52 protein-coding genes, 1 tRNA gene, 1 rRNA gene and 3 riboswitches (1 of these 57 running past the window's edge) are annotated in these 57047 nt (G+C 64.8%); of the genes, 33 read left to right on the forward strand and 21 right to left on the reverse strand.

Annotated elements, in window-relative coordinates; genetic code table 11:
• From rrf to AC5RVN_RS16415, 3 genes are all read left to right on the forward strand, one after another.
• Positions 1–96 (forward strand): 5S ribosomal RNA (rrf, locus tag AC5RVN_RS16405); the annotation flags it as partial.
• 156 nt (positions 97–252) lie between these two features.
• On the forward strand, positions 253–762 hold the full coding sequence (locus AC5RVN_RS16410; RefSeq protein ID WP_494042568.1) for an SRPBCC family protein: 510 nt from the start codon (positions 253–255) through the stop codon (positions 760–762).
• A 102-nt stretch (positions 763–864) separates the two neighbouring features.
• The gene (locus tag AC5RVN_RS16415; RefSeq protein ID WP_494042567.1) at positions 865–2235 is read left to right on the forward strand and encodes an FAD-binding oxidoreductase; all 1371 of its coding nucleotides are present in this window, start codon (positions 865–867) and stop codon (positions 2233–2235) included.
• Positions 2236–2237: 2 nt separating this feature from the next.
• Here the strand turns inward: AC5RVN_RS16415 and AC5RVN_RS16420 are convergent, their stop codons facing one another.
• From AC5RVN_RS16420 to otsA, 4 genes are all read right to left on the reverse strand, one after another.
• A complete protein-coding gene (locus tag AC5RVN_RS16420) occupies positions 2238–3653 on the reverse strand; it encodes a DUF4032 domain-containing protein (protein ID WP_494042566.1) in 1416 nt (471 codons plus the stop codon).
• 244 nt (positions 3654–3897) lie between these two features.
• Positions 3898–4980: an ABC transporter ATP-binding protein gene (locus tag AC5RVN_RS16425; RefSeq protein ID WP_142043703.1), complete on the reverse strand. Its 1083-nt coding sequence runs from the start codon at positions 4978–4980 to the stop codon at positions 3898–3900.
• 211 nt (positions 4981–5191) lie between these two features.
• Complete coding sequence (otsB, locus tag AC5RVN_RS16430; protein WP_494138645.1) at positions 5192–6034, reverse strand: trehalose-phosphatase; 843 nt, start codon at positions 6032–6034, stop codon at positions 5192–5194.
• Positions 6024–7526 carry an alpha,alpha-trehalose-phosphate synthase (UDP-forming) gene (gene otsA / locus AC5RVN_RS16435; protein ID WP_494138646.1) on the reverse strand — a complete coding sequence of 501 codons (1503 nt, stop codon included), beginning with the start codon at positions 7524–7526 and terminating at the stop codon, positions 6024–6026. Before otsA ends, otsB begins: the two co-directional genes overlap by 11 nt.
• Before the next feature lie 178 nt (positions 7527–7704).
• Here otsA and AC5RVN_RS16440 point away from each other — a divergent pair, with 178 nt between their 5' ends.
• Positions 7705–8580, forward strand: a complete 876-nt coding sequence (locus tag AC5RVN_RS16440; protein WP_494106203.1) for a DsbA family protein — start codon at positions 7705–7707, stop codon at positions 8578–8580.
• A 164-nt stretch (positions 8581–8744) separates the two neighbouring features.
• Positions 8745–8818 (forward strand) — tRNA-Thr (locus tag AC5RVN_RS16445).
• A gap of 57 nt (positions 8819–8875) precedes the next feature.
• On the opposite strand, the gene AC5RVN_RS16450 is transcribed toward AC5RVN_RS16445, so the two are convergent.
• Complete coding sequence (locus AC5RVN_RS16450; RefSeq protein ID WP_494138647.1) at positions 8876–10297, reverse strand: FAD-binding oxidoreductase; 1422 nt, start codon at positions 10295–10297, stop codon at positions 8876–8878.
• A gap of 186 nt (positions 10298–10483) precedes the next feature.
• Here AC5RVN_RS16450 and AC5RVN_RS16455 point away from each other — a divergent pair, with 186 nt between their 5' ends.
• From AC5RVN_RS16455 to AC5RVN_RS16465, 3 genes are all read left to right on the forward strand, one after another.
• On the forward strand, positions 10484–10708 hold the full coding sequence (locus AC5RVN_RS16455) for a hypothetical protein (RefSeq protein WP_494138648.1): 225 nt from the start codon (positions 10484–10486) through the stop codon (positions 10706–10708).
• Between the two features lie 58 nt (positions 10709–10766).
• On the forward strand, positions 10767–11069 hold the full coding sequence (locus AC5RVN_RS16460) for a DUF4193 domain-containing protein (protein WP_494042560.1): 303 nt from the start codon (positions 10767–10769) through the stop codon (positions 11067–11069).
• Between the two features lie 273 nt (positions 11070–11342).
• On the forward strand, positions 11343–11891 hold the full coding sequence (locus AC5RVN_RS16465) for an AMIN-like domain-containing (lipo)protein (RefSeq protein WP_494042559.1): 549 nt from the start codon (positions 11343–11345) through the stop codon (positions 11889–11891).
• Positions 11892–11962: 71 nt separating this feature from the next.
• Here AC5RVN_RS16465 and AC5RVN_RS16470 read toward each other — a convergent pair whose 3' ends face one another.
• The 3 genes from AC5RVN_RS16470 to AC5RVN_RS16480 form a co-directional block, all read right to left on the reverse strand.
• On the reverse strand, positions 11963–13513 hold the full coding sequence (locus AC5RVN_RS16470) for an APC family permease (protein WP_494138649.1): 1551 nt from the start codon (positions 13511–13513) through the stop codon (positions 11963–11965).
• On the reverse strand, positions 13510–14535 hold the full coding sequence (locus AC5RVN_RS16475) for an agmatine deiminase family protein (RefSeq protein ID WP_494138694.1): 1026 nt from the start codon (positions 14533–14535) through the stop codon (positions 13510–13512). Before AC5RVN_RS16475 ends, AC5RVN_RS16470 begins: the two co-directional genes overlap by 4 nt.
• A 65-nt stretch (positions 14536–14600) precedes the next feature.
• A complete protein-coding gene (locus AC5RVN_RS16480) occupies positions 14601–15629 on the reverse strand; it encodes a nitrilase-related carbon-nitrogen hydrolase (RefSeq protein ID WP_494138650.1) in 1029 nt (342 codons plus the stop codon).
• Between the two features lie 217 nt (positions 15630–15846).
• On the opposite strand from AC5RVN_RS16480, the gene AC5RVN_RS16485 reads away from it, so the two are divergent.
• A complete protein-coding gene (locus AC5RVN_RS16485) occupies positions 15847–16326 on the forward strand; it encodes a Dps family protein (RefSeq protein ID WP_494042556.1) in 480 nt (159 codons plus the stop codon).
• Between the two features lie 92 nt (positions 16327–16418).
• On the opposite strand, the gene AC5RVN_RS16490 is transcribed toward AC5RVN_RS16485, so the two are convergent.
• Complete coding sequence (locus AC5RVN_RS16490; protein ID WP_494138651.1) at positions 16419–17990, reverse strand: MFS transporter; 1572 nt, start codon at positions 17988–17990, stop codon at positions 16419–16421.
• Between the two features lie 65 nt (positions 17991–18055).
• On the opposite strand from AC5RVN_RS16490, the gene AC5RVN_RS16495 reads away from it, so the two are divergent.
• The 4 genes from AC5RVN_RS16495 to AC5RVN_RS16510 all read left to right on the forward strand — a co-directional run bounded on the left by AC5RVN_RS16495 (position 18056) and on the right by AC5RVN_RS16510 (position 24560).
• The gene (locus AC5RVN_RS16495) at positions 18056–18595 is read left to right on the forward strand and encodes a TetR/AcrR family transcriptional regulator (protein WP_494138652.1); all 540 of its coding nucleotides are present in this window, start codon (positions 18056–18058) and stop codon (positions 18593–18595) included.
• An 89-nt stretch (positions 18596–18684) separates the two neighbouring features.
• Positions 18685–18783: riboswitch (glycine riboswitch) on the forward strand.
• Positions 18784–18962: 179 nt separating this feature from the next.
• Positions 18963–21863, forward strand: a complete 2901-nt coding sequence (gcvP, locus tag AC5RVN_RS16500) for an aminomethyl-transferring glycine dehydrogenase (protein WP_494106213.1) — start codon at positions 18963–18965, stop codon at positions 21861–21863.
• An 11-nt stretch (positions 21864–21874) separates the two neighbouring features.
• A complete protein-coding gene (gene gcvT / locus AC5RVN_RS16505; RefSeq protein ID WP_494138653.1) occupies positions 21875–23029 on the forward strand; it encodes a glycine cleavage system aminomethyltransferase GcvT in 1155 nt (384 codons plus the stop codon).
• A gap of 88 nt (positions 23030–23117) precedes the next feature.
• Positions 23118–24560 carry an L-serine ammonia-lyase gene (locus AC5RVN_RS16510; protein ID WP_494138654.1) on the forward strand — a complete coding sequence of 481 codons (1443 nt, stop codon included), beginning with the start codon at positions 23118–23120 and terminating at the stop codon, positions 24558–24560.
• 46 nt (positions 24561–24606) lie between these two features.
• Here AC5RVN_RS16510 and AC5RVN_RS16515 read toward each other — a convergent pair whose 3' ends face one another.
• The gene (locus AC5RVN_RS16515; protein WP_494106195.1) at positions 24607–25152 is read right to left on the reverse strand and encodes a TspO/MBR family protein; all 546 of its coding nucleotides are present in this window, start codon (positions 25150–25152) and stop codon (positions 24607–24609) included.
• Between the two features lie 194 nt (positions 25153–25346).
• On the opposite strand from AC5RVN_RS16515, the gene AC5RVN_RS16520 reads away from it, so the two are divergent.
• The 3 genes from AC5RVN_RS16520 (at position 25347) to AC5RVN_RS16530 (ending at position 29361) form a co-directional block, all read left to right on the forward strand.
• Positions 25347–26420: a lipid II:glycine glycyltransferase FemX gene (locus tag AC5RVN_RS16520; RefSeq protein ID WP_494138655.1), complete on the forward strand. Its 1074-nt coding sequence runs from the start codon at positions 25347–25349 to the stop codon at positions 26418–26420.
• Between the two features lie 96 nt (positions 26421–26516).
• Positions 26517–27836 (forward strand): peptidoglycan bridge formation glycyltransferase FemA/FemB family protein, encoded by a 1320-nt coding sequence (locus AC5RVN_RS16525; protein ID WP_494138656.1) that lies wholly within the window; start codon positions 26517–26519, stop codon positions 27834–27836.
• A 37-nt stretch (positions 27837–27873) separates the two neighbouring features.
• A complete protein-coding gene (locus tag AC5RVN_RS16530) occupies positions 27874–29361 on the forward strand; it encodes a threonine/serine exporter family protein (RefSeq protein WP_494041321.1) in 1488 nt (495 codons plus the stop codon).
• Between the two features lie 19 nt (positions 29362–29380).
• On the opposite strand, the gene AC5RVN_RS16535 is transcribed toward AC5RVN_RS16530, so the two are convergent.
• Together AC5RVN_RS16535 and AC5RVN_RS16540 are read right to left on the reverse strand one after the other, a co-directional pair.
• Complete coding sequence (locus AC5RVN_RS16535; protein ID WP_494041320.1) at positions 29381–30220, reverse strand: siderophore-interacting protein; 840 nt, start codon at positions 30218–30220, stop codon at positions 29381–29383.
• 14 nt (positions 30221–30234) lie between these two features.
• The gene (locus AC5RVN_RS16540; RefSeq protein ID WP_494138657.1) at positions 30235–31005 is read right to left on the reverse strand and encodes a uracil-DNA glycosylase; all 771 of its coding nucleotides are present in this window, start codon (positions 31003–31005) and stop codon (positions 30235–30237) included.
• Between the two features lie 125 nt (positions 31006–31130).
• On the opposite strand from AC5RVN_RS16540, the gene AC5RVN_RS16545 reads away from it, so the two are divergent.
• From AC5RVN_RS16545 to groL, 5 genes are all read left to right on the forward strand, one after another.
• Positions 31131–31460 carry a DUF3263 domain-containing protein gene (locus tag AC5RVN_RS16545; protein WP_494041318.1) on the forward strand — a complete coding sequence of 110 codons (330 nt, stop codon included), beginning with the start codon at positions 31131–31133 and terminating at the stop codon, positions 31458–31460.
• Positions 31461–31505: 45 nt separating this feature from the next.
• Complete coding sequence (locus AC5RVN_RS16550) at positions 31506–32150, forward strand: LytR C-terminal domain-containing protein (protein ID WP_494138658.1); 645 nt, start codon at positions 31506–31508, stop codon at positions 32148–32150.
• 175 nt (positions 32151–32325) lie between these two features.
• Positions 32326–32532, forward strand: a complete 207-nt coding sequence (locus AC5RVN_RS16555; protein WP_494041316.1) for a cold-shock protein — start codon at positions 32326–32328, stop codon at positions 32530–32532.
• Positions 32529–33809 carry an ABC transporter substrate-binding protein gene (locus AC5RVN_RS16560; RefSeq protein WP_494138659.1) on the forward strand — a complete coding sequence of 427 codons (1281 nt, stop codon included), beginning with the start codon at positions 32529–32531 and terminating at the stop codon, positions 33807–33809. Before AC5RVN_RS16555 ends, AC5RVN_RS16560 begins: the two co-directional genes overlap by 4 nt.
• A 280-nt stretch (positions 33810–34089) precedes the next feature.
• A complete protein-coding gene (gene groL, locus AC5RVN_RS16565) occupies positions 34090–35718 on the forward strand; it encodes a chaperonin GroEL (protein ID WP_494041314.1) in 1629 nt (542 codons plus the stop codon).
• Positions 35719–35800: 82 nt separating this feature from the next.
• Here groL and AC5RVN_RS16570 read toward each other — a convergent pair whose 3' ends face one another.
• Positions 35801–37111, reverse strand: coding sequence for an ABC transporter substrate-binding protein (locus tag AC5RVN_RS16570; protein ID WP_494106191.1), 1311 nt, complete (start codon positions 37109–37111; stop codon positions 35801–35803).
• Positions 37112–37371: 260 nt separating this feature from the next.
• On the opposite strand from AC5RVN_RS16570, the gene AC5RVN_RS16575 reads away from it, so the two are divergent.
• On the forward strand, positions 37372–38502 hold the full coding sequence (locus AC5RVN_RS16575; protein WP_494138660.1) for an RNase H family protein: 1131 nt from the start codon (positions 37372–37374) through the stop codon (positions 38500–38502).
• 12 nt (positions 38503–38514) lie between these two features.
• Here AC5RVN_RS16575 and AC5RVN_RS16580 read toward each other — a convergent pair whose 3' ends face one another.
• The 7 genes from AC5RVN_RS16580 to AC5RVN_RS16610 form a co-directional block, all read right to left on the reverse strand.
• Positions 38515–38802: a WXG100 family type VII secretion target gene (locus AC5RVN_RS16580; protein WP_494041355.1), complete on the reverse strand. Its 288-nt coding sequence runs from the start codon at positions 38800–38802 to the stop codon at positions 38515–38517.
• Positions 38803–38909: 107 nt separating this feature from the next.
• Positions 38910–40400, reverse strand: a complete 1491-nt coding sequence (locus AC5RVN_RS16585) for a sensor histidine kinase (RefSeq protein WP_494041354.1) — start codon at positions 40398–40400, stop codon at positions 38910–38912.
• Positions 40401–40450: 50 nt separating this feature from the next.
• On the reverse strand, positions 40451–41161 hold the full coding sequence (locus AC5RVN_RS16590; RefSeq protein WP_494041311.1) for a response regulator transcription factor: 711 nt from the start codon (positions 41159–41161) through the stop codon (positions 40451–40453).
• A 77-nt stretch (positions 41162–41238) separates the two neighbouring features.
• The gene (locus tag AC5RVN_RS16595; protein WP_494041310.1) at positions 41239–41739 is read right to left on the reverse strand and encodes a DUF427 domain-containing protein; all 501 of its coding nucleotides are present in this window, start codon (positions 41737–41739) and stop codon (positions 41239–41241) included.
• Between the two features lie 61 nt (positions 41740–41800).
• Positions 41801–43447, reverse strand: a complete 1647-nt coding sequence (locus AC5RVN_RS16600) for a DNA repair helicase XPB (RefSeq protein ID WP_494041309.1) — start codon at positions 43445–43447, stop codon at positions 41801–41803.
• A 13-nt stretch (positions 43448–43460) separates the two neighbouring features.
• A complete protein-coding gene (locus AC5RVN_RS16605; RefSeq protein WP_494138661.1) occupies positions 43461–45941 on the reverse strand; it encodes a helicase-associated domain-containing protein in 2481 nt (826 codons plus the stop codon).
• Positions 45942–45951: 10 nt separating this feature from the next.
• Positions 45952–46185: a hypothetical protein gene (locus AC5RVN_RS16610; protein WP_494138662.1), complete on the reverse strand. Its 234-nt coding sequence runs from the start codon at positions 46183–46185 to the stop codon at positions 45952–45954.
• Positions 46186–46402: 217 nt separating this feature from the next.
• On the opposite strand from AC5RVN_RS16610, the gene AC5RVN_RS16615 reads away from it, so the two are divergent.
• Both AC5RVN_RS16615 and AC5RVN_RS16620 read left to right on the forward strand, forming a co-directional pair.
• Entirely contained in the window at positions 46403–46786 is a 384-nt protein-coding gene (locus AC5RVN_RS16615) for a cold-shock protein (protein ID WP_104044654.1), read from the forward strand.
• 5 nt (positions 46787–46791) lie between these two features.
• Positions 46792–47685: a DUF3027 domain-containing protein gene (locus AC5RVN_RS16620; RefSeq protein ID WP_494138663.1), complete on the forward strand. Its 894-nt coding sequence runs from the start codon at positions 46792–46794 to the stop codon at positions 47683–47685.
• A gap of 151 nt (positions 47686–47836) precedes the next feature.
• Here the strand turns inward: AC5RVN_RS16620 and serC are convergent, their stop codons facing one another.
• Positions 47837–48967: a phosphoserine transaminase gene (serC, locus tag AC5RVN_RS16625; protein ID WP_494138664.1), complete on the reverse strand. Its 1131-nt coding sequence runs from the start codon at positions 48965–48967 to the stop codon at positions 47837–47839.
• 278 nt (positions 48968–49245) lie between these two features.
• On the opposite strand from serC, the gene AC5RVN_RS16630 reads away from it, so the two are divergent.
• The 9 genes from AC5RVN_RS16630 to fdhD all read left to right on the forward strand — a co-directional run.
• Positions 49246–49941: an iron-dependent transcriptional repressor DtxR gene (locus tag AC5RVN_RS16630; protein WP_494041304.1), complete on the forward strand. Its 696-nt coding sequence runs from the start codon at positions 49246–49248 to the stop codon at positions 49939–49941.
• Between the two features lie 144 nt (positions 49942–50085).
• Positions 50086–50297: riboswitch (cyclic di-AMP (ydaO/yuaA leader) on the forward strand.
• 9 nt (positions 50298–50306) lie between these two features.
• Positions 50307–51128 (forward strand): M23 family metallopeptidase, encoded by an 822-nt coding sequence (locus AC5RVN_RS16635; RefSeq protein ID WP_494106210.1) that lies wholly within the window; start codon positions 50307–50309, stop codon positions 51126–51128.
• Between the two features lie 128 nt (positions 51129–51256).
• Positions 51257–51437: riboswitch (cyclic di-AMP (ydaO/yuaA leader) on the forward strand.
• Positions 51438–51507: 70 nt separating this feature from the next.
• A complete protein-coding gene (locus tag AC5RVN_RS16640) occupies positions 51508–52218 on the forward strand; it encodes a C40 family peptidase (RefSeq protein WP_494041303.1) in 711 nt (236 codons plus the stop codon).
• Positions 52219–52382: 164 nt separating this feature from the next.
• On the forward strand, positions 52383–53183 hold the full coding sequence (locus AC5RVN_RS16645) for an NlpC/P60 family protein (RefSeq protein WP_494041302.1): 801 nt from the start codon (positions 52383–52385) through the stop codon (positions 53181–53183).
• A gap of 257 nt (positions 53184–53440) precedes the next feature.
• Positions 53441–53941 carry an HNH endonuclease gene (locus AC5RVN_RS16650; RefSeq protein WP_494041301.1) on the forward strand — a complete coding sequence of 167 codons (501 nt, stop codon included), beginning with the start codon at positions 53441–53443 and terminating at the stop codon, positions 53939–53941.
• A 45-nt stretch (positions 53942–53986) separates the two neighbouring features.
• Positions 53987–54652 carry a molybdenum cofactor guanylyltransferase gene (mobA, locus tag AC5RVN_RS16655; protein ID WP_494138665.1) on the forward strand — a complete coding sequence of 222 codons (666 nt, stop codon included), beginning with the start codon at positions 53987–53989 and terminating at the stop codon, positions 54650–54652.
• On the forward strand, positions 54649–54942 hold the full coding sequence (locus AC5RVN_RS16660) for a DUF6457 domain-containing protein (protein ID WP_494138666.1): 294 nt from the start codon (positions 54649–54651) through the stop codon (positions 54940–54942). The genes mobA and AC5RVN_RS16660 overlap by 4 nt, the downstream gene beginning before the upstream one ends.
• Complete coding sequence (locus tag AC5RVN_RS16665) at positions 54939–56318, forward strand: molybdopterin molybdotransferase MoeA (RefSeq protein ID WP_494138667.1); 1380 nt, start codon at positions 54939–54941, stop codon at positions 56316–56318. Before AC5RVN_RS16660 ends, AC5RVN_RS16665 begins: the two co-directional genes overlap by 4 nt.
• A gap of 78 nt (positions 56319–56396) precedes the next feature.
• Positions 56397–57047 carry the 5' portion of a formate dehydrogenase accessory sulfurtransferase FdhD gene (gene fdhD, locus AC5RVN_RS16670; protein WP_494138668.1) on the forward strand. It continues 237 nt past the right edge of the window, so 651 of the gene's 888 nt are visible here — the first part of the coding sequence; it begins with the start codon at positions 56397–56399; its stop codon lies beyond the right edge, outside the window.

Genomic DNA, 57047 nt, shown 5'->3' on the forward strand with positions numbered 1-57047 from the left:
GAAACGCCCGGTCCCATTCCGAACCCGGAAGCTAAGACCCACAGCGCCGATGGTACTGCACCCGGGAGGGTGTGGGAGAGTAGGTCACCGCCGGACAACCATTACCAGTAGGGCCCTGACAAACGACGTCAGGGCCCCACTGCTTTAACCACCACACCCCGGCGAGCATGGCCGGGCCCTGACCAACCGTCAGGGCCCCACCGCTTTAACCACCACACCCCCGGCGAGCAGGGCCGGGTAGAGTGGAGCACCATGAACAGCCTCTTCAGCCACGGCAACGACCCTTTTGGAAGCGATGAGAAGAGTCCCTTGGATCTCCTCGAACCGGTGGTCAACACGGTGGTAGTGCCAGGAAGCGTGGCCCATGCCTTCGCCGGATTCACGGACCACACGCATCTCTGGTGGCCCCTGGAAACGTTCGGCGTGTACGGCGCGGGATCGTACGTCGAGTTTGAGGAGAACCTCATCCTGGAAACAGCCGATGACGGCCGGACCAGCATTTGGGGCACCCTTGATGACTGGCAGCCGCCCCTTTCCTTTCACGCAACCTGGCATCCCGGCTCCAGTGCGCTGTGGTCCACGGAATTGCTGGTGGTATTCCGGGCAGTGGAGGACGGCACGGAAGTACGCGTCTTCCATGACGGCTGGGAAGGGGCTGAGAACCCGGCCGCAGCCCGCGCCCAGTACCTCGCCGCGTGGCCGCTGATTCTTGCCAGGTATTGCCGTTTCATGGGCGCCCCTGAAGCCGGGGCGGAGGCCTGACTCGGCGGAATGAAGACGCGGGTCAGGACAGCCGGCGCAACCGTAACTGAAGGCCCCGGGTCCTAGACTTGTGGGACATGTGCGGCGAGGGATGGAGGCTTTGTGGGAAGCGTGGTTGAGGAGCTGGAGTCCGTGTTGGCGGCCGGCCAGGTGGACCGGACGGAAGCAACGCTCAGCCGGTACGCCGTGGACCAGGCGCCCATCCTCGACTACCAGCTGCCACTGGCAGTGGTCTTCCCGGAGTCCGTGCCGGAGGTGCAGGCCGTGGTACGGATCTGTGCTGACGGTGCTGTTCCCATCGTGCCGCGGGGGGCGGGAACCGGAGTTTCAGGCGGCGCCCACGCCACCAGGGACTGCATCATCCTGTCCCTCGAACGCATGGACCGCATTCTGGAACTGAACCCGGACGACGAAACAGCAGTAGTGGAACCGGGAGTCATCAACGCCGTGCTCAACGAGGCCGCTGCGGTGCATGGACTCATGTACGCCCCGGACCCGGCAAGCTTCCGCAGCTCCACCATCGGCGGCAATGTTGCCACCAACGCGGGCGGTTTGCGCTGTGCCAAGTACGGGGTTACCCGGGACTCGGTCCTCGCGCTGGACGTGGTCCTGGCGGACGGCTCGCTCATCCACACCGGCCACCAGACCTTCAAGGGCGTGGCCGGCTACGACCTGACCGGGCTGTTCGTCGGCTCTGAGGGAACGCTTGGCATTGTTGTGGGGGTGACGGTGCGCCTGAAGTACCTGCCCCGGGAGGTGCACACTGTCGCAGCTTTCTACCCGGACTTCCGTCTCGCTGCTGCCGGCGTCCTGGCAGTGGGAAGGGCCCGGGTGCAACCGGCCATCATGGAACTGCTCGACGGCGGTACACTCACCCAGCTGGATGAGATCCACGGATCGGACCTCACCGGGCGCGGCCGGTCTCTCCTTTTGATCCAGACGGACGGCTTCGGTGCTGCGGCAGAAGCCGAGGTAGTCCGGGAGGTTTTGAGCGCAGGCGGGGCGACCGTTACCACGGAAGCAAGTACAGAGGCAGAACGGCTGGTGGAGCTTCGCCGGCACAGCAGGGGTGTGGAGGTCGACGACGAGTATCGGGTGGGAGAGGACGTAGCCGTTCCCCGGTCGCGCCTCGTTGACTACGTCGCGGCCCTGGAAGCCATGGCCGCCGGTTACGGGGTGCACCTCAAGGTAGTAGCCCACGCCGGCGACGGCAACCTGCACCCCACCTTCTGGATAGACCGGAAGGACAACACGGTGGACACCGGGGCCATGGCCAGGCTCCAGCAGGTCCTGGACGAGTCCATTACTGCAGCCCTGCAGATGGGCGGGACAATCACCGGGGAGCACGGCGTAGGGCAGTACAAACTGCGGTGGCTTGGCCAGGAACAGGCGGAACCCGTCCGGGAGTTCCAGCGCAGGATCAAGGGCCTGTTCGATCCCGCCGGCATCTTCAATCCCGGTAAGGCGATCTGAACCTAGTCGTCCGAGTCCGGGTACTCGTCTATTGACTCGTCTTCGCCGTAGCGGGACTCTTCGGTCTCCACCTCAAGGATCTTGAGCAGTTCCGTGTCCGGGTTCAGCATAATGGCGGCTTCGTCGCGGCGGTGCCGCAGGATGGAGTCGATGTAGGACTGTACAGCTTCCGCCAACGGGATGTGCCGCTCCTGCTTTTCAGACATGTACCAGCGGTGCTCCAGGACCTCGTGCACCACTTCGGCCGGTTCGAGCTTGCCGGACAGGTCCCGCGGGATGGACCTGACGATCGGCTCGAAGATCTGGCTCACCCAAAGATGGGCGCTGTATTCCTCGTCCATGTCCGGGTTGTTGTCTGCCCGGAAGGAGTCCATGTCGTTCAGGAGCCGGCGTGCCTGGTTCTCCTGGGCGTCGATACCGGTGAGCCGCAACAGGCGGCGCATGTGGTGCCCGGCGTCCACCACCTTCGGCTGCAGCTGGATGGTGGCGCCGTTCTGGGTGGTCTTAATTGCATACTCCTCGACGTCGAAGCCGAGTTCGTTGAGCCGCCGGATGCGGGCGCCCACACGCCAACGTTCGCCCAGTTCGAAGGATTCCTTCTCCGTGAGCTCGGTCCAAAGGCGGCGGTAACTGTCCATGATCAGTTCGCTGGTGGCCACGGGGTCCACCTTTTCCTCGATCAGGCCGCCGTCCAGCAAGTCCATGAGCTCGCCCGCGATGTTAACCCGTGCAATTTCCAGGTCATACTCGCGTTGACCGGTAGAGAGGTCCGGATAGAGCTCACCGGTCTCGGCGTCCACCAGGTAAGCGGCAAAGGCGCCGGCGTCGCGGCGGAAAAGGGTGTTGGAAAGCGAAACGTCGCCCCAGTAAAAGCCGATCAGGTGCAGCCGCACCAACAGCAGCGCCTGTGCGTCGATAAGGCGAGTGAGCGTGTCCTTGCGCAGCATCTGCGAGAAAAGGGCTCGGTAAGGCATGGAGAACTTCAGGTGCCGGGTCACCAGCACGGGGTTCAGCGGCCGTCCGTCCAGGGTGGTACGGCCGGTGATGACGGCGACGGGCTCCACGCAGGGAACGTCCAGCCGGGCCAGCTTGCGGAGCATGTGGTATTCGTGCCGGGCAATGTGTTCCGAGGTTTCCTTGATGGCGATCACCGAGCCCCCGAGGTGGGCGAACCGGACGATGTGCCGGGAGATACCGCGGGGGAGTGCGGCCAGGTTCTCTGCAGGCCAGTCCTCCAGCGCGATGTGCCAGGGCAGGTCGAGCAGTTCGGGATCAGCCGCTGCCGCAGTGATGTTCAGGGAACTGTAGACCGAAGCTTTGCCGTCGTCCGCGCTGGCCGCCACGAACCGGGGGAGTTTCCCCACCTGCGCATAGTCGGTGGGTTCATCGTGCCACTGGGCGCTGTATTCCTCGGTCATGGGTCAATTCTTCCGTACAAGGGCGTGGCCAGCTAATCCTTCTGCCCGCGCAGTTAAAGGCCGACGGCGGCCCGTCCAGTAAGGAGGGGCCGCCGTCGGTTCATACGGAGGTTAGGGTGCTGGTTGGGCCCACGCCGGCAGGGTTCCCTGACCGAAGCGGAGCGAGGTTAGGGTGCTGGTTGGGCCCACGCCGGCAGGGTTCCCTGACCGAAGCGGAGCGAGGTTAGGGTGCCGGTGGGGAGGACTAGTCGCCCAGGCGCAGGCCGGTCTTGGTGTCGAACAGGTGCACGTGGCCCGACTGCGGGCGGACGTAGATGGACTCGCCCTTCATCGGGGGGCGGCGGCCGTCGACGCGTGCCACGATGTCGTGGTCCTTGCCGTCAAGGGTGGTGTGGCCGTAGACGTAGGCGTCGGCACCGAGCTCTTCGACGACGTCGACCTCTACCTTCAGGCCTTCGCCGTGCGGTGCGGTCTCGAGGTCCTCAGGGCGGGAACCGAGCGTCACGGTGGAGCCGTGGGCCTCTTCGAGGACGGAACGGGGTACCGGGTAAACCGTGCCGCCGAACTGCACACCGCCGTCGACCACCGGCAGTTCGAGCAGGTTCATGGCGGGGGAGCCGATGAAGCCGGCCACGAAGACGTTCTTGGGCTTGTCGTACAGGTTGCGCGGGGTGTCCACCTGCATCAGCAGGCCGTCCTTCAGCACGGCCACGCGGTCGCCCATGGTCATAGCCTCAACCTGGTCGTGCGTCACGTAAACGGTGGTGACGCCCAGGCGCCTGGTGAGGGATGCGATCTGGGTGCGGGTCTGCACACGGAGCTTAGCGTCCAGGTTGGACAGCGGCTCGTCCATGAGGAAGACCTGCGGGTTGCGGACGATGGCGCGGCCCATGGCCACACGCTGGCGCTGACCGCCGGAGAGTGCCTTCGGCTTGCGGTCCAGGTAGGGCTCGAGGTCAAGGAGCTTGGCGGCTTCACGGACGCGCTCGGCGCGCTCTTCCTTGGAGACGCCGGCGATCTTCAGTGCGAAGCCCATGTTGTCGGCCACAGTCATGTGCGGGTACAGCGCGTAGTTCTGGAAAACCATCGCGATGTCGCGGTCCTTCGGGGGAACGTCGGTGACGTCGCGGTCGCCGATCAGGATGCGGCCTGCGTTGACGTCCTCGAGGCCTGCTAGCATGCGCAGGGAGGTGGACTTACCGCAACCGGAGGGTCCCACGAGGACCAGGAATTCGCCATCGGCGATGTCGATGTTGAGCTTATCGACGGCGGGCTTTTCTGTGCCCGGGTACAGACGCGTAGCGTTATCAAAAGTAACTGTAGCCACAGTTATCAATCCCTTCACCGGCAGGTACGTGCCGGACGATCCGTTGTGAATGGTTCATGTTTATTCAGTTTTGTGGTGCAGGCGCTCCCGCATCAGTACTTGGGAGCGCCGAGTGACGCCGCACGGTGTCTGTGCGCCACATCACAAGCAAGAGTATGTCAGATGTTGTGCATTTGGGCTCAAATGTTACGGAGGTCACATGTGAGCTTGCTTAACTGCGGCCCTGGAAGCCCTGCTGGTCCTCCTCTGCGACCACCAGGCTCCGCTCCTGCAGCAGCACCTCCAGCATCTCTGCCACGTGCACCGGCGCCTCCACCCGGTACTGGGCCTGGGTGAAGTCCAGCCCCACCTTCACGCCCACGTCCCCCGGCTCCAAACGGGCCAGCGCGTCCTCGTCCGTGGTGTCGTCGCCGGCAAACAGGACAGCCGTGGCGCCGGTGACCTGCCGCAGGAAGGTGACCCCCTCACCCTTGGAAGCATTGACAACCGATGTTTCCAGGACCCGCTTTCCGTCCTTGAGGAAGACGCCTTTCCGGTCCTGCAGCAGTGAGCGCGCGGCGGATACGGCGTCCTGGGCTACGTCATCCGCAGCCTGGCGGGTGTGCAGCACCACGCCTGCCGGCTTGTCCTCGAGCATGGTGCCCGGCGCCTCCGCGACGATCTCCGCCAGGATGCCGCGGACCTCGGCCAGGAGGGCCTTTTGTTCCCCGTCCAGGGTCAGCCCGGTGGATCCAGGCCCCAGCCAGGCCTCGGCCCCGTGGCTGCCGATCAGCAGGGTGTCCACCGGCGGGGACGCTACGGCGCGCAGGCTGGCGAGGGCGCGTCCGGAGATGAGGGCCGTCGTCGTGCGGGGCAGCACGGCGAGTCCGGCGAAGGCCGTGGCTGCACGGGGAAGGGGACGGGCGTCGTCGGCGTGGCCCACGATGGGAGCCATGGTGCCGTCGAAGTCCAACGCCACCAGCAGATTGTCCGTCCTGGCGATGGTGCGGAGGGCTTCCCGGAGCTCCGGTGTCAACGCCAGCCTGCCGTTGCCGGCCCGGCTGTCAGGAGTCATCACGGACCACTTTTTCCTTCAACGCCTGCAGGAAGTCAGCGGACCAGTGGTCCACATCGTGTTCAAGGATCTGCTTGCGCATTGCCCGCATGCGCCGCGAAGCGTCCCGCGGCGACATCTCGACCGCCCGCATGATGGCGCTCTTCAGGCCGTCGATGTCGTGCGGGTTCATCAGCAGGGCCTGCTTGAGCTGGTCTGCGGCGCCGGCGAACTCGCTGAGCACCAGCGCACCGTCGTTGTTGGTGCGTGCGGTGACATACTCCTTTGCCACCAGGTTCATGCCGTCCCGCAGGGCGGTGACCAGCATGACATCGGCGGCCAGGTACAGGGCCACCATCTCCTCCACGGGGTAGCTGTGGTGGAGGTAGCGGACCGCGGTGTTCTCGAGGGTGTCGTAGGTGCCGTTGATGTGGCCTACCGTGCCTTCCACTTCCTCGCGCAGGAGCCGGTACTGCTCAACGCGCTCGCGGCTGGGGCTGGCTACCTGGATCAGGGTTGCGTCGGACACGGACAGCTTGCCGTCGGCCAGGAGCTCCTCGAAAGCCTTCAGCCGGTGCCGGATGCCCTTGGTGTAGTCCAGCCGGTCCACGCCCAGCAGGATGGTTTTTGGGTTGCCAAGGTCCTGCCGGATCTGCCGCGCCCGCTCGATGATCTCCGGCTTTTGGGCCAACTCGCTGATCTGCTGGACATCAATGGAGATGGGGAACGCCTGGGCCCGGGCGATGTGCGTTATCTTCCCGTCCTGGCCCTTGACGTGCACCTGCTGCTGCTTGACGCTGGCGCCCAGGAAGCGGCGGGCTGAACGCATGAAGTTTCCGGCGTCGCTCGCCCGCTGGAAACCCACCAGATCTGCGCCGAGGAGGCCGTCGATGATGGCCTGGCGCCAGGGCAGCTGGGCGAAGATCTCTGGAGGCGGGAACGGAATGTGGTTGAAGAAACCGATCCGGAGGTCCGCCCGCGCTTCGCGGAGCATCCGCGGCACCAGCTGCAGCTGGTAGTCCTGGATCCACACTGTGGCGCCCTCGTCGGCATGGCGTATGACGGCGTCGGCGAACCTTCTGTTGACCTTGCGGTAGGCGTCCCACCACGTCCGGTGGAATTCAGGGGGCGCGATGACGTCGTGATAGAGCGGCCACAGCGTGGCGTTGGAGAAACCCTCGTAGTAGAGCTCGACGTCGTCCGCGCTGAGCTGCACCGGGACCAGGTCCATTCCGCTGTGGCTGAAGGGCTCCACGGTCTCGTCCGGGGCGCCGTGCCAGCCCACCCAGGCGCCGTCGGTCTTGGTCATCATTGGTGCCAGCGCGGTCACCAGGCCACCGGGGGAGCGGCGCCAGCCGGAGCCGTCGTCGCCGTTTTCGCCGGGGGCGCAACGGTCTACGGGCAGTCTGTTCGAGACCACCATGAAGTCATACTTGGTTTCTCCGCCATGGCGTGAGCCGGCGGCGCCGGACCCGGCTGCGGTGGAAGGTTTTTCCTGGACGGGTGTTTGCATTGCGGCCCCCTGGGGTTGCTTGTGGCTCTTAGTTCACCCTAACGGGACGGAATCTTCCGTGCTATTCGTCCGTTGTGTATCCGGCAGAATACTTGAACAGGCAAGCTCTCAGTTTTCTCCCCTAAAATGGGAGGGTTGCCACGAAATGGTCCCCCTCGTCGATCGACCCAAGGAACACATGAGCCCCGCTAATGAAGTACGTAAGTCCAAAGCTGAGCGCACCGCGGAGGCCCGCGAAAAGGCGCGGCTGATCCGTGAAGCCCAGCTGAAAAAGGACAAGCGCAACAAGCTGCTGATCGGGTGGGGAATTGTGGCGGCCGTGGTGGCCATCCTGGCAGTGATCGCATTGGTGGTAACCACCGGAATCCGGCAGAACACCCCCATCGCGGACCAGGGACCGGTGCCTGCCAGCGCGAATGTGAACGGCGGTGTGACCCTGCTGGCGAACACCGAGGTCAAAAAGACGGACCCGGCGACGGTGGACTTGGCAAACCTTCCGGCCAAGCCTGATACGCAGCCCAGCCCCGTGGTGGCGCCCGGCGCCGAGGCCGAGCAGGGCCAGCCGGTGAAGGTCATTGCCTACATCGACTTCATCTGCCCGGTCTGCCTGCGGTTCGAGAACACGTACAACGAAGCGCTCACCACGCTCCGTAATGAAGGCAAGATCTCCATGGAGTACCGCCCGCTGGGCTTCCTGGACCGCCAGTCCACCACGAACTACTCCTCACGCGCAGCCAACGCTGCAGCCTGCGTGGCGGACAAGGCACCGGAAAAGTATGCGGAATACGTTGACGTCCTGTTTGCCAACCAGCCCGCCGAAGGCGGAGCCGGGCTCTCCGACGACAAGCTGAAGTCCCTGGCCACTGACATCGGGGCCGATATCAACAGCTGCGTGGACGACAAGACCTTCCGCCCTTACGTGAAGTACTCCACGGAGCTGGCGGCCAACAGCGGCATCACCGGAACGCCCACCGTCTTCATTGACGGCAAGCAGTGGGACGGCGCTGCCGACCTTAACGCTGAAATCCAGGCAGCAATCGACGCCAAGGCCTGATCGCGTCCGGCCGAAAGGGCCCGCCGCCGGACACGGTCCGGCTGCGGGCCCTCCCTTTTTGCGCCGGCATCCGCCACGGCAACCAAAACCCGGGCGTTTTTACCACCGGGAGGACTTGGGCTAACCTTATCTAGCGCCGTTCAGGCGCCTGCCCGCCAGGGCACGCCTCCTTAGCTCAGTTGGCCAGAGCACCGCTCTTGTAAAGCGGGGGTCGTCGGTTCGAATCCGACAGGGGGCTCTTTTTCTTCCCCCGCCTCCGCGGCCCCGGGCGGTAGGCCAACTAAGTCCCGGTCAGCTAAGTCCCGGTCGGCGGGATGTTGTGGTTCAGGCGCAGCAGATTCTTCGGATCGTATTTGTCCTTGAGGGCAACGAGCCGCTGGTACTTGTCCGGGCCGTAGGCGCTGCGCGCAGCGTCCGCCTCCTTGACCCCGAGCTCTGCCCCCAAAAAATTCACATATTCCCCCTGCTCGGCGAACGGACGCATCAGCGTGTAGGCCTTGCGGGCGAAGGCGGTCAGCCGCTCGTCCTCGCCGGCGTCACGCCAGAACCCGTAAACGTTGAGCCAGTAACGCGCCGACCGGTTCGGGAACGCAGTCGCCTCCTCCGGAACCCGCCCGAAGACGCCCTCCAGATGGTGGATGTCAATGCCGGTTCCCTCCCATGCCAGTTCGGAGGCGAATCCCACCACCACATCAGCCACCTCCTCATCCAGCCGCGAGAACGAAACGTTTTTCCAGTAGCCGCGTGAGCCCTTGGGAAACACGGCGTCCATGGCGGATTGCCAGTCCAACCAGGGAGTTGGTCCAACTTCCGCTTCGTCCGGGGGAGCGACCTCCCGGAGTTGATCCACAATGGCGAGGCCGGCCTGGTGGTCCTCGCCCGCCCAGGCGAAGCCGAGGACCATCCACGGCTCACTGCCCATGCCGAATTCCGCCGGAAAGACCAGGAAGGAGATGATCGGGTTCATCTGGTCAGGCAGGTCCCGGGTCCAGGCATCGAACGCGAGCAGGGCGTTCTTCCAGTGCTGTCGCCGGTAGAACAGGTTGCCACCCAAGGGCGCCGCCGGCAGGGGCATCGCACGGAAGGTGAAAGAGGATACGACGCCGAAGTTACCGCCACCGCCACGCAACCCCCAGAACAGCTCAGGGTTTTCGTTTTCGCTTGCGTGCAGGTGCTCGCCGCCGGGAGTAACCACATCCACAGCGGCAAGATTGTCCAGGCTCAGCCCGCCTGTTCGAGTCAGCCAGCCCACTCCGCCGCCGAGGGTAAGCCCTGCCACTCCCGTCCCGCTGATGACTCCCAGGGGGACCACCAACCCGTAGGCAGCTGTGGCCCGGTCCACGTCAGCCAAGGTGGCTCCCGGCTCGACAGTGACGAGGCGGCTTTCGGCATCGACAGTGACAGCACGGAGCAACCCCAGGTCCAGCACCAGCCCGCCGTCGACGGTGCCGTGGCCGGCGATGTTGTGTCCTCCGCCGCGCACCGCCAGGGCAAGGCCGCTTCGGCGTGCAGTATCCAGGGCAAGGTCAATGTCCGAGACGGCCTTCGCCCTGGCGATGGCGCGGGGGCGGAGATTCACCATGCCGTTCCACACCGCCCGGGCTTCCTCGTACAACGGATCCTGCGGCTCGATCAACGTTCCCTGCAGCTGTCCACCCAGGTCACGCAGTGACTGCTGGACCTCAATTTCCGGAGTATTGGAATGAGCTGTGGCCATCGCTGTTACTTCCACATCAGAGGGCAAGGGCAATCAACCTGAAATGCCGATGGCGGGAGTTTAGGAGCAGTGCCCTTTGCGGGTCAACAGCCTTTTTGAATCCCGCTCCCTGCATCAGCAGCGGGATTAATATGTCCGAGACGGGGACGAAACGCGGCCACAACATTGGCTGCGTACGGTCGCGGCATGACAGCTCAATTTCCGGCCCGGATCCGTGCCTGGTTCGCGCATACCTTCTACTGCGAAGCCCCTGGCCAGGCTGCAGATGCCATGGCCGATGTGACGCGGTGGGCCTGGCTGCCGGCGCTCAGCGGCGTGGCAGTCGGTGGTGACCACGCGTATGCACGGCACGCCGAGGCCGCGGCGGAAGATCTGTTGGACCATACTGGCGCCCGCGGAAAGGCAGAATGACCTAAACTGCCTGAGGTGCCTGAAACGGCGCTGTGCAGCAAGGAAAGTGGAACACGCTATGGCTACCGATTACGACGCTCCGCGCAAGCAGGAAGAAGAGTCTCCTGCCGACTCCCTGGAGGCCCTTCAGGCCACCCGCGGCGCCACCGTGCAGACCGCGGTGATCGACCTCGACGAGAACGACACCGCCGAGGGCATCGACCTGCCCGGCGCCGATCTTTCCAACGAGGAACTGACGGTTGTTGTTGTTCCGGAACAGTCAGATGAGTTCACCTGCTCGTCATGCTTCCTGGTCCGCCACCGCTCCCAGGTGGCCCGCGAAAAGAACGGCATGAAGTACTGCCGCGACTGCGAAGGCTGACTTTCATACCCCGGGAGCGCCGGCCACTTTACCGGGAGTGCGGCGCCCTTCAGTCCCTTCCCGGCGTCGTTATCCGGCATAACGGCCGGGTCCAGAAACGGCACCGGAACGGTTAAAAACGGCGGCGAAAGAACCCCGGATTTACAATTGTGTGATGCGGATTCCGGCTTCCTTACGGTTCCGCGCCGAAGCGGCCACAGGCCTCGTATTCAGTAGTGCAGCGCTCCTACGCTTGAGCTATCCAACCGCTCCACTCCTCTGGATGGCACCACAATGAAAAAACTCCTCATCTGGCTCACGGCTCTCCTCATGGCTGTCGGGCTGGGAATTCTGGTTCCGGGGCCTGCCTCGGCTACCACATCGTATTGCGGTCTCCAGTGGGGGTCACTGGCAAAAGCCAACCCCACCTACAGCACCGCTTCTGTCACGAACGTCCGGACCGGGCAGCACTACTGCTTTGACCGGATGGTGGTTGACCTCAACGGCCCGGCTACGGGCTACACCGTCAGGTACGTCCGGAACATTGTCCAGGACGGGTCCGGCTTCACCATCCCGGTAAAGGGTGGCGCACGCCTGCAGGTCTCCGTGCATGCGCCGTCCTATGACCAGAACGGCAACGCCACGTACAACCCGCCGGCGAAGGCCGAACTGTCCAACGTGACCGGGTACCAGACCTTCCGGCAGGTGGTTTACGCCGGAAGCTTCGAGGGCCATACCAGTATTGGCCTGGGTGTCCGCGCACGGCTGCCGTTCCGGGTCTTTACGCTGGACGGCCCCGGATCGGGTTCACGCCTGATTGTGGACGTGGCCCACTTCTGGTGACCCAACAAAAAAGTGCCGCATCCCGGAAACGGGATGCGGCACTTTTTGGGTGTGCACGAAGGAAGACCGGATTACTCCGGAACCACCAGGGCGGGGGTGTCCCGCTTGAGGGTCCCGCCGCGGAAGAAGGCGGGACGCAGCCGGGACATCACCAGCATGAACACCGCGCCCAGGGCCAGGATGCCCACCCCGAGGACAAACACGAGTCCCACCCCGAACACCTCGGAACCACTGCCGAATTCGGGAGCCCAGCTGTCCACGGCGGTCTGGAGGAACACCACGAACAGTCCCACGCCGCCGAGCACCGGGCAAAGGAACCGCAGCAGGAAGTTGCGGAGGCCCTGGAAGGCGCTGTTGCGGAAGTACCAGGCGCAGGCAATGGCCGTCAGCCCGTAGTAGAAGCAGATCATCAGGCCAAGCGCCAGGATGGTGTCGTTCAGGACGTTCTCGCTGACTACGTGCATCACTGCGTAGAACCCCGCGGACACCAGGCCGGCGGCGACCGTGGCGTAGCCCGGCGTCGAGAAGCGCTTGCTCACCCGGCTGAACGGCTCCGGCAATGCGCCATAGTGGGCCATGGCCAGCAGGCTGCGGGACGGGGACATAAACGTGGATTGCAGCGAGGCGGCGGAGCTGGAGAGCACTGCCAGGGACATCAGGATGGCGAAGGGGCCCATGATGGGGGAGGCCAAAGCCGTAAAGATGTTCTCGTGGTTCTCGGTGTTGTTCAGGCCGTTGCCGGTGTCCCCGACGCCGGCGTACATCATGGTGGCGATGCTCACCAGCAGGTAGATCGCCAGGACAATCAGGGCGGTCAGCGTGCCCGCGATGCCTGCAATCTTTTTGCCGTTGGCGGTTTCCTCGTTCACGGTGAGGCAGACGTCCCAGCCCCAGTACACAAAGATGGACAGCGAAATGCCTGCGGCGATCTGCCCGAACGTCTCGATTTTGGTGACGTCGAACCAGTCCCAGCTGAAGGAGATGGCCGTTGCAGAGGTGGACCAGTTGGCGAAGGCCATGGCAACAAACAGCCCCAGTACCAGCAGCTGGAAGCCCACGAGGCCGTACTGCACCAGTTTGGTGGTGTGCAGCCCCCGGTAGCTCACCCACACCGCAAGGGCAACGAACACAAAGCAGGTCAGAACGTTCAGCGGCTTGTTTGCGGCCAGGTCGGCCAGCTCGGGCGAACCCGTGAGCTGGGAGAGGAAGAGGTAAAAGAAGTCCACCGCCACGCCGGCCAGGTTGGACAGGACGATGATGTTGGCGGCGAGCAGTCCCCAACCGCCCATCCAGCCAACCCAAGGACCGAAGGCCTTGGTGACCCAGGTGAAGGTGGTGCCGCTGTCTGGGGAGTCGGCATTGAGCTCCCGGTAGGCCAGGGACACCAGGATCATCGGAATGAACCCGATCAGGAAGATCACCGGCAACTGCAGCCCGGCTTCGTTGACCGTGGGGCCAAGCGCGCTGGTGAGCGTGTAGGCCGGGGCAATGGTGGAGATGCCAAGAACGACGACGGCGAGGAGCCCCAGCTGCCCGCCCTTCAGGCCCTTGGGGGTGATTTCGGAGGCGGCGCCGGGGGCATTCCTGCCGGCAGAGGAATCCGTGCGGATGGTTTCTGTCATGACACCACTTTCTGGAAGGCAGCAGGTTGCTGTTGGGTGATGCAGTGGATTCCCCCGCCGCGGGCAAACAGTTCGCGTGCGTCGATGGCAACGATGCGCCGCCCGGGGTAGGCCTCCGCAAGGATCTGCAGGGCTTTGTCGTCCTGTGGGTCATTGAAGCTGCAGGCGATGACTGCGCCGTTGACCACCACGTGGTTGATATAGCTGTAGTCCACGAACCCTTCCTCGTCCCGGAGCATTTCCGGTGCGGGGACTTTGATGATGTTCCACTTCCGGCCCGCGGCGTCCGTGGTGCCGCTCAGGAACTCGATGATCTCCCGGCTGACCTCGAAGTCTGGGTGTTCCGGGTTTTCCTGGGCATGGACCAGCAGCGTGCCGGGGGAGGGTATGGCTGCAACGATGTCCACGTGGCCCCGGGTGCCGAAGCGCTCGGAGTCGCGGGTCAGGCCGCGCGGCAGCCACACCACGTGGGTGGCGCCGATGGTGCGGGCCAGTTCCTGCTCGACGTCGGCGCGGCTGAGGCCGGGGTTCCGGCCGGGATCGAGCTGAACGGTTTCGGTGACGAGGACTGTTCCCTGGCCGTCCACCTGGATTCCGCCGCCCTCGTTGACGAGCGTGGACAGGATATGGCGGGCTCCGGAGCGGCCGGCCACCTCACCGGCGATCAGGGCATCCTTGTCCCATTGCGCCCAGTCCTGCCCGCCCCAGCCGTTGAAGACCCAGTCAACGGCACCAAGCTGCCCCTCACCATCCAGGACGAAGGTTGGACCGATGTCGCGCATCCACGCATCGTTCAGCGGGGCTGCGAGTACCTCAATCCCTGGGTGCAGGTAGGCGGCGGCCGTTTTGACGTCACCGGGGTCCACCACCATGGTGACGGGTTGGAATTCGACGGCGGCATTCGCCACTGCGGCCCAGGTGGACCTGGCTGCGTGGGCGGCTTCTGGCGATTCACCAAGGGTGTAGCCGCCGGCGGGAAAGGCCATCCAGAGCCGCACCTGTCGGGCCGTTTCGGCGGGCATCCGCCACTGCGGGGCCTGCTCCGACTGCGCTGGGGTGCTGACGGCATGACGGAGCCCGGCGGCGGTCACGAGCACACCTCCGCGAACCCGCGCTCGCCGCCAATGGATTCGTTCAGGCGGACGGGTTCGGTGAGGCGGCCGTAGGTATCAGGGCGGCGTGTGGCGAGGAACGGGAACAGGGTCAGCCAGTCCTTCCGCTGGTCCAGGTCCAGGTCAGCCACCAGTACTGCAGAGGCGTCGCGGGGTGCCTGGGCGAGAATCCGGCCGTAGGGATCGGAGATGAAGGACGAACCGTAGAAGTCCAGGGTGCCTTCGCTGCCCCAACGGTTCGGGGCAACCATAAAGAGTCCGTTGGCGATGCCGTTTCCGACGATCACCTGCTGCCAGAGCGGCTGGGTGTCGAAATCGGGGTGGTCAGGTTCGGAACCTATGGCCGTAGGGTAAACCACGATTTCCGCACCGCCCAGGGAGTAAAGCCGGGCCACCTCGGGGAACCACTCGTCCCAGCAGGTGGGCATGCCGAGCCGTGCGCCACCGAGTTCGGCGGGTGCATGCACCTCGTACGCGTCTGCTGAGGCCGGGCCCTTACGGAAGAACTTGTCCTCGTAGTAGCCGGCGGTCACGGGGATGTGGAGCTTGTGGGTCCGTGCCAGAAGTTCACCCCCGGGCGAGACCAGGATGGCTGTGTTCAGGCCCAGTCCGTCATCCTGTCCGTCCGGGTTCCCGGCGCGCTGGTACAGGGAAGCGTGGATAGATACCCCATGGCGCCGGGCAGCGTCTGAAGCGAATTGGAATGTGGGGCCTGTGAGCAGGTCCTCGGCGAGATCCGATGGCCGGGACCGGCCCGGGCCTTCAGCGGGATCGTTGTGCGGGCGCGTGTCGGCAGGGTATCGCGAGAGCGTCAGCTCAGGCAGGAAAACTACGGCCGCGCCCAGGTTGGCGGCGCGGCCGATGCCCTCGTCCAGTTCAGCCTCGACGGCGGCTTTGTCGGTTTGCCACCGGTGCTGGACCACGCCGACGCGCAGGGCCGGGCGGCCGGACGGCGATGTCCGGGCCGGGGAGGCGGGTGCGCCGAGGCAGGAAATTTCGATCATGTTGGCTACTCCAGTGAGACGATGGTCACTAAATGAATGACGTTCATTTAGTATGCGGTTCAACCGGCCCGGATGCAAGGAGAATATGAACCGCGTTCGTTTATTTCGGCGGAAGCACAATTAGTAAGCTCACTGAGAAATTTTGCCGGCAGGCCCGCCAGGGCCGCCCGCCGGGCTGGTAGCGTCGGAATCACAGGAACAATCGAGGAGGATGCATATGAAAGCTTCACCGACACTGACCAACAACCTGCAGGCCGTGCTCACTGACCTGATCGACTTGCACATCCAAGGCAAGCAGGCCCACTGGAACATTGTGGGGACCAACTTCCGGGACCTTCACCTGCAACTGGACGAGATTGTTGACGCCGCCCGCCAGTTCGCCGATGACACGGCCGAGCGGATGCGCGCCCTGCATGCCCTCCCGGACGGCCGCAGTTCCACGGTGGCCGAGTCCACCAGCCTCGCTCCCTTCCCCGAAGGCCTGATCAGCACCAAGGACGCCATCGAGCGGATCGTTGCGGCACTTGAGGCTGCCGTAGGCACCATGCGGAAGGTCCACGATGAAGTCGACGAGGAAGATCCCACCTCGGCCGATCTCCTGCACGAGTTCATTCTGAAGCTGGAACAGTTCGCATGGATGGTGAACGCCGAAAACATGAAGCCCACCGCCAGCGTCACTGCACCTGACGCACAGTAGTCCCGCTGCCCGCACGGGCAGGATCTGCAGGCGCCCGTCACCGGAGGGTGTCCTCCGGTGACGGGCGCCTCTTGCTGTCCGGGCCGCGCCTCTTACGGCGCCTTGGGCACCTTCCGCAGCACGACGGCGGCGAAGACTGCCGCCGTCGCCATCAGCACCAGCCCGATTGCGGCGGTGATATGGACGCCGGAGTCGAACGCGGCGCCGGCTGCCTGCCGGAGTGCGTCAGCAAGGGGTGCCGGAAGGCTTGCTGCGAGCTCCATCGCTCCTGCCAGGGTTTCGCCGGCACGTGCGCTTTCGTGCCCGGGGGCGGCAGCAGCAAGGCCTTCCGGGAGCCGCAGGTTGTGCTGGTAGGAGGCTGTGAGAATGGAGCCCAGCACGGCGGTTCCCAGCAGGGCGCCCACCTCATAACCCGTCTCTGAGATCGCTGATGCTGCCCCCGATTTTTCCGGCGGTACGCTGCCGAGGATGAGGTCATTGGAGATGGTCTCCGCTGTTCCTACGCCAAGTGCCAGGACCAGCAGGGCAGCGAGCAGCAGTGCCGGGCCGTTGGTATGGCTGCCGAAGGTTACCATGCTGTAGCCGGCGGCACTCATGGCCAGTCCGGCGCCAACCACAAAACCCGGACGGATCCTCCGCACCACCGGCACCACCGCCAGGCCCGCCACAACGGTTGCCACCAGGGCCGGAACCATCGCCACTCCTGCTGCGGAAGGAGACATTCCCTCGAGGAGCTGAAGGTGCTGGGCCAGGAAGAGGATGAAACCGTTGAAGGAGAACAGCGCCAGGACATTGGCGGTGATGGCCATGCTGAACACGCGGTTGCGGAACAATGACATGTCCAGCAGCGGGCACTCGAGCCGCTGTTGCCGGCGGACAAAAACGGTACCCATTACCAGGCCGAAGGCCGTACTCCCCATTGCCAGTGCGCCGAAACCTTCAGTGGCGGTTTCCTTGATGCCGTAGACCACCGGAACCATGGTGAGCAGCGAGAGCAGGATGCTCGGCACATCCACCCTTCCAGGCGCCGGATCCCGGGATTCAGGGATAAACGCCGGGCCGAAAACCAGCAAAGGGATCATGATGGGCACAGCGACCAGCAGGACCGCTCCCCACCAGAACTGCTCAACCAGCCACCCGCCAAAAATAGGCCCGAGCGCCGCGCCTCCGGAGAAGCCCGCAGCCCAAATGGCGATGGCCAGCCGCCGGCGGTTCGGGTCCACGAAGATGTTGCGGATCAAGGACAGGGTGGAGGGCATCAGCATTGCCCCGAAAAAGCCCAGCGCGGCCCGTCCGGCTATCAGCCAGCCGGCGTCGGGTGCGAAGGCGGTTACTGCTGATACTGCCGCGAAACCAATGCTGCCGGTAATGAGCAGCCGGCGGCGTCCGATCCTGTCGCCGAGGCTTCCCATTGCCACCAGCAGCCCGGCCAGCACCAGCGGGTAGGCGTCCACAATCCATAGGAGTTCCACTCCCGTGGTGCCCAGCGCACTGGCTATGGCGGGCAGCGCGAAGGTCAGCGCCGTATTGTCCACGGCAACCAAAAGAACCGGAAACATCAGGAGGGCCAGTGCGAGCCAATCGCGGCTGCCGCCGTTCGCAGAACCGGCGCGCCGCACGGTGGTGGCGGTGATGTTCGATGGGGAAGCAGGGGAAGACATCATCCTGGAACTATACCGTCCGGACGGTACAGTTAAGAAACCGGCCGCGACAATGCATGATGGAAGCCATGCCCCGAAAACCTGTAGCGCGAGACGCTGTCCTGGACGCCTTCGAAGAACTCCTGATTGACGTGGGCGAAAGGGCAGCCACCTTGGAGGCGGTGGCCAAGCGGGCCGGTGTTTCCAAAGGCGGCCTGCTGTACCACTTTCCCAACAAGGACGCCCTGATCACCGCCACCCTGGAACGGCTGGACCGGCTCGCAGGGGAAGATTTCGCTGTCATGGCGGCCGCGCCGGAGGGGGCGGCGGCGTACTTCATCCGGTCCTCGCTCTGGTCTGACACCCCTATGGACCGTTCCTTTGTGGCCGCAACGCGCCTGGCTGAGGTAGCCCATGAAGATGCCCGGCGCCGCTTTGCCGCCATCCAGCAGCGATGGCTGGACCTCATCGGCAAGGACGTTGGCGCGCCGATGGCAAAAGCAGTGCTGTACATGGGGGACGGGCTGTACTTCAACGCCATGTGGGAAAGCGGGCCATCGGGAAACCCCGCTGACAGGCAGGCGGAGGTGGACGAACTCCTTGCCGCCGTCCACCGGCTGAGGGGTTAGCCGGTATTTGCTCCTGCGCCCGGGGCGTAGGAGAATTGGCCATGTGCGGGCCGTGACCGGCCGCAAGAAAAAACAAAATGAATAGCCTTTGATCTGCGGCGGGAGAGTTCTGCCGGAAGGTACTGGCAGGCGCCGTAGGAGCAATACCTCCCCAGGAATCTCACAGGCCCATGTACCGCCGCGGCGAGGCAACTCTGGAAAGCAGCAGGCTGTCCGCAGAGGCATCCGGAATTTGGATACCAGGACTGCTGTGCTCACCGACGGTGCAAGCGGGCAGGCGGAAGCCGGCGTCGCGGAAACTCTCAGGTCCAATACAGAGCGGGGAGGGACCCGAATCGATGCGGCATACCCTGACGCCGCCATAACCATGGAGTTCCTCGTGACTGTATCCTCGGCCTCCGCCACTGCCGCCACCGCAGGCCACGCTTCTTCAGCTGCGGCCGCCGCTTTCGTTGACCGGCACATCGGCGCCCGCCGGGAAGACGACGTCGCCACCATGCTCAAGGCCATTGGCTACGACACCGTGGACGCGCTGGTTGACACCGCCGTCCCCAAGGACATCCGGCAGGACACTGCACTGGAACTGGCAGGCGCGCTCAGCGAGGTGGAGGCGCTGGCTGAACTGCGAAGGCTCGCAGCCAAAAACAAGACCGCCGTGCAGATGATCGGCCAGGGGTACTACGACACCGTGACGCCCCCGGTGATCCGCCGCAACATCCTTGAGGGCCCGGCCTGGTACACCGCCTACACCCCCTACCAGCCCGAGATTTCCCAGGGCCGCCTGGAGGCGCTGCTGAACTTCCAGACCATGGTCCAGGACCTGGTGGGCCTGCCGATCGCGAACGCTTCCCTGCTGGACGAAGCAACCGCGGTGGCCGAGGCCGTCCTGATGATGCGCAGGGCAAATAAGAATACAGAAGCCCGCGACGGCAAGACGGTGTTGGATGCCGACTGCCTGCCGCAGACCATCGCCATCGTCAGGGGCCGCGCCGAGGCGCTGGGTTTTGAGGTTGAGGTCGCAGACCTCTCCAAGGGCCTGCCCGACGGCGTCATCAACGGTGTGGTGCTCCAGCAGCCCGGTGCTTCCGGCCGGGTCTTCGACCACACCGCCGTGATCGCCGACGCCAAGGAGCGCGGTGCCCTGGTGACAGTGGCGGCCGACCTGCTCGCCCTGACCCTCATCACGCCTCCGGGGGAGCAGGGCGCGGACATCGCCGTCGGCTCTGCCCAGCGCTTCGGCGTCCCGCTGTTCTACGGCGGACCGCACGCCGCCTACATGGCCGTGCAGAAAGGCCTGGAGCGTTCCATGCCCGGCCGCCTGGTGGGTGTTTCCAAGGATTCCGCCGGGGTTCCTGCCTACCGTCTGGCCCTGCAGACCCGCGAGCAGCATATCCGCCGCGAGAAGGCCACCTCCAACATCTGCACCGCCCAGGCGCTGCTGGCCATTGTGGCCTCGATGTACGCCGTCTACCACGGCCCGGAGGGACTGAAGGCGATCGCCCGGTCCGCCCACGCGCACGCCAGGATCCTCGCCGCTTCCCTTGAAGGCGCCGGCTTTGAGGTGCTGCACAGGAGCTTCTTCGACACCGTCACCGTCTCCGCGCCCGGCAAGGCTGCGGGCATCGTGGCTGCCGCCGAGGCCAAGGGCATCAACCTGCGCAGTATCGACGCGGACACGGTGGGCTTCTCCACCGATGAGACCACGACGCCGGATGTCGTCGACGGCGTCCTGGCCGCCTTCGGTGCCCCGCCGGCAGAGGTGACAGGAGCGTTTGTCCTGGACGCCGCCGTCGAGCGCTCCTCGGACTTCCTGCAGCATCCGGTGTTCAACACCTACCGCTCGGAGACGCAGCTGCTGCGTTACATCCGGAAGCTTTCAGACCGGGACCTGGCGCTGGACCGCACCATGATCCCGCTGGGCTCCTGCACCATGAAGCTGAACGCCACGGCCGAGATGGAAGCTATCTCCTGGCCGGAGTTCGCCTCCATCCACCCCTTTGCCCCGGACTCGCAGACCGAGGGCTGGCGTGAGCTGATATCCGGGCTCGAAGCGGATCTTGCGGAGATCACCGGATACGACCAGGTGTCCATCCAGCCGAACGCCGGCTCCCAGGGTGAGCTCGCGGGCCTGCTTGCCATCCGTGGCTACCACCACTCCCGTGGGGACCAGCAACGGAACGTCTGCCTGATCCCGGCGTCGGCCCACGGCACGAACGCGGCCTCCGCCGTCCTCGCGGGCATGAAGGTGGTGGTGGTCGCCACCGCGGCCGACGGCACCATTGACCACGCCGATCTGTACGCCAAGATCGAGGCCAACAAGGACGGGCTGTCCTGCATCATGATCACCTACCCGTCCACCCACGGTGTGTACGACGCCGACGTGCGCGAGGTCTGCGACGCCGTCCACGCCGCGGGCGGCCAGGTGTACGTCGACGGTGCCAACCTGAACGCTTTGGTTGGCCTCGCACAGCCGGGCAAGTTCGGCGGCGACGTCTCCCACCTGAACCTGCACAAGACCTTTTGCATCCCGCACGGCGGCGGGGGCCCCGGCGTCGGCCCGGTCGCTGCCAAGGCACACCTGGCACCGTTCATGCCCGGCAACGCGGCCACCTGGACTGAAGGGAAGGACGTCCCGGTCTCGGCCTCGAAGTACGGTTCCGCCGGCGTGCTGCCCATCTCCTGGGCCTACGTAAAGCTCATGGGCGGTCAGGGGCTCACCGAGGCCACCAAGTCCGCCCTGCTCGCCGCGAACTACATCGCCGCGCGCCTGGACGATTCCTTCCCGGTCCTGTATACGGGAGAAGGCGGGCTGGTGGCCCACGAGTGCATCCTGGACCTGCGCGAACTGACCGCAAGGACCGGTGTCACCGCCGAGGACGTGGCCAAGCGCCTCATCGACTACGGCTTCCACGCCCCCACCCTGGCGTTCCCGGTAGCAGGGACCCTGATGGTGGAACCCACCGAATCGGAGGACCTCGCGGAGATCGACCGGTTCATCGAGGCCATGATCACCATCCGCGCGGAGATCGACCAGGTGGCCGACGGCGACTTCGCTGTCACCGACAGCCCGCTGCGCAACGCTCCACACACCGCCGCGGCCGCCATCAGCAGCGACTGGAACCGTGCCTACCCGCGGGAGCAGGCGGTGTTCCCGGTCAAGTCGCTCCGGCAGGACAAGTACTTCCCGCCGGTGGGCCGCATCGACGGCGCAGCAGGGGACCGGAACCTTATCTGCTCCTGCCCGCCGCTGTCCGAGTTCGAGAACTGAGGACCGGCGCCATGACGGAGAAGTACACCGCGCTCTACGACGAGCACAAAAAACTGGGCGCGTCCTTCACGGACTTCGGCGGCTGGCAGATGCCCCTGAAATACAGCTCCGAACTCGCAGAACACCACGCCGTCCGCAAGAGCGCCGGCCTGTTCGACCTCTCCCACATGGGCGAGGTCTGGGTCACCGGCCCGGATGCCGCAGCGTTCCTTGATTACTCCCTGGTGGGGAAGATGTCCGCCATGGCTGTGGGCAAGGCCAAGTATTCGCTGATTTGCAACGAAGACGGCGGCATCATCGATGACCTCATCGTCTACCGGCGCCCCGAAGGCACCGGAAGCGACGGTACCAACGTCTTCCTGGTGGTGCCCAACGCAGGCAACGCCGCGGTGGTGGCCGCCGCCCTTGCCGAACGCGCCGCCGGCTTCGACGTCGTGGTTGACGATGCGTCCGCAGCCACCTCGCTGATAGCCGTCCAGGGCCCGAAGGCGCAGGAGCTGCTGCTCCGCCTCGTCCCCGCAGCGCACCACGCCCTGGTGACGGAACTGAAGTACTACGCTGCCGCTGAGGTTCCGCTCCTGGTGTCCGGTGCCGGGATGGATCTTCTGCTGGCCCGCACCGGCTACACCGGCGAGGACGGGTTCGAGATTTTTGTAGCGAACGACGACGCCCCCGGCCTTTGGCAGGCACTCCTCGCCATCGCGGAGGACGGGGAACTGACGCCGGCGGGCCTGGCCTCCCGCGACTCCCTCCGCCTGGAGGCGGGGATGCCGCTGTACGGCAACGAGCTGTCCCTGCAGAGTGACCCCTTCGCCGCCGGGCTGGGACCCGTCGTCGGGCTTTCCAAGGAAGGCGACTTTGTGGGCAAGGCAGCGCTGGCGGCCAAAAAGGAAGCCGGTGCGGGCACGACGTCCGGCCGCAGGCTGGTGGGGCTCAAAGGCCTGGGCCGGCGCGCCGGCCGGGCACACTACCCGGTCCTCAACGACGGTGCGGTCATTGGCGAAGTCACCTCCGGCCAGCCGTCACCCACCCTGGGATACCCCATCGCCCTGGCGTACGTCGACGTCGGGTTCACCGCCGCCGGCACCGCCCTCGAGATTAACCTCCGAGGCAAGGCAGAGCCCTTCGAAGTCGTCAACCTCCCGTTCTATCGACGCCCCACGTAGGTTTTCGTGGTTACCTTGGCCCGCCGCCTTGGTGATGCCTTGGCCGCTCCACCCAACCCGATCACGCACGTTTTAGTTAGGAACCACCATGGCTGTCGGAGTCTTTGACCTTTTCTCGATTGGGCTCGGGCCGTCCAGTTCTCATACCGTGGGGCCGATGCGGGCTGCGGCCGTTTTTGCGGAGGAGTTAGAGTCTTCCGGTGCGCTGGACCGGGTGGCGTCGTTGCGGGTTGACCTGTATGGGTCGCTCGCGGCGACGGGCCATGGGCATGGGACGATGACGGCGATCCTGCTGGGGTTGGAGGGGTTCCATCCGGAGCTGATTCTGCCCGATGAGGTGGAGGAGCGGCTGGCGGCCATTGCAGAGACGGGGATGCTGCAGTTGGCTGGTGCGGTGGCCCTGCCGTATGGGGTCAAGGACATGGTGCTGCGGCCGCTGACCGTCCTGCCGCGGCACACCAACGGGATGACCTTCACAGTGTCCGACGCCGGCGGCAATGTCCTGCATACGGCGACGTTCTTTTCGGTGGGCGGCGGGTTCATTGTCCGGGAGGGTGAGGAGGACGCGGCGCGGCAGGAGCTGGAGGAGTCCAAGAAGGAGCTGCCGTTGCCGTTCCGGACCGCTGCGGAGCTGTTGGAGCATTGCCGGGAGACCGGCCTGGGTATCAGTGATGTGATGCGGGTGAACGAGGAGGACAGCCGGACTCCGGAGGAGATCCGGGCGGGTCTGTTGCATATTTACTCGGTGATGGAGGGCTGCGTAGCCACCAGCCTGAAGCGTGAGGGTGTGCTGCCTGGGGGGTTGAAGGTCCGCCGCCGGGCCCCTGACTGGTATGACCGGCTGCGGAAGGAAAGTGCCCGCCCGGCCGGGGAGGGCCAGGACGGCGAGGGCCAGGAGGGGGAGTTCCATGACCCGAAGTATTGGCAGGAGTGGGTGAACTTGATTGCCCTGGCGGTGAATGAGGAGAACGCCTCCGGCGGCCGGGTGGTCACCGCGCCTACGAACGGTGCGGCGGGGATCATCCCGGCGGTGCTGTACTACGCGCTGCATTTCGCGCCGGGGATGGAGAACGCCAGCCAGGAGGACCGTGAGGATGTGGTGGTGAAGTTCCTGCTGGCCGCCGGTGCTGTCGGGGTGCTGTACAAGGAGCAGGCTTCGATCTCGGGGGCTGAGGTGGGGTGTCAGGGGGAGGTGGGTTCGGCGTCGTCGATGGCCGCGGCGGGCCTGGCTGAGGTGATGGGTGGTACCCCGGCGCAGGTGGAGAACGCTGCCGAGATCGCGATGGAGCACAACCTGGGCCTGACGTGTGATCCGATTGGCGGGCTGGTGCAGGTGCCCTGCATTGAGCGGAACGCGATCGCCGCTGCGAAGGCGATCAACGCGGCGAAGATGGCGCTCTGGGGTGACGGCTCCCACCGGGTGTCCCTGGATGAGGTCATTGTGACCATGCGCGAGACCGGAAAGGACATGAGCTCCAAATACAAGGAAACGGCCATGGGCGGACTCGCCGTCAACGTGGCCGTGTGTTGAGGCGCCGCGCCCTTACTGGACACCCGTTCCGTGGTATCGCTCCGCGTCAGTTGTGAAGCGCAGCCCACCAGTTGAGCGTTGCCGCGAACACCAGCCAGCTGATGTACGGCAGCAGGAGCAGCCCTGCGGCACGGCTGATCGGGCCGAAATACAGGACGGTCACCGATACCGCGGCGATGAGTGCAAGGATGACGATCAGCGCAAGCCATAGGGCAGCTGAACCGATGGCGGGGTAGAGACCAAAAAATACCGGAGTCCACGCCATGTTCAGTACGAGCTGGACTCCGTAGACCGTCAGTGCACGCCCGGTACCTGGCTCCTGCTTCCGCCAGACCAGCCAGGCCGCCACGGCCATCGCTGTGTAGAGGACGGTCCAGACCGGGCCGAAGACGCTGTTGGGCGGCGACCAGGGCGCCTTGTCGGCCGTGGCATACCAGCCGTTCACATTATTGAACGTGGCGAGGGAACCCAACCCTGCAACGAGGAACGACGCCGCCAGGAGGGCAAGCAAAGCCGCTGTCTGCCTGCCGGCCCCCGGCCGCCCGGTGTTCTTGTCCTGCGGATCCGCCAACTTTCCCCGATACGGTTGCATGGCCCAACCCTTGCCAACGCCGTTTCCGGAGTCAAGGTGGCACTGGCGGAGCAGCGCGCACCCCCGCTATCTGAAAAGTCCGGACCCGCCGGACTGGAATGCCGGAACGCCGCCAGGCTTTAGACTTGAGGCTGCATGTCCGCACGCAGCCACGAGTACAGAACCGCGCACAACCCTGATTGGACACGGCCCCCTTGCGAGAATTCACCGCACGTTTTGCCACCGCCGAGGAAATTGAAAACTGGGACAAGCACGTCACTGCCAACCCGAACGGCGGCAACATGCTGCAGTCGGCTGCGTATGCGTCGGTTAAGAACGGCACTGGCTGGAAGGTCCGGTTCCTGGTGCTGGAAAGCCCAGGCGCCGCCAGCTACAACCTGGTACTCGAGAAGCGGTTCCCGGTGCTGGGCCGCCTCTGGTACCTCATTAAAGGCCCCGACCTCGCGGCCCCCGGGGACCTGAAAGCGGCCCTCGCCGCCTGTGCCGGCTTTGCCCGAGCCAGGAAACTGAACGTGTTCACCATCAAGATCGAACCGGACATCACTGACTCAGCCGGTGCCCAGGCGCAGCTCGCTGAAGCAGGTCTGGTAAAAGCTCCCAACATCCAGTCCAACGACTCCACCGCCCTGCTGGACATCTCCGGCCCGGAAGAAGCCGTGTTCAAGGCCATCTCCTCCCGCGCCCGCAACGCCATCCGCCGCGCTGAGCGGGAAGGCTGCCAGGTGCTCCGAAAGGAACACGGCCCCGAAACCTACCGGGCGCTCTATGACCTCATGGCGGACACGGTCAGCGCCAAGGGGTCCATGCCGCTGCGCAGCTATGACTACTACGCCGCATTCTGGGACGAGTTCTGCAACCGCGGCCAGGGCAACTTCTTCTTCGTCTACGAGGACGGCAAACCCAGCGTGGGGGCCTTCGTTATCAACTACGGAGCCAAGGCCACCTACAAGGACGGCGGCTCAACCCAGAACCGCAAGCAGTACGGTGACTCCCACCTGGTCCAGTGGGCAGCCATCAAGCGCATGCAGGAACTTGGCTGCACCGAATACGACTTCTGCGGCACGCCCCCCTCAGCCCGCATCAAGGACAAGAGCCACAACCTCTACGGCATGGGGATGTTCAAAACCAGCTTTACCAAAACCGTCACGGATTTTGTCGGATGCCACGATTACGTTCTTGCTCCCCTGAAGCACCGCCTCTGGGTCAAGGGCGCCGAAAAAGTCTTCCGGCGGATCGAAACCGCGCGGACCGGCCAGCAGTTCTACTGACCTGAGACACCCGGGCCAACCGCTGCCCGCTCCATACCCGTCATAGCCCTGCGCCCTTCATGCCACGGCCGCACTACCGCGAATGAGGAAAATCCCTTGAATCCAGTTACCACCGGCACCGATCTTGAATTTGCCCTTCTCAGCGACGCGGAGTTTGGGACTTTCGCCCTGAAACACCCGCAAAACAGCTTTCTGCAGTCCGTTGACTTTGCGGCTTTCCAGCGCGCCCGCGGCCAGCAGGTGGAGCTTTTCGGCATCCGCCGCAACGGCGAACTCGTAGCTGCCGGAAAACTGAATTACACCACCACCCGTCTTGGCTACACGGTGTGCGAATGCGCCAAGGGGCCGCTGATGGACTACACCGATGCCGACCTGGTGAGCGCCGTCGTCGGGCTGCTCCGTCAACGCGCGGCGGAACGTAAAGCCGCCGAACTGCGGATTTCACCCAACCTTAAATACATTGCCCGCGACGCGGACGGCGCCGAACACCCGGAGATCGAGGACAACCGCCCGCTGGTGGCCCGGCTTGCGGCGCTGGGATTCCAGCACCAGGGGCTGGACATGAATTTCGTCAACGTGAACTGGATGTTTGTGAAGAGCCTTGCCGGCGTCAGCGACGCCGAAGAACTCATCATGGGCACCAGCTACCGGACCCGCAAGGCCATCCGCAAAGCGGAGAAAAACGGCGTGTTCCTGGAGCAGGCAACCCTGGAAACCCTGGACGAGTTCTACGGCGCACTGAGTACGGCCGGGGACGAAAAGGGCTTTGTCTACCGCGAACGCGCCTACTACGAACACCTGCTCCGCACCACATCCGCTGAGTTCACAAAGCTCATGATGGCCAAGATCGACATCCCCGCCTACCGGAAATCCATCACGGAGCGGCTGGAAGCGGAATCGGCGACGGCAGCCGAACTGCGCCGCGAAGTGGAAGAGACCGGCAGCAAGAAAAAGGCCAACCGACTCAAGGTGGTCCAGGACCTCGTTGACAGCTACGAACGGAGCCTGAAGGACATCGAGCGGTTCCCCGACTCCGTGGGAGTGGCCACCGTAGCCGCCATCCACTTTGTCTGCTACGGCGATGAGGTGGTCTGCGTTATCGGCGGCACCGTTCAGGACTACATTTACTTCAACGGCGCCACCTCCCTGTACTGGGGCATGATGCTCCACGCCCTGGAAAAGGGGTACCCGCGGTACAACTTCTACGGAACATTCGGCATCTCCGGCCAGGACGAGGAAGGCCACGGCGGGTACGAGTTTAAGAAAGGCTTCGGCGGAGAAGTGGTCCAGCTGGTGGGTGACTTCGTCACTCCGGTACGTCCCGCCGTCTTCCACGCCAACCGGCTGGCCCGTACCGCAGCCGCTGCTGCCCGCACCCTGCTGGGCAAGCTGCCCTTGAAGAAGCATTCCGCCTGAAATACCAACCACCGCACAATACCGCGAAGAGGCAACCTTGACTGACCGGCCCGAACGTCCCGGGCGCAGGCCGCACACGGACGGCCTGCCCAAAACAGAGCCGCTGACCCCTGCCCAGGTCCGGCAGAACGCCGCTGCCAAGAGGATGCTGCGGCGCCTGGTGCAGGGCGAAAACCCGCCCACCGCGCCCATGAGCATCGTGGACCGGCTCACGGGAAGCCCGTACGCCAACCCCATGATCCAGGTGGGCGGCGTTGACACCTCCGCCCGTAAAACCCTCGACTTCGCACTGCACCTGGCCGAAACCATGTTCCGGTACGGAGCCGGCGCGCTCGAAGTGGAAACCAGCATCATCGCCGTCACCGCGGCCCTGGGGCTGAAAAACATCGAAGTGGACATCACCAACCAGTCCGTGGGCATCAACTACGCGCCCAAGGACCAGACACCCATTGCGCTGCTGAGGGTGGTTCGTTCCTGGACCAACAACTATGCCGGCCTGGCCAAGGTGCATCAGCTCGTGACGGACATTGTGGCAGGGGGAGTGGGCCGTGATGAGGCAATCCGCCGGCTGGATGAGGCCATTACCAGCCCCAAACCCTTTCCCCGCTGGATGGTTACAGTGGCGTTCGGTACGTTCGCGGCTGCTTTCGTGGGGGTTCTGGGCGGCGGACCCGTCGCCTCGACCATCGCCTTCGCGGCCAACATCGCCATCAGCCTGCTGGCCCGCCAGCTGGGGAGGTGGCGCGTGCCCGACTTCTTCATCACGGCCAGCTGCTCCTTTGTGGTGACACAGCTGGCGCTGGTGCTGTGGCAGTTCGGCTTGACCTCGTCGCCGGCCATCGTGGTGGTGGGAGGCATCCTCCTGCTCCTGCCGACAGGACGCCTCGTTTCATCCGTGCAGGACGCCATTAATGGCTTCCCCGTGACAGCGGCCGGCAGGTTCCTCTCAACCCTGCTCACCTTCGGCGCCATCGTGGCAGGGATTGCTGTCGCTTTCGTGGTGGGCGAGCTGAGCGGGATGCAGCGCATTGACGTCACACAAACCTTTCCGCCCGCGTACGACCTGTGGGTCCTGGTCATTTTTGTGGCGGTGGCCGTGATGGCCATCGGCATCACCGAACAGACCACCTGGCAGCTCCTGTTGCCCACAGCAGCCGTGGGAGTGGCCGGCTATCTCGTGCTGCTTGCCGCCGGCCAGCTGGGCGTGGGTGACCGGTTTTCCCCTGCAATTGCAGCTGTGGTCATCGGCCTGCTGGCGCGTGTGGTGGCGTTGAGGATGGGGGCGCCGCAGCTGGTGGTTGCCGTGCCGGCAGCACTGATCCTGCTGCCCGGCCTCACCATTTTCCGGTCCATGTATGTACTCACCATCGAGGAAGCCGAGATCCTGCTCGGCGCCGGCGGGATGCTCAACGCCGGTGCCATTGTTCTGGGAACGGCCGGCGGCATTGTCCTCGGTGACACCCTTGCCCGCCCGCTCACAGGCAGCCTGGCAAGCAATGAGCGGCGGCGGGCCCGCCGCCGCTAGCCAGGCACCCTGAATCGGCCTAGATCTGTCCCACGGGGAGCTTTTTCTCCGCTTGGAAGACGTCCTCCACCCGGCCCTTGGCCCAGTAGCCGGAGAGCGACACCTGGCTGCGTTCCAGGCCGCGCTGGTCGAAGAGGACCCTCCGGAGGGCCTTCATGTAGCCGCGCTCGCCGTGGGCGAACACGTCAACCCGGCCCGCCGGCCACTCGGTGTTGGCCACGGCCTGCACCAGGAGGTCGCTGTCTCCTGCGGGGACACCGTTGCGGGGCAGCCAGTGGATTTTCACCCCGGTGGGAGCGGCGATCGTCTGGATGTCGGCGTCGGAATCCACCTCAAGGAACGCCAGGCCGGCGGCTTCCGGCGGCAGTGACTCCAGGCAGGCCGCAATCGCGGGCAGCGCGGCCTCGTCACCGGCAAAGAGGTACCAGTCGGCATCGGGCGCCGGGTTGTAAGCCCCACCGGGGCCGGTAAAGGTCAGGGCATCGCCGGGCTGTGCCCCTGCCGCCCACGGACCGGCGAGGCCCTCGTCACCGTGGACCACAAAGTCAATGGCCAGCTCGCGCGCCGCGGGGTCCACCCAGCGGAGGGTGTACGTGCGGGTGAAGGGCCATCGCTCCCGGGGCATGCTCTCGCGGATGCTCCAGAGATCCAGGGGTGAGGGATACTCCACGCCCGGCTGGGGAAAAACGATCTTGACGTACCGGTCCACGAAACCGTTGTTGACGAAGTCCGCGAAGCCGTCCCCGCCGGCGACAATCCGGACCATGTGCGGGGAAAGCTCTTCCCGGCGTACCACGGTGAGGTTGACCTGTGGACGGCTCTTCTTGCTGGCGCTGGTAGCGGCGGGAATGGTGCTCATAAGGTAAGCCTAAGCTAGGGCGCCGGGGGGAGCTCCCAGGTTACGCCAGGGGCGCCCTGTCCGCTCAGGAGTTCGTTGACGCGGCTGAAGGGCCGGGACCCAAAAAAACCGCGGGATGCAGAGAGCGGACTGGGGTGCGCGCTCGCAACGGCGGGAGCTCCGTCCAGGAGAGGGCGGACACTTTCGGCATCCTTTCCCCACAGCACCGCGACCAGAGGCAGCCTGGACCCGTCATGGTTCCGCCGCTGGGCGACGGCGGAGACTGCCGCCGTCGTGATCTTCTCCCAGCCTTTGCCGCGGTGGGAACCGGCCGATCCCGCCCGCACTGTCATCACGCGGTTCATGAGCAGCACGCCCTGGCCGGTCCAGGCGGAAAGGTCGCCGTGGACCCGGGCAGGCAATCCGAGATCCGCTTCCAGCTCGCGGTAAATGTTCGCCAGGCTCCTGGGAATGGGCCGCGTCTGCGGATCCACCGAGAAGGACAAGCCCACCGCGTGCCCGGGCGTCGGGTAGGGATCCTGGCCCACAATCAGGACCTTTACGCGGGCGAGGGGTTGCCGGAAGGCCCGCAGGACGTTCGACGGCGCCGGCAGCACCTGGTGCCCGGCTGCCACTTCGTCCGCGAGGAAGGCGAGCACGCCCCGGAGTTCGTTCTCCACCCCCGAGAGGGCGGCGGCCCAGTCGGGCGCCATGAGCTCCTCCAGGGGAAGTTCCGCCAGCCCCGCAAAACCGGGGCCCTGGGCCGGTTCCTGCCCCAGCCCGAACAAGGCATCTGATTCAACCACCGTCCCATTCTTGCAGGGCAACCGGGCTGGGTCCGGCCGGGCCTTCCCCGGCCGCAAATGACAACACTGTTATTCGTCCGTAGCATGGGGGTCAGACATTTACGTAACCAGCTTAGGAGTGTGCCGTGGCGGAACCAGCTCGGGAGCAGTTGCCGGAGCCGGAACCCCGGCAGTCCCTCCTGGCCGGCTTCACGCTTCGTGACTCACCGTTGAGCGAGCGTGACCAGCAGATGCTTGCCCTGGAACGGCAGTGGTGGAAGTACGCCGGCGCCAAGGAACAAGCCATCCGGGAGCTGTTCGATCTCTCCGCAACGCACTATTACCAGCTGCTCAATGCCTTGATTGACACCGAGGATGCCCTGGCCCACGACCCCATGCTGGTCAAGCGATTGCGTAGACTACGTACATCGCGTCACCGTGCACGGACTGCACGGCGCCTGGGGTCCGACGCGTAAAACGCTCGAGCTGAGCCACCAGCAGCAATCAACAAGGATATCTCCATGACCAAATACGCCCGCGATGAATTCGACAAGGTCCCGGAGGCTGCTTCGCGACAAGGTGTCCACCGCACGGCTTCCGCTCCCTCACGGGTGCGGCTCTGGCCGGTACTCGCCGTGGGCGTCGCCGCTTTGGCGATTGGATTGGTGTCCTTCCTGATCCTTCCCAAGCTCGGCTTCAGCACCCCGGACAACCAGGCCTCCGCAAGCCAGGAGGCGGCTCCGCTGGCCACCACAGGTTCCGCCGCTACGGCCACCCCCGATGCGTCTCCCGAACCCACTGCCGAACAAGCCGCTGCAGCCTCCACAGAGCCTGAAGCCAGCGCAGAGGCCGAGCCGGAGCCGGCCCGGCCAACGTCGGCTCCCGCGTTCATCGACAAGACTCAAAGCGTGGCAATCTACAACGCTGCCGGAACGGCTGGACTTGCCGGCCGGGTCGGTGGAACAGTCCAGGCGGACGGCTGGACGCTGGGACAGGTGGGCAACTGGTCGGGATCACCACAGCAGGCCTCCGTCATCTTCTACCAGGGAGCAGAACAGTTGCCCAGCGCCCAGGCACTGGCGGCTCTTCTCGGCATTCCCACGGTGGTCAACAGCACCGAGTTCCAGATGCCCCTGGTTGTGGTGCTTGGTCCCGGCTACCGGTGACTCCCTGACAGCCTCCGTCCCGCTTCCGGCAGTTACGCCTCAATAACTTCCGCCCAGCTGCCGCGGAACACCCCGCCGCCCCGGCAAGGTCTTCGCTAGAGTGACTCCAGTGATCGTTTGGGGCACCCGGACGGGCCGCACAGATGCAGGACACAAAAGGAAAAGAGTGGTCAGCATGGCACAGGGAACCGTCAAATGGTTCAACGCCGAAAAGGGTTACGGCTTCATCACCGTTGACGGCTCCGGCGATGACGTCTTTGTCCACTGGTCCGCGATCCAGGGTGAAGGCTACCGCGCGCTGGACGAGGGCCAGCGGGTGGAGCTCGAAGTGGGCGAAGGCGAGAAGGGCCCGCAGGCGGAAAGCGTCCGGCCGGCCGGGTGAAAGCTGTCAACCCGCGCCCTGCAACCTTCCGCCGGGCGCTTTCTTTGGCTACGGTCTGCTCTGCCATTGTTCTGACCGCCTGTTCCGGGGTTCCCGGCAATGCACGGGTCGAGGCCGCAGAGGCTTCCGGGGACGGTACCCTTCGCGTGGGACTGATCCTGGACAACACGGGCCAAAGCGGCTTCCTGAATGCACCGCAACTTGCGGCGGCCAAACTCGCCGTGCAGGAAATCAATGCGGCCGGCGGCCACAAGGGCAGGCCAGTGGAACTTCTTCCCCCAATCACGGGGCAAGCTGTGGCAGAACAGGCCCAGGCGTTGACGGCCGCGAAGGCGGACGTCGTCATCGGCCCCACCGACTCAACCAACGCGGCAGCGGCGATGGACGTCCTCTCCCGCTCCCGCACTCCGCTGATCTCGCCCGCCAACACTGCCGCCGGTCTCAGCAGCATCAGCAGCGGCGGCTACTACTTCCGGACTGCAGCGGCCGACGTCGCCCAGGGCCCGGTCCTGGTGAAGCTGGCCAAGGACGCCGGCGCCACGTCACTTGCAGTGCTGTACCAGGAAGGCTCCTACGGCAAGGACCTGTCGGACTTCGTCGCCGCCTCTGCCGGACAGGCCGGTGTCGAAGTGCGGTCCACCGCCGGCTTTGACCCGGGCGACGCGGGCAGCGCGGCCGAGGCTGCGGCGAAGGCTGGACCGGGCGCCGTGATTCTCATAGCCCGCGACGGTGCCCAGGGCGCCCTGGCGGAACTGGCCAATTCAGCTGTTCACGGGAAGCAACTCATCCTAAGCGACGGCGCCTTCGCGCGCTATGGCTCCGGAGTGGCCGCGGGGTACCTGGAGGGCGCCCGAGCCGTAATTCCCGGACAGCTTCCGGACGCCGACTTCCAGGCACGGCTCCTGGCGGTGGACGCGGGCCTGAAGGACGTGTCTTTCGCCGCCGAGGCCTATGACGCTGTTGCCCTTGCTGCCCTGGCCGCAGCGAGGGCCCAGGACGATGCCGGCAGGTCAATTGCCGCGAACCTGATCTCTGTTTCGGGAGGATCCGCGGAAGGGGCAGCGGCGGCCGGGGCAGCGGGGTCCTGCTTGTCCTACAAGGACTGCCTGGCACGTCTGAAGTCGGGGCAGGAGGCCAATTACGACGGCGAGTCAGGACCGATTGCCTTCGACGCCAACGGGGACATCACCTCGGCCACCTTCTCCGTCTTCACTTACGGTGCCGACAACCTCCCGTCGGTGAGCGGCCTTGAGACGGCGGGGCGGGCTTCGGACTGAACCCGCCGCTACGGGCCTGCCACGACGTTTTCCGTTCCCTTCGCTTGCACTCTCACTTAGGGAGTGCTAATTATTGAGTTAGCACTCTGACGTACCGACTGCTAAGCGAAGCTGGTTCCGGCCGGCGGCGCACTGTACCGGTCGTGGAGCGAAGAAACACCTAACTGGAGTGAGATCCGTACCCGGAGGCATACAGAGGCCAACGGCCAAGGATCGTCCGTCGCGGGCACTGCAGCGAAGGTTAAATCTTAACGACTGTCCCGAAAGGACTACTGCCGTTATGGCCAAGATCATTGCATTTGATGAAGAGGCACGCCGCGGCCTTGAGCGGGGCCTGAACACCCTCGCCGACGCCGTTAAGGTCACCCTCGGCCCGCGTGGACGCAACGTCGTCCTCGAGAAGAAGTGGGGCGCCCCCACGATCACCAACGATGGTGTTTCCATCGCCAAGGAGATCGAACTGGACGACCCCTACGAGAAGATCGGCGCCGAGCTGGTCAAGGAAGTTGCCAAGAAGACTGACGACGTCGCGGGCGACGGCACCACCACGGCTACCGTGCTGGCACAGGCACTGGTGAAGGAAGGCCTGCGCAACGTTGCTGCCGGTGCCGACCCGCTGTCCCTGAAGCGCGGCATCGAGAAGGCCGTCGAGGCCGTCACAGCCGAGCTGCTGAACTCCGCCAAGGAAATCGAAACCAAGGAAGAGATCGCCGCTACTGCGTCGATCTCCGCCGGTGACGACGAAATCGGTGCCCTGATCGCCGAGGCCCTGGACAAGGTGGGCAAGGAAGGCGTCATCACGGTCGAGGAGTCCAACACCTTCGGCCTTGAGCTCGAGCTCACTGAAGGCATGCGCTTCGACAAGGGCTACATCTCCGCGTACTTCGTGACTGACACTGAGCGCCAGGAAACGGTCCTCGAGGATCCCTACATCCTGATCGTCAACTCCAAGATCTCCAACGTCAAGGAACTGGTTGCTGTCCTCGAAAAGGTCATGCAGTCCAACAAGCCGCTGCTGATCATCGCCGAGGACATCGAGGGCGAGGCCCTGGCCACCCTGATCGTCAACAAGATCCGCGGCACCTTCAAGTCCGTCGCCGTCAAGGCTCCGGGCTTCGGCGACCGCCGCAAGGCGCAGCTTGCCGACATTGCCGTCCTCACCGGCGGCCAGGTCATCGCCGAGGAAGTTGGCCTCAAGCTCGAAACCGCCGGCCTGGAACTCCTGGGCAAGGCACGCAAGGTTGTTGTCACCAAGGACGAGACCACCATCGTCGAAGGTGCCGGCGACGCCGACCAGATCGCCGGCCGCGTGTCCCAGATCCGCGCCGAGATCGAAAACTCCGATTCGGACTACGACCGCGAGAAGCTGCAGGAGCGCCTGGCCAAGCTGGCCGGCGGCGTGGCAGTCATCAAGGCCGGTGCCGCAACCGAAGTTGAGCTCAAGGAGCGCAAGCACCGCATCGAAGACGCAGTGCGCAACGCAAAGGCCGCTGTTGAGGAAGGTATCGTCGCCGGCGGCGGCGTGGCCCTCATCCAGGCCGGTGCCAAGGCATTCGCCAACCTGCAGCTCTCCGGCGATGAGGCAACCGGTGCCAACATCGTCCGCGTTGCCATCGATGCTCCGCTGAAGCAGATTGCCTTCAACGCCGGCCTCGAGCCGGGTGTTGTCGTCGACAAGGTCCGCGGACTGCCTGCCGGCCACGGCCTGAACGCCGCAACCGGCGAATACGTCGACCTGCTGGCTGCCGGTGTGAACGACCCCGTCAAGGTAACCCGCTCTGCCCTGCAGAACGCGGCTTCCATTGCCGGCCTCTTCCTCACCACCGAGGCAGTTGTGGCTGACAAGCCGGAGAAGAACCCCGCTCCAGTTGGCGGCGGCGACGACATGGGCGGCATGGGCGGCTTCTAAGCCTCCTGCGCCGGGCTTGTCCCGTAGACACACAAATGCGGCCCCTCTTCCGAGGGGCCGCATTTGTGTGTTCCGGCTTTTACTACTTCCTGGCGCCGGCAAGCATTCCTTCAACTTCCTTCCTGAAGGCTTCCGCGGCTGCCTTCGGAGTGAGGCGGTCGTAGAGGACTTCGTCCGTGTACCGCTTGATGACGTTCTGCACACTGCCGGCGCCCACCGGGGGAACGGGCGGAGCTTCCTTCATGTCAGGCGCGATGTCCTTCAGGAAGCCCACCACGGTAGTGTCCGCAGGCTTCAGGGAGGGCGTAATGCTGTCGACGATCTCAGGGTTGGTGGGCACGCCCCGGTCCGTCATCAGGATCGCTCCGGCTTCAGGGCTGTTGGCCAGGTAGTTGATGAAGGTGGCGGCGGCTTCCGGGTGCTTGGACCGTGACGAAGCTGACCAGAACATGGTGGGCTTGTAGTACATGCCGTTGCCTGCCGAGGAGCCGTCATTGCTCGGTGCCCGGAGCATTTTGATGCTGCTGCCGGTGGTCGCCTCCAGGGAGCCGAGCTGGTTGGTCCACCACCACGCCATACCCACCCGGTTGGTGCCGAAGAGGCTTTCTTCAAGTCCAGCCCCGGAGTCTTCGGTGGCAACGGTGGCCGGCGGGCTCGCCTTCGAATCACGCTGTTCCTTCAGGCGCTCCCAGAATGACGCGGCCGTTGCCGTGTCGAAGTCCAGCTTGCCGTCCTCCGAGTAGAGGTTCTCGCCGTGCTGGCGCAGCCATATAATCAGGTCCGCTTCGTTGCTGCCATATGCCGCCCCATAGTTCTTGCCGTCTCCCGCGGCGCTGATCTTTGACGCTGTCTCAATGAATTCGTCCCACGTCCACTTGGTGTCGTCCGGAAGAGGCACATTTGCCGCCTCGAAAACCTTCGTGTTGGCCATGACGACGTAGGCGTTCTGGCCGGTGCTCAGGCCGTACTGGGCGTCGTCATACTGGCCGGACGCCAATGCTTCCTTGTCCAGTTTGGATGTATCAATGCCGTCCTGCTTGGACAGATCCAGCAGGGCGCCGCGTCCGCCGTATTCAGCGATGTACTTCTGGTCCATCTGGATGACATCCGGGGCATCATTGGCCGCTGTTTTGGTGGCGAGCTTGTCCCAGTAGCTGGCCCACTCGCCGGGTTCTGATTCGATCTTGATGTTGGGGTGTTCCGCTTCGAAGGCATCGATGACCTTTTCGGTCTGCGCATTGAGGTACTCGTTGCCCCACCAGGCAAACCGCAGCGTCACTTCCTCATTGCTGCTGGAAGTGGCGGACGTGCCACATCCGGTTGCGAGGAGCGAGAGGGCAACGGCTGCCGCGCCGAGCTGGAACCTTCTCCGGCTAACGGTTGGAATCGTCATTGATGGGCCTTCCTTGTTCTGATGATCCGCTTTCCCGGCGTTCCGGACAGCAACAGCGCAACCCGGTGAGAAAGCGTTTTCTCGATAGTCATCCGATTGTGCCGGGACTTCACTGCTTGAGTCAATAGATATTGGTAAACGCTTTCCTGGCCCCTTCGAAGGCGCCATCCCGGAGCCCGGCGACGGCACCTGTGCGTTGGTTCCGGCGGATCGCTCTATCCGCATCCGCCGTTGTCGTTGGCTTCTGGCAGGATGGACCGGTGACGATTACTGCAGCGGCCGACGGTTCGGCTTTGGGAAACCCGGGCCCGGCCGGCTGGGCCTGGTACGTGAACGACGACTGCTGGCGGGCCGGTGGGTGGCCCCACGGCACCAACAATCAGGGCGAGCTCATGGCCGTCCTGGATCTGCTGCGGGCAACGGCGCACCTTCGCCACGAGGACCTGCACATCCTTTGCGACAGCCAGTACGTCATCAACTCGATTACCAAGTGGATGCCCGGCTGGAAGCGAAAGGGCTGGCGGAAGGCAGACGGGAAGCCGGTGCTGAATGTCGATCTGCTCAAGGAGCTGGACCGGGAACTCGCCGGACGGAAGTACAGGTTCGAGTGGGTTAAGGGGCATGCCGGGCATGACCTGAACGAAGCCGCCGATGAGCGGGCCCGGGCAGCCGCCACCGCCTACCAGCAGGGCGTAGCAGCCCGCTCGGGGCCGGGATTTCCCGGCGCCCACCACACGGCAGCGGGCAAAGCCCCTGCCGCTGTTGACGCCGCAGCAGCGACCTTCGGCGATTTTGACCTCTTCAGCCAGCAGGACGCCGCTCCGCAACGCGCTCTTCACCAGGACACCTCTCAGCAACGCGCTCTTCACCAGGACGCCTCCCAGCAACGCGCTCCTCAGCAGGATGCCGCGTGGCGGGACATTGCCCGGCAAGGCGCTGCCCGGGAAGAACCTGCCGAGGAAAACTCTGCACGGAAGGATTTTACCCAGCTGGACTTTGCCCAGCTCGACGGCGCTTTCGACCTCGCCAACGCAGGCGGGGCGAAAACGGCGGCGCCTGAAGCGCTGGTGGAAGAGCTGGAGCGGGAACTGCTCGGACCCCTGGTGCGCGGCGATATTGGCAGGACAGCGGTCCTGCTGCATCCTGATTTTCTGGAGATTGGCAGCTCGGGCAGGGTCTGGACGCGGGATGCCATGATGATGGCACTCGAAGAAGACCCGGGGGAGCGGACCGACATCGAAATCCTCGGTGCGGACCGCATCGGCAGCACCGCTGTGCTGCTGACGTACCGAAGTTACGCGCGCTCCGGCACCATCCTCAGAAGCTCACTCTGGGTACTGGACGGTGGCCGATGGCGGCTGCGGTTCCATCAGGGCACCCCCGAAGCCTAGGAACTGGCCGGGTTAACTGAACCGCTGGGTGTTTCCCTGCTCCGCCTGGGCGTAGGTGGCCGCAGCGGACGAGAGAGCCATGTTAATCGAGGCCAGTGAGGCCTCCACTCTTCCCTGCGTGATGGTCCACTCCGTGATGAGTGCTTGAAAGTTGGTGGCGGCGGAGCCGCGCCAACTGCCTTGGAGCTCGTCAAGCCCCCGCTTCATGGCCTGGACGTCAGCGCTGATCCGGTCCACTGTCGCCTGGACGGTGGCGGACTTGAGCTGGAGCAGTTCTGTATCGACGGAAATGATGCTCATGGCGTTGCCTTTCGCTGAAGCGGGCAGCGTCTGCTCCCGCGCCCGGGCTGTCCGGGCCACATTGACGAGCCTACGAAAGCGGTTTGCCAGCCGGCATGACCGGGACTCTATATGTGGATAACGCGTCCGTCGCTGCCCTTGGGGCCGTTGCCGGCAGCCTTGGGAAATGAACCGAGGCTCTCCACGCGGGTAGTGTCCGCGGACCGGTTCCCCGCTGCATCATCGCGGTGCGGGAGGGTGACCACAAGTGTTGCGCCCCCGCCGGCGGTGTCTTCCACGCGCACGGAGCCGCCGTGGGAGCCCACGATGGCGGCCACAATTGCCAGCCCCAGCCCGCTGCCGCCGGTCTCCCGTGTCCGGGAGGTGTCCGCCCGGTAGAAGCGTTCAAAAACCTTTGACGCGTCCGCCTCAAAAATACCGGGCCCGTGGTCGCGGACTTCAATGACTGAGCGGAGCTTCCCGTCCGCCTGGGGGCGGACACCAACCGCCAGTTCGATCGGGCTGTCCTCGGGGGTGTAACGCAGGGCGTTGCCTACCAGGTTGCCTACCACCTGGCGGAGTTTGGCTTCGTCGCCGAGCGCGGGCGCCGGAGCTGCCGGACCGCCGTCGAGTCCTATAAGCGATATGACCCGGGACCGGGCGCTGGCCTGCGTGTCCACTACCGCATCGTGGGCAATCAGCTGGAGGTCAACCGGCTTTTGCTGCAACGGGCGCTGCTCATCAAGGCGGGCCAGCAGCAGCAGGTCCTCCACCATGGAGCCCATCCTCTTGGCTTCGCTTTCGATCCTGCCCATGGCGGTGGCCACGTCCTCGTCGGTGGCCAAAGCCCCGTGCCGGTACAGCTCGGAGAAGCCCCTGATGGTTACCAACGGGGTCCGCAGTTCGTGCGAGGCGTCGGCCGCGAAACGCCGCATCCTCGCCTCCGACGCCGTGCGCGCGGAAAAGGCGGTTTCAATATGGGCAAGCATGGAATTGAGGGAGCTGCTGAGCCGGCCGAGCTCCGTGCTGGGGTTTTCCACTTCCACACGACGGGACAGATCCCCGGCGGCGATGGCGGCGGCGGTCTTTTCCACCCGGGCAAGCGGCCGGAAGGCCCGCGATACAGTCCAGCTGGCGATCAGGGACGCCAGCAGCAGGGTCAGCAGGCCCACGCCCAGGACAACCAGGGTGGCGTGCCTCAGGACGTCGTCAACGGTTTCCAGCGGCAGTCCGATGACCACTACCGCCGTGGTCTGGTCGTTCTGCACCGTCACCGCGATGACCCGCCAGTTCTGGCCGTCCGTGCCCCTCACCTGGAAGGGGGCTTCGCTGTGCGCCTGGGCCTGTTCCACACTCATTGAGCTGATGTCCGGTCCGGTGTCCGGTTCTGCGCCGAACGGGAAGGGCTCTTCACCGGGCACGAACAGGATCAGCGCATAGTCGGTGGGAACTGCAGGGTTGCTGGGTGCCCGCAATTGGAAAAAGGACTGTTGCCGGTCCGCCAAATCAACGGCTGCATACAGTTTGGCGTCCACCTGGTCCTGAAGGTAGCTGTGGAGCAGGGTCAGGGTGCCTGCCCCGGTCACCGTGAGGGCGACGGTGAGCAGGGCCATGATCATGGCCACCAGTTGTGTCCTGAGTGAAGCCGACTTCCACCGCTGCTGCAAGGTCAGCGCTTTTCTGCCGTCCGGAGCACGTATCCGACACCCCGCTTGGTCTGGATCAGGGCAGGAGCTTCAGGGTCGATGTCCACTTTCCGGCGGAGGTAGGAGATGTAGGACTCAACGATGGAGGCATCGCCGTTGAAGTTGTACTCCCACACATGGTCCAGGATCTGCGACTTTGACAGCACCCGGTTGGGGTTGAGCATGAGGTAGCGGAGCAGCTTGAACTCCGTAGGGGACAGCTCGATGACTGTGCCTCCGCGCCGGACTTCGTGGGCGTCGTCGTCCAATTCCAGGTCATCGACCCGTATCACGGCGTCGTCGTCGAGCTGGGGCTGGGTCCGGCGCAGGACGGCGCGGATGCGGGCGACCACTTCATCAAGACTGAAGGGCTTGGTGACGTAGTCGTCCCCGCCAACAGTAAGGCCTGTGACCTTGTCTTCCGTGTCGTCCCTGGCCGTCAGGAACAGAACGGGGAAATGCTTGCCGGAAGCCCTGAGCCGGCGGGTGACGGTGAAACCGTCCATGTCCGGGAGCATCACATCCAGGACGGCGAGATCCGGGGCGTGCACGTCGGCAGCGGCAAGGGCGTCGCGGCCGTTTGCGGCCGACACGACGTCGAAGCCGGCGAACCGCAGGGATGTCGAAAGCAACTCGCGGATGTTGGGTTCATCATCCACTACCAGGAGCTTCGCTTCAGGGCCGTTCTTGTTCATATTCCCATCATGCTCCCAGACACTGGGAGTTGTCTGGATAGTCCTTGGGAGCCAGGTGGGGAAGCACGCGTTGCCGCCTACCAGCCCAGGGTTCCGGGTCCTCCCTTAAAGGGTCCCACTATCCGTGAGGTTATCCAGCCGCCGTAAAAGCCTCCGGATTGCCCGCCGACAACCTCACCGTCGACCTCGCAACGGTCCATCCTGGCGGGATAGACGGCAACGTGATCCAGGAGCGCGGCATATGCGGCAACAGGCTGAGGATAGAACCAGGCTGATCTTTCCCGGACCTGCCCGCCTCCGCGCACGGTAAGGTATCCCGCTGTGCCCTTGAACTCGCAGAAGCTGCTTCCTGGCGCGGGCTCCAGAGCACCCGGGCAGAACTCAGACCGGGGCAGGTAATAGACCGGAGGGTGGCTGGTCTCCAGAACACGGAGCGAGTCCGTGGTGTCCAGAATCAGTTCACCACCCAGAACGATCCGGAGTCGTTCCCTGCTTGGCTCCACGCGCGGCGGGCGGGGATAGTCCCATACTGACTCCTGGCCCGGCAGGGGAACGATGGGCTTTCCTTCAAAGTGCATGCCTCCAGTGTGCGCCTCATCTTTGCCGGCCGCACTGGAGAGCCTTCGCGAAGGAAGCCGTCTATTCGGCCGTTTCCACGTCCTTGGCGTCCATGATGCGGTAGGCATAACCCTGCTCGGCGAGGAACCGCTGGCGCTTGGCCGCGAAGTCCTGGTCCAGGGTGTCCCGTGCAACCAGGGAGTAGAACCGGGCGGCCCGGCCGTCCTTCTTGGGCCGCAGCAGCCTGCCGAGCCGCTGTGCCTCCTCCTGCCTGGACCCGAACGAACCGGAAACCTGGATTGCCACTGAGGCTTCCGGCAGGTCGATGGAGAAGTTGGCCACTTTGGACACCACGAGCGTCTGGATCTCGCCCGCGCGGAAGGCATCAAAAAGTTTCTGGCGGACCTTCACGGACGTGTCACCCTTGATCACCGGCGCGTTCAGGCGCACGCCAAGATCGTCGAGCTGGTCAATGTACTGGCCTATGACCAGCAGTTGCTCCCCGGCGTGCCGGGCAACGAGCTGCTCCACCACCAGGGTCTTGGATTCCGAGGTGGCGCAAAGCCGGTACTTGTCCGCGTCCTCGGCCATGGCATAAACCACCCGCTCGTCCCGGGGCAGGTCCACACGCACCTCAACACAATCTGCAGGGGCAATGTAGCCCTGGGACTCGATGTCCTTCCAGGGCGCGTCGTAGCGCTTCGGTCCAATCAGGCTGAAGACCTCGCCCTCGCGGCCGTCTTCCCGCACCAGGGTCGCAGTGAGGCCCAGGCGCCGCCTCGCCTGCAGGTCCGCCGTCATCCGGAAGATCGGGGCGGGCAGCAGATGGACCTCGTCGTAGATGATCAGGCCCCAGTCGTGTCCGTCCACAAGCTCCAGGTGCGGATACAGACCCCCGCGCTTCATGGTGAGGACCTGGTAGGTGGCTATGGTCACCGGCCGGACTTCCTTCAACGCCCCCGAGTACTCGCCGATCTCGTCCTCTGTGAGGGATGTGCGCCTGAGCAGCTCGTCCTTCCACTGCCGGGCAGCCACGGTGTTGGTGACCAGGATCAGGGTGGTGGTGGAGCCGGTGGCCATCGCCGCTGCGCCCACCAGGGTCTTGCCGGCACCACACGGCAGCACTACAACCCCGCTGCCTCCGGCCCAAAAGTTGTCGCTTGCCATCTGCTGGTACGGCCGCAGCTTCCAGCCGTCTTCATTCAGCGCAATCAGGTGCGGGGTGCCGTCAACGTAGCCGGCCAGATCCTCCGCCGGCCACCCGATCTTGAGCAGGAGCTGCTTGAGTTGCCCGCGCTGGGACGCGTGCACCACCACAGTTTCGCCGTCGATGCGCGGTCCCAGCAACGGTTGGATCTTCTTGGACCGGATGACTTCCTCCAGGACCGGATAATCGTCCGTCCGCATGACCAGCCCGTGCTGTAAGTCCTTTTCCAGCCGCAGCCGGCCGTACCTGGACATGGTTTCCTCGACGTCGATCAGCAGCGAGTGCGGTACAGGGAACCGGGAGTACTTCAGGAGGGTGTCCAGGACCTTCTCGGCGTCCAGCCCTGCCGCGCGGGCATTCCACAGGCCCAAAGGGGTCAGCCGGTAGCTGTGGATGTGCTCGGGGGCACGCTCGAGTTCCGCGAACGGCGCGATGGCATGCCGGGCTTCGGTGGCGAGCTCGTGGTCCACCTCAAGGAGGATGGTTTTGTCGCTCTGGACTATCAGGGGTCCGTCGTTCACGCGGGGGAGTCCTTCACTGGCGCAGTTCCTCTGCGGCCTCAATATCAATGATGCGGTGAATGGACAGCACCCGTTCGGTGTCCTTGGCGGGATCAAAGACCCGCACCCGTCCGCCGCTTACGGAAAGGGGAACAACGATTTCCAGGTTGGCATTCCCCATCCCGTCCACCACGTTCATGCTGATGCGCTGCTTGAGCCGGATGGCCCGCTGCAACGCCTCCAAACCCAGCTGTGTGGCCGCCTCACCGTCGTGGTCGCCGTCCGGGCCGAGGTTCCCGACGGCGGCAGGGCGGTGCCGCAGCACGTCAAGTTGTGCCTGTACTTCTTCCGCCGGCGGGGCTGTCCGCGGTGCCGTGTAGACGGGCCGTGACGTGGCCGACGACGCAGGAGCGCGCCGCAGCCGGAGCACCGGCTGGGCGGAATCGTCAAAGGAGGGGGAAAGACCCAGACTGCGAAGAACCTGCGCTGTCTCACGCGGCGGCGCCGAGGAGATGAGGACGGTGGGCGCAATCCGGACCAGGCCCAGCCCCTCTGTTTCCGGGCCGGTCAGCAGCCCCAGCAGAGCACCTTCGTCCTCGCTCTGGACAAAGCTGGCGGCTGCACCCACCCGCAACCGGCCGTGCCGGGCGGCCGTATCCTCTACCAGGTACTGCAGCGGCTGGGGTACTGCCGTGGCCGAGTGCTCCTTCAGGAACTCCAGCACAGTGGAAGCGTCATGACCGGCGTCCAGCGCACGGCGGATGGAGCCGGGCGAGAACCGGTAGATGGTGGCCGGCCCCTGGCCTTCGGCGTCGGCCATCAGCAACAGTTTTTCGGTCAGCGCTGGGGCGAGGTATCCGGGCGCCACGGCGGTAAGGTCCGCCTGGAGCAGTACGTGGTTCAGTTCGGCGGGCAGGTGCTCACCAAGGATGGAAAGAGCAGTTTCCGGTTCGTCGTCTGCGATGGCCCTTCCAAGCTGGCTCAGGGCCCCGGAGCCGAGCAGGCCCAGTACCTCGGCTTCGGCCAGGACCCCGCGGATCAGCGAGCTGAAGCGCCGGGCCATGCGCGGCTGGGCCCACTCGGCCCGCTGAAGCACCGCACCCGCGTCCAGGACCGGCGCTGTTCCGTCCGGGGCTTCTGCTTCAGCGGTCAGTTCATTCAGGATCTCCAGGATCCGCCTGCGGATTACAGGTGCATCGGGCCGTTGCGCCTCGGCCGACAACGCAGTGATGGTGCTTCCGGAAGCTGACCGGTGCGGGGCTGACCCCGGGGATCCCTTGATGGGCTGCCCCACCATGGAAGGCACGCGCTCGCTGGCCAGCCAGGCGTTGACCAGCCAGAGCCATTGTTCCTGCCGGGGCAGGGCAAGCCATTCCAGTTCCGGCGGCTGAACCCACGACGACGAGTCAACGTCCAGGCGGATCAGCCCGGCCAGCCCGCAGAGCTCGAGGAGAAGGCCGGCATGGGGCTGGTCGATCCTGAGCAGCTCGGCCAACCGTCTCATCTCGCGGACGCCCACACCGCCGCTGCGCAGGGTGGCCAGGGGCTGGTCCCGCACCACATGCAGGATTTCGCCCACCAGCCGCAGGGTCTCGCTGATGGCTCCCAGGGCTGCGTTCCGCCGGAGGGCGGCGCTGGTGCGGCCAAGCTCGGGGACCGGCGGCGAAAGGCTGAAGTCGTTGATGATGGCACCGCCCCTCAGCGAGAGCCCCACGCTGTGGGGCAGCTCCACATGTGCGGCGTCCAGGGGAACCAGCAGGCCGCGCGCAAGGAGCCAGTCGATGGGTCCGACGTCGGATCCCTCGGCTGTGATGGATGCCTTGCGCTGCGCCTGGGGGACCGCACCCATGGCCCAGTTCCGGAACCTGGCGAGCAACGCCGCCGTCCTTTCCGGGGCGGTGGCCAAAATGTCCTGGAGGGCCTCGGGCGAGGACGTCCAGCGCTGCAGGGCAAGGGCAGCCTCCATGGGCGTGGTGGCTTCGTGGACGGGTGCGCCACTGCGGTGAAGTTCGGACACGAGCTGGACCGCCCGCTGCGCGAACGCCGGCTGGAGGCGCACCAGCTCGGTGTAGCTGCGGCCAAGCCCCGCTGGATAAATCCCTACGACGTCCTTAAGGCTGCCCACAGGGAGGTAGTAGCGCTGCCTGTTGCCGGGGACTGCCCCGGGCGGGGGTTCTGCGCGGTGGACCAGGGCAAGTTCCTGGAGCGAGACCAAAATCCGTTCCACAGCCGCAACGGAGGAACCCGGGATCATCTTCCGCAATCCTGCCGCGGAGGCACTGTGCTCCGTATCCGTGTTGGTGCACAGATGGAGGGTTTCAAGGACCTGCATCTGCGGCCGGTTGAGCCGCTCCAGCGCGCGCTGGACGCTGACCCGCCCGCTGGCCCTGGCTGCGAGGGCGGCGAAGTCGGGAACCGGAGGCGAGATGAGGTCTGGCCGCGCGTCGAACAGTGCCTGCAACGAGTCATCGCTGCGGGCCTCCAGGTCCTTGCTGAGCGCGCGAATGAGGGACATCAGTCCAACGTTACCGTCCGTCGTGTTTTCCTGCCCTGCGGCGTCCGGCGGCGCTGTCCAGGACAAGGAACAGCATCAGGAGGAATGCCAGCGGCAAGCCGTAAAGGGCGGTGTACGTGACCCAAACCGGCGACACGGAACCGGCAAAGGCGAAGGCCATAACGGCAGCCACCGCTGCCAGTGAAATCACGGCAATGGCTGCGGCGAGGATCGTCAGGGGACGCCGGTAACGCGAGGGTGTCATGGATGTAACGCTAACAGTCCGGCCTGACAGCTCTGCAGGGGTGCGCCGGTGCGTTGCGGAGCGCCATCGAAAGCAGGATAACGGCAGTTGTCAGGATAACCTTGAGGGATACAGACCAACACGGTCTCCAGCCGTCATACCCTGAACCCGCACAGCAATGCGGATGCGGTGACGGCTGGCCGTGTCTCAAGACGTCAGAACGAAGAAGGTTAATTACGTGCCTACCGGCAAGGTCAAGTGGTATGACAAGGAAAAAGGCTTCGGATTCCTCGCGGGCGAAGACGGACAGGAAGTCTTCCTGCCCAAGTCGTCGCTGCCCGAGGGCGTCACGGAGCTGAAGGCCGGCACCCGCGTTGAATTCGGTGTGGCCGATGGCCGCAAGGGCGCCCAGGCCCTGGGCCTGCGCGTGCTGGACAAAACGCCGTCCATCGCGAAGGCCAAAAGGCCCAGCGCGAAGGACCTTGCACCGCTTGTCCAGGATCTCGTGACCGTCCTGGACAACCTGTCCGGAACCCTCTCCAACGGCAAATACCCGGAAGGCAATAAGGGCAAGGCCATCGCTGCCGCCCTGCGTAAGGTTGCCGACGAGCTGGACGTTTAGGCCCCATGAAACCGGAAGCTGATCAGCAGGACCCGCAGTCAACCGTCCCGGAACCGGTGGACCTGGCGTCCTTGGCCGCGGGCTCGCTGGACATTGAGTTGGTGGACCCGGTGTCGGTGGATCCCGCATCAGTGGACCTGGTGGCGCTTCAGGCAGGTGCCGCACCGGCCGGGGAGGCCGATGTTGCTGCCGCCTCTGCAGGCCTTCCGCCTGCCGCGCCGACGGTTGCAACAGCCAAACCGGCCAAGCGGCGGGCAGGGGTGCCTGTGTGGCGGACCGGAAAGCCGGACGCTTTCCTTGCCGCTGCCGTGGACACGGCACGGACCGCCCTTGCAGGCATCACCTCTGCGTCAGACATTGGGGCGCACCTGGCAGCTAAAAGCGAAGGCGACCGGCTGGTAACCCACCTCTTTGAATGCAGGCTGCCCGGTTACGTCGGTTGGCAGTGGTTCGCCGTGCTGACACGGAACTCCCGGTCCAAAGTAGTCACAGTCAACGAGCTCGGCCTCCTGCCGTCCGAGGAATCCATCCTCGCGCCGGAATGGGTGCCGTGGGCGGAACGCGTCCGGCCCGAGGATGAGCAGGAACCGGAACCGGAAACAGCCGAACAGCACGTCTTTGAAACAGCGGCGGAGGCGCCTGAAACTGTTGCGGTTCCCGATTGGACAGCGGGCGCTGCCTCCACTGAACCTGACCCCACTGAACCTTTTTCCGGTGAACCTGCCGAGGGCGTTGCCGCTTCCCTGGATGCTGTCGGCCTGGGCGAAGCGCAGTCCGGCGAAGCACAGGACGGCGAAGCGCAGTCCGGCGAAGCACAGGACGGCGAACGGCAGCAGGGGGAAGAGCAGGACGCTGAGGCCCCGGCGCAGCCCTTCGACCACGACGCCGGAAGGCACTAAGGCTCAAAGTCACGCGAACGCGGGCTGAGTGACCAGCTCCGACGCACCAACGGCGCCGACCGGGAAACCCGGGCGGCGCCGTCGTACTTAACCAATAGGTGTTAAATTATTTGGGCTTCTGGCGCAGCCCCGTTTCGCGACGCAGCACGATTCACTTGCGCAGTTCGCCCACGACGTAGTCGATGCTGGCGAGAAGGGCGGAAACATCTGCCGGCTCGATCGCCACGAACGTCGCGATGCGCAGTTGGTTTCGGCCGAGCTTGCGGTACGGCTCCGTGTCCACAATTCCATTGGCCCTCAGGACCTTGGCAACCACGGTGGCGTCAACAGACTCATCGAAGTCAATGGTTGCGATGACGTTGGAACGCTCATCCGGGTTGGTGACGAAAGGGGTGGCGAATTCCGACGCCTCGGCCCAGCTGTAGATGCGTCCGGCAGAATCAGCTGTGCGGGCAGAAGCGAAATCCAAACCACCGTTGGAGTTCAACCACTGCACCTGCGCGTCCAGCGTTACCAGGGTGGACAGCGACGGGGTGTTGTAGGTCTGGTTCAGGCGCGAGTTGTCGATGGCGGTTTGCAAATCCAGGAAATCGGGAATCCAGCGGCCGCTGGACCTGATCCGCGCCGCCCGTTCCAGTGCGGCGGGGGAGAACAGGCCAAGCCAGAGCCCGCCGTCGGAGGCAAAGTTTTTCTGCGGAGCGAAATAGTAGACATCACTCTGTGCAACGTCCACATCCAGTCCACCCGCTGCGGACGTTGCGTCCACAAGCACCAGTGAGCCCTCGTCCACCCCATCGACACGCTGCACGGGGGCTGCGACGCCGGTGCTGGTCTCGTTCTGGGGCCAGGCGTAGACGTCTACACCGGCTTCGGCCTGGGCGGAGGGGCGGGTGCCGGGCTCGGACTTGATGATGGAAGAGGCCTCGAGGAAAGGCGCCTTGTTGGTAGCCGCTGCGAATTTCGATCCGAACTCGCCGAAGGACAAGTGCTGGGCTTTCTTTTCCACAAGGCCGAAGCTGGCAATGTCCCAGAACGCTGTGGAGCCGCCGACGCCGAGTACAACTTCGTACCCTTGCGGGGCCTGGAAGAACTGGCTGAGGCCCTCGCGGACGGAGCCAACGAGGTTCTTGACCGGGGCCTGCCGGTGGGACGTACCCAGGATGTTTTTCGCGGCCGCGGACAGGGCATCAATCTGCTCCGGTCTGACCTTGGACGGCCCTGCGCCGAACCGTCCGTCCCGGGGCAGGAGGTCGGCGGGAATAGTGATGCTGGGTTCGCTCACAGGTGCTCCAATTTCGGCGTGGACACGGCTTTGGTCCGGACGGGTGCTGGTGGCCGGCAGCCGGTGACAGCTGCAACCAGGGCCTCCCTCATTCTGCCCTGTGGGACTGTTGGGGCGGGAACCGGAGCCGTCATAGTCCAGTCAATGAGACGGTCACACAGCCCGCCGCAACTAATCGGACAAAGTCAAAATAGGCTAAGCTTTTCCACGGACTACGTCGCAGTTGAAGGCGATACGGTGGGACAACGCAAGGTACTGCGCTCGAGGAGCTGAGCTGGATGACGGATCTGATTGATACTACGGAGATGTACCTTCGGACCATTCTGGAGCTCGAGGAAGAGAACATCGTTGCCCTGCGTGCGCGTATCGCCGAACGGCTTCGCCACTCCGGACCCACCGTTTCCCAGACCATTGGACGGATGGAGCGGGACGGCCTCGTGGTGGTTTCCGGCGACCGCCACCTGGAGCTCACTGAGACCGGCCGTAAGCGCGCCACCGAAGTCATGCGCAAGCACCGCCTGGCTGAGCGGCTCCTCGCCGACGTGATCGGACTGGACTGGGCCTACGTCCATGACGAGGCCTGCCGCTGGGAGCACGTGATGAGCGAGCGGGTGGAACGGCGCATCTACGAGATGCTCGACCACCCCACCAAGTCTCCGTACGGAAACCCCATCCCCGGGCTGGCCGCGCTGGGCGGCATGCCTTCCCTTGGTTTTGGCGACGGGGCTGTCAGCCTTCTGGAGGCGATGAAGTCCTACGGCTCTGCCTCTGTTGTCACCATCAGCCGGCTTGCTGAACCCATCCAGGTGGAGCCTGAGCTGCTCTCGCAGCTTGACGAGGGCGGCATCCGGCCTGGCGCTGCTGTGTCCCTGGAACGGGTGGGTGATTACATCTCCGTCCGGGTCCCGGGCATCGAAGGGGCGCTCGAGCTGCCGCCGGAGGTAGCGGCCCACGTGTTCGTGGCCCTCGCCTGAGAATCCCCGTCGGGTGCCCTACCCCATGTGAAGTGGCTTACGCAAAGATAACGGAATTGTTACTTTGCCCCTTTTGCCTCTATAGTTGAACTGAAGTTGATATTAAAGCGTTACCTGATCCGGAGCCGAGCTCTGCCAGCGGATCAGGAGCACGAGTCGTAACTGGCAGAGGCGGGGGAACCACAAGCGGCAGCCGGGGGACTGCCTTGGGGTTAAGTCCGTCAGCAGCAAGCCTCTTCCAGTGAAGGATTCCTCCGGGATATCTCTGTGCCGAAGCTTGCTTACGGCGGACCGGGTCTTTGCACTCTCTGACCCGAATCCGACAGCTAACTTCGCAGGCTTTCCAGAGAGGACCCTTCTTGACCATGCACAATTCCAGGGGACGCCGCCGCGCGCCGGTCCCTGCTTCGACACCGCGCGTTGTCGAAGTCATCACCTCGGAACGCCCCCGCGATCCGCACCGTGATGCTCGCCGGCGTCGGGGTCCCTTCCGTCAGGTCACCGAATTCGCTGCAGCCAGCGGCATCGGCCAAAAGGCCGGCGTGGCACTTGCCGCCACCGGACTGGTACTCACCGTGACCGTACCGGCCACCAGTCCCGTCATGGCCACCGATACCTTGGGATCCTCTGCCGTTGCCGCGTCAGCTGTTGCCCCGCAGCCCCAGATCACCGCAGAAGCCGGGGCCGCGATTGACTTCAGCCGTTCCGCTGTAGTCACCCAGGCGGACCCGGACGGAAAGCTGAAGCAGCTGCTCAGCGCCCAGTCTGCCGGCGCCGTAACCCGCGCTGCTTCCACGGGAAGCCTCGGTGCCCCACTCGCTGCCTTGACCACTGCTTCGCCGTTCGGCTACCGCGTCAGCCCGATCACGGGAGGCTCCGGCGACTTCCACCGCGGGCAGGACTATGTGGCCCAGTGCGGCACATCCGTCCTGGCTGCGGCCACGGGAACTGTTACCTTCGCCGGCTGGCACGAGTACGGTGGCGGCAACCGCGTTGTAGTGGACCACGGCAACGGCCTGGAAACCACGTACAACCACCTCTCCTCCTTCAGCGTGAAGGAGGGGCAGACAGTTTCCCGCGGAGACGTTGTAGCCCTCAGCGGGACCACAGGTGCCTCCACCGGCTGCCACCTGCACTTTGAGGTCCAGGTCAACGGTGAGGTCGTCGACCCCACCAGCTGGCTCTAGTCAAGTGACCGCTTGCTATCAAATCATCTTGACCTGCCGTGACCTGAATGTGACATTCACGCAAAACTGCTGTACCGTCTAACTCGCGTCAACTTTTCCGAAGTTGACGCTCTTGTGCGGATTGCCTAACTCTGCCACCGCTCAAGGTCCGTTCGCATTTCATCGTCTGGCAGGGGCGGGGGAACCAATTGTGGCCTTTAGTTTCGAAGGCCTTGGGGTTAAGTCGCAAAAGCTTCCCAGGAAGCCGCGCGGCCGGGTGACTCCCATCCGAATCCGACAGCTCACCTCGCAGGCATTGGGAGAGGCTACCTTCGTGTCTTCACGCCATAATTCGGCGCGCCACCGCGCGCAACCGGTTCGTACCAACGCCCTGGACTCCATGTCCAAGGCTGTTAGTGCCAATGCCGGGACAGTAGGTCGCCAGGCTGCAGTCATCGCTGCTGCATCCGGCCTCATCCTGACCATGGGCCTGCCAGCCAATGCAGCAGATACCACTGCTGGTATCTCCGCTTCCACCGAGTCCGGATCCGCGCAGCCCGCCCTTGCCGTCACCGCGGCACCCACGGCTACCGTTTCCTTCGAACGGCCGGTTGTGACCACCATCGCCGCTCCTGTTGTGGAGCCTGTGACAGTCCAGTCAACCTCCGATGACGAGGACGCCCCCGCCGCATCGACTGCAGCGACCGCGTCAACTGCCCCCACTGCGGCGACTGCCACCACAGCAGCAGCAAAGAAGATCGCCGAGCCCGTCGCATCCGCGGCCAGCTCGGGCATCGCGGCCATCGCTTACACCGGCATCGGCAGCCCGTACGTCTGGGGCGGCACCACCCCCAATGGCTGGGACTGCTCCGGCTTCACCCAGTGGGTCTACGCCCAGGCCGGCATCAGCATCCCCCGCGTGAACGCATGGACTGCAATGAAGCCCACGTCCACGCCGCAGCCCGGTGACCTTGTTATGCAGAACGGCGGAGCGCACGTTGGCATCTACGTCGGCAACGGCATGATGATCAGCGCCCTGAACCCCTCCCAGGGAACGCTGCTGCACTCGGTAGCCGCTACCGGCTCCTCCGCGTTCTTCACCATGAACTAGTTCTTCGACCTTACGGTCCAAGAGCTTTTTCTTTGCCCAAACACGCTTTTCGCTAAATCACACATCCCCGTTCAGGGCGTGCCGGCGTACCCCCAAGATGCCGGCACGTCCAGTCCCCTTTGGCTGCCTACATGCGGTTCGAAGGAAAACGAAAGAGAGAACTGATGACTACTCGTGCAACCGCACGGCACCGCGCCGAGGTCACCAAAACCAACTCGCTCGCCATCATTGCCAAAGCTGTCGGCGACAACGCCGGCGGCGTAGGACGCCAGGCGGCTGTTATCGCAGCGGCTTCCGGCCTTGTCCTGACCAGCGGCCTGGCAGCCAACGCTGCTGACGCCAACGTCCAGCGTGATTCCGCTCCGGCTTCCACCCTGGAAGTTGAATCAACCGTTGAGGCTCCGATTTCGGCTGCTTCCACCATCGCCATCTCCTTCGAGAAGCCGGCTGTAACCACCACCCCGGCCCCCGTAGTGGAAGCCCCCGAGCCCGAAGTCGAGGCAGAAGCTGAGGTTCAGAAAGCCGCTCCGGCTCCTGCTCCCGCCACACGGACTGCCGCTGTCGCCAAGGTGACCGCCACGGCGCCGGCAGCAGCCGCTCCGGCAGCAGCCGCGCCCGCCGTTTCTGCACCGGCAAGCGGCAAGGGTGCGGCGATCCTGTCCGCCGCCTACGCACAGCTCGGCGTTATGCAGGACTGCACCATGCTGGTTACCAACTCCCTGGCTGCCGTGGGCATCAACTTCCACGACTGGCCGGCAGGCTACCTTTCCCTGGGCCGTACGGTCAGCGCTGCAGAGGCTCAGCCGGGCGACCTCATCTACTACGCCAACGGTGGTTCCGGCATGGCGCACATCGCCGTTTACGCCGGCAACGGCCAGGCCGTCCACGGTGGCTACAACGGCAACCAGACTGTTGTCTTCAGCGCCAACGTAGGCTCCGGCCCGGTGTTCATCCGCGTCAACTGACACTTTCCGCCACGTTTTGCATAGCTGACGAAATCCAGACAGGACCCCTGCCCTTCCGGCGGGGGTTCTGTCAGTTAACCCGGAGGGTTTGCGGGTCCCGCGCCTATTTTGGTTCGGACACGGCTGCCTCCGGCTTCAGCGATTAGCTGATAGTGCACTTCTTTGTTTACTCTTGTGGTGTCGATCCATAGCCCGGACATGCCGAGGGCAGCCGGCCCTCGTGCCCCTGACGGGTGCGGCCGTGAAGAGGTACGTGCATGCGCACTCTCGTTCTGAATGCTGGATATGAACCGCTGGCGGTTATTACTTTCCGCCGGGCGCTGGTGCTTGTGCTCACGGGCAAGGCGAGCGTTGTGGCTGAGGGGGACGATCCCGTCGTGGGTCCCCAGGAGATTCTGGGCCGCCCGTCCGTGATCCTCCTGAACCGCTACATACGCCCCAGATACAACCAGTCCACGGCCGTTAGCCGACGCGGAGTGCTCCGGCGTGACGGGCACAAGTGTGCTTACTGCGGTAAAGCTGCGCACACCATCGACCACGTTCAACCAAAGTCCCGCGGAGGTGCGGAGTCCTGGGAAAACCTGGTGGCTGCCTGCTTGAAATGCAACAACGTCAAGGGCGACCACACCCCGGCGGAAATGGGCTGGAAGCTGAGGTTCGTTCCGGAGCCTCCGCATGGGACCATCTGGCAGATCAAGGAACTCGAGAAGCCGACGCCCGCCTGGGACCCGTTCCTGCTGCCCGAACGCGCTGCGTAGCACCAGTGTCGGACGGCGTCCGTTGCCCCGGGCTAGGCTGGGGGAATGGAGCAAAACGGGTCGGATTTCAATGCCTTGATCCTGGCCGGCGGCCGGTCATCACGGCTGGGCGGAGTACCGAAGCAAGGGCTCGTCTTCCAAGGTGCAACCCTCCTGCAGCAGTCACTGGCCGCGGCCTCCGGGGCCTTCCGTACAGTGATTGTTGGCCCGGACCCAGGTGCACTTCCCGCAGGCGTGCTCTCATGCCGGGAGCAACCCGAGTTTGCAGGCCCGGCCGCTGCTGTGGCCGCTGGCCTTGACGCGCTGGCCCGGGCCGGAAACGAACAGACGTACACCCTGGTGCTGGCCTGTGACATGCCGCGGGTCTCTGCTGCCGTGCGGGCCCTGAGGAAGCTGCTGGACGACGGTGAACTCGGAGGCGACGGGCTCATGGCCTGTGGGGAAGACGGGCGGCCCCAGCACCTCGCCGGGTTCTACCGCACAGGCATGCTAAAAAAGGCTGCGGAGGATCTTGCGTCGCGGGGCGCGTTAGTTAACGGTTCGATGCGGGCACTCCTTGCTAGTCTTGACCTGCAGCTTGTTACCGTCCCCTCCGGTTCCACGGACGATGTGGATACCTGGGATGATGCCGCCGCACTAGGAGTTGACGCCGGGACTACGACGAATTCCAGGACCGGCGCGGCAGCAGTTGATTTGGGAGGCAGTCAGTGAAAAGCCAGGATGAAACGCTGGAGGAGTGGTGCAGGTCCCTGCTCCAGGCTTATGAGCTTGAGGACGTCCAGGTGGATGTCAACGCCGTTCTCGCCCTTGCAGGGGCAGCAGCCCATTCTGTCGTGCGGCCTGCGGCGCCCCTCACTACCTTTATCGCCGGCTACGCGGCCGGCCTGGCTTCAGCGGCCGGACGCAGCACGGAAACGGCGTCCATGGAAGGTGCCCTGGCCGTGGCCCGATCTTTGGCTGCCGACTACGACGCTGAAGCTGCCGGGACTCCCGGCGAATGACCGAGGAGCCCGGGGAAGAACGGAGTTCAACGGACCTGCCGGAGACGCCGCGGCATCTGGCCCACACCTGGGAGGAAGCGAGGCTGGCCGCCTTCGAAGCAGCCACACCTATTCCGGCCGGACCTGTTCCCCTGCAGTTTGCCCTGGGCCGAAAGCTTGACCAGGACATTACTGCGCTCCAGGACATGCCCCACTATGCCTCCTCCGGCATGGACGGGTGGGCGGTCAACGGCAGCGGCCCGTGGATCCTGGCGGAACCGGGCGCCCGGCTGGCGCCCCACCAGGCCAGCCCAATCGTCACCGGCGGGCTGATTCCTCCCGGCGGAAAGGCTGTGCTTCGCAGCGAAAGCGCCGTACTCGGCACGGATGAGGACGGCCTGCCGGTCCTGATGACGGGTGGGAGCGCCCGGCCCGGGGAACCCCGCAACGGCCAGCATATTCGCAAAGCCGGGGAGGAAGCCCTGGCCGGAGACGTGCTGGTCAAGGCGGGAGCGAAGCTCAACCCTGCCCATCTGGCACTTGCCGCACTGGCCGGCTACGACGAACTGCAGGTCCAGGGAAAACCCCTTGTCCGGCTGCTGTTCACGGGCTCCGAAGTTATTGAACAGGGGGTGCCCGTCCCGGGCAAGGTGCGGGACACTTTCGGTCCGCAACTGCCGGCAGTCGTGGAGATGCTTGGCGGCATAACGGGGGAACAGCACCGGATCGGGGACTCCTATGATGAGTGGCTCGCCGCCTTGGAGGACGTGGTACCTGAGGTGCCCGGCGCTCCGGACCTGCCGGCCGACGTCGTCATCACCACGGGCGGAACCGGACGCTCAGGCACGGACCACCTCCGCACGGCGGTGGCAGAACTGGGGGGCAGGCTCGTCGTCGACGGGATCGCGATGCGCCCGGGACACCCGGCTGTCCTGGCGGAACTGCCGGACGGCCGCTTTGTCCTCGGTCTTCCAGGGAACCCGCTCGCCGCCATGATGGCACTGGTCACTGTTGGGGCGCCCCTGCTCGCCTCGCTCGGCCACGGCAGCCTGCCCCCTGTCCAGGAAGTGCCCTGCGGAAGCATGATCGAACCCGATCCGGGGCGCACCCGGCTGATGCCCTTCCGGCTCCTCTACGGGATGGCATCTCCGGCGCAGCACACCGGCCCGGGGATGATGCGCGGGTTGGCCTCGGCCGACGGCGTGATGGTGGTGCCGCCCCATGGAGTCCAGCTCGGCGAGTTGGTGCCGGCCGTTGCCCTGCCCTGGGGGCCACCCATTCCGGCAGCTGGTGATCCTGCCGGGAAGGCAAAGCCAAGGAGCGCACCGCGGCAAACCAGGACCGCCGCCAAACCGTCAGCCAGCGGGCCCGTAGACTGGAGTGCACTGCTTGGCTGACGCTGCTCCCGGCCGTGCCCGGTTGGTGTCAGGCTGCGGCAGTTGTCATGATGGACCTATGAAAACGCAGGGGTGGGAATGGGCCGGGTAACCCAGCGCCGGAAGGTGCACAAGTACGTCCTTGACGGTTCTCCGAAGGCGCTCGAGTTTCCGGTACGCCACCGTGAGGATGTCCTCGCTGTGGAGGAGCCCCTGGAGATCCGGCTCGGACAGCTCTCCTTTTCTGTCACTATGCGGACCCCTGGCGACGACTTTGACCTGGTGGCCGGCTTCCTGGTGTCAGAGGGGATCATCTGGAGCTCCGAGCAACTCGTGTCGCTGCGTTTCTGCGCCGGCGAAGATGAAAACGGCGTCCAGACATTCAACGTGGTGGAAGTCCAGCTAAGGCCGGACGTCACAATTCCGTCCATCGGCCGCCACATCTACACGTCGAGCTCCTGCGGCATTTGCGGAACGGACTCAGTGGAGTCAGTCCAGAAGTCCTCGCACTACAGTCCCGCCGCAGACCCGCTGACCATCGACGCTGAGCTCCTCGCATCGCTGCCCGCCCTCCTGCGGAAATCCCAGCGCCTTTTCGACGACACCGGGGGAGTGCACGCCGCCGGATTGTTCAACATCCAGGCCGACGGCGGCGCGGAGCTGTTGTGCCTCCGAGAGGATGTAGGGCGCCACAACGCCGTGGATAAGGTGGTGGGCTGGGCGCTGCGTGAAGGACTGCTCCCGCTCCGC

It is taken from the genome of Arthrobacter sp. sptzw32 (assembly GCF_059089735.1).

Coding starts and splice junctions, on each gene's coding strand:
- groL (WP_494041314.1), top strand. CDS start 34,090: ATGGCCAAGATCATTGCATTTGATGAAGAGGCACGCCGCGGCCTTGAG.
- AC5RVN_RS16450 (WP_494138647.1), bottom strand. CDS start 10,297: ATGGCCACAGCTCATTCCAATACTCCGGAAATTGAGGTCCAGCAGTCA.
- AC5RVN_RS16610 (WP_494138662.1), bottom strand. CDS start 46,185: ATGACACCCTCGCGTTACCGGCGTCCCCTGACGATCCTCGCCGCAGCC.
- AC5RVN_RS16475 (WP_494138694.1), bottom strand. CDS start 14,535: ATGCCCGCCGAAACGGCCCGACAGGTGCGGCTCTGGATGGCCTTTCCC.
- AC5RVN_RS16470 (WP_494138649.1), bottom strand. CDS start 13,513: ATGACAGAAACCATCCGCACGGATTCCTCTGCCGGCAGGAATGCCCCC.
- AC5RVN_RS16555 (WP_494041316.1), top strand. CDS start 32,326: ATGGCACAGGGAACCGTCAAATGGTTCAACGCCGAAAAGGGTTACGGC.
- AC5RVN_RS16495 (WP_494138652.1), top strand. CDS start 18,056: ATGCCCCGAAAACCTGTAGCGCGAGACGCTGTCCTGGACGCCTTCGAA.
- AC5RVN_RS16635 (WP_494106210.1), top strand. CDS start 50,307: ATGCACAATTCCAGGGGACGCCGCCGCGCGCCGGTCCCTGCTTCGACA.
- AC5RVN_RS16645 (WP_494041302.1), top strand. CDS start 52,383: ATGACTACTCGTGCAACCGCACGGCACCGCGCCGAGGTCACCAAAACC.
- AC5RVN_RS16485 (WP_494042556.1), top strand. CDS start 15,847: ATGAAAGCTTCACCGACACTGACCAACAACCTGCAGGCCGTGCTCACT.
- AC5RVN_RS16440 (WP_494106203.1), top strand. CDS start 7,705: ATGAGCCCCGCTAATGAAGTACGTAAGTCCAAAGCTGAGCGCACCGCG.
- gcvT (WP_494138653.1), top strand. CDS start 21,875: ATGACGGAGAAGTACACCGCGCTCTACGACGAGCACAAAAAACTGGGC.
- AC5RVN_RS16665 (WP_494138667.1), top strand. CDS start 54,939: ATGACCGAGGAGCCCGGGGAAGAACGGAGTTCAACGGACCTGCCGGAG.
- AC5RVN_RS16515 (WP_494106195.1), bottom strand. CDS start 25,152: ATGCAACCGTATCGGGGAAAGTTGGCGGATCCGCAGGACAAGAACACC.
- AC5RVN_RS16465 (WP_494042559.1), top strand. CDS start 11,343: ATGAAAAAACTCCTCATCTGGCTCACGGCTCTCCTCATGGCTGTCGGG.
- AC5RVN_RS16420 (WP_494042566.1), bottom strand. CDS start 3,653: ATGACCGAGGAATACAGCGCCCAGTGGCACGATGAACCCACCGACTAT.
- AC5RVN_RS16535 (WP_494041320.1), bottom strand. CDS start 30,220: ATGAGCACCATTCCCGCCGCTACCAGCGCCAGCAAGAAGAGCCGTCCA.
- AC5RVN_RS16550 (WP_494138658.1), top strand. CDS start 31,506: ATGACCAAATACGCCCGCGATGAATTCGACAAGGTCCCGGAGGCTGCT.
- gcvP (WP_494106213.1), top strand. CDS start 18,963: ATGGAGTTCCTCGTGACTGTATCCTCGGCCTCCGCCACTGCCGCCACC.
- AC5RVN_RS16605 (WP_494138661.1), bottom strand. CDS start 45,941: ATGTCCCTCATTCGCGCGCTCAGCAAGGACCTGGAGGCCCGCAGCGAT.
- mobA (WP_494138665.1), top strand. CDS start 53,987: ATGGAGCAAAACGGGTCGGATTTCAATGCCTTGATCCTGGCCGGCGGC.
- AC5RVN_RS16620 (WP_494138663.1), top strand. CDS start 46,792: ATGAAACCGGAAGCTGATCAGCAGGACCCGCAGTCAACCGTCCCGGAA.
- AC5RVN_RS16580 (WP_494041355.1), bottom strand. CDS start 38,802: ATGAGCATCATTTCCGTCGATACAGAACTGCTCCAGCTCAAGTCCGCC.
- otsA (WP_494138646.1), bottom strand. CDS start 7,526: ATGCAAACACCCGTCCAGGAAAAACCTTCCACCGCAGCCGGGTCCGGC.
- AC5RVN_RS16455 (WP_494138648.1), top strand. CDS start 10,484: ATGACAGCTCAATTTCCGGCCCGGATCCGTGCCTGGTTCGCGCATACC.
- AC5RVN_RS16595 (WP_494041310.1), bottom strand. CDS start 41,739: ATGCACTTTGAAGGAAAGCCCATCGTTCCCCTGCCGGGCCAGGAGTCA.
- AC5RVN_RS16650 (WP_494041301.1), top strand. CDS start 53,441: ATGCGCACTCTCGTTCTGAATGCTGGATATGAACCGCTGGCGGTTATT.
- otsB (WP_494138645.1), bottom strand. CDS start 6,034: ATGACTCCTGACAGCCGGGCCGGCAACGGCAGGCTGGCGTTGACACCG.
- AC5RVN_RS16590 (WP_494041311.1), bottom strand. CDS start 41,161: ATGAACAAGAACGGCCCTGAAGCGAAGCTCCTGGTAGTGGATGATGAA.
- AC5RVN_RS16410 (WP_494042568.1), top strand. CDS start 253: ATGAACAGCCTCTTCAGCCACGGCAACGACCCTTTTGGAAGCGATGAG.
- AC5RVN_RS16630 (WP_494041304.1), top strand. CDS start 49,246: ATGACGGATCTGATTGATACTACGGAGATGTACCTTCGGACCATTCTG.
- AC5RVN_RS16585 (WP_494041354.1), bottom strand. CDS start 40,400: ATGATCATGGCCCTGCTCACCGTCGCCCTCACGGTGACCGGGGCAGGC.
- AC5RVN_RS16510 (WP_494138654.1), top strand. CDS start 23,118: ATGGCTGTCGGAGTCTTTGACCTTTTCTCGATTGGGCTCGGGCCGTCC.
- AC5RVN_RS16480 (WP_494138650.1), bottom strand. CDS start 15,629: ATGATCGAAATTTCCTGCCTCGGCGCACCCGCCTCCCCGGCCCGGACA.
- AC5RVN_RS16490 (WP_494138651.1), bottom strand. CDS start 17,990: ATGATGTCTTCCCCTGCTTCCCCATCGAACATCACCGCCACCACCGTG.
- AC5RVN_RS16570 (WP_494106191.1), bottom strand. CDS start 37,111: ATGACGATTCCAACCGTTAGCCGGAGAAGGTTCCAGCTCGGCGCGGCA.
- AC5RVN_RS16460 (WP_494042560.1), top strand. CDS start 10,767: ATGGCTACCGATTACGACGCTCCGCGCAAGCAGGAAGAAGAGTCTCCT.
- AC5RVN_RS16640 (WP_494041303.1), top strand. CDS start 51,508: ATGTCCAAGGCTGTTAGTGCCAATGCCGGGACAGTAGGTCGCCAGGCT.